Source organism: Wenxinia saemankumensis, assembly GCF_900141735.1.
Lineage (GTDB): Bacteria > Pseudomonadota > Alphaproteobacteria > Rhodobacterales > Rhodobacteraceae > Wenxinia > Wenxinia saemankumensis.
In genome coordinates, this window is sequence record NZ_FQYO01000002.1 from 721,288 (window position 1) to 766,520 (window position 45,233).

The 45,233-nt window shown below is 71.7% G+C and carries 45 protein-coding genes, 1 tRNA gene and 1 other RNA gene (1 of these 47 running past the window's edge); 16 read left to right on the forward strand and 31 right to left on the reverse strand.

Going from position 1 to position 45,233, the window contains the following annotated elements:
• The 3 genes in view from BUE30_RS07255 to BUE30_RS07265 are tightly spaced (at most 57 nt apart) and all read left to right on the forward strand, a layout consistent with a single transcriptional unit that may run on beyond the window.
• Positions 1 to 1,336, forward strand: partial view of a heme lyase CcmF/NrfE family subunit gene (locus BUE30_RS07255; protein WP_073327520.1) — the 3' portion only. Its footprint begins 626 nt before the window's first position; only the last 1,336 of its 1,962 coding nucleotides appear in the window; its start codon lies beyond the left edge, outside the window; it ends in the stop codon at positions 1,334 to 1,336.
• A complete protein-coding gene (locus BUE30_RS07260; protein WP_073327523.1) occupies positions 1,333 to 1,788 on the forward strand; it encodes a cytochrome c-type biogenesis protein in 456 nt (151 codons plus the stop codon). The genes BUE30_RS07255 and BUE30_RS07260 overlap by 4 nt, the downstream gene beginning before the upstream one ends.
• A gap of 57 nt (positions 1,789 to 1,845) precedes the next feature.
• Positions 1,846 to 2,622, forward strand: a complete 777-nt coding sequence (locus BUE30_RS07265; RefSeq protein ID WP_073327525.1) for an enoyl-CoA hydratase-related protein — start codon at positions 1,846 to 1,848, stop codon at positions 2,620 to 2,622.
• A 71-nt stretch (positions 2,623 to 2,693) separates the two neighbouring features.
• Here the strand turns inward: BUE30_RS07265 and gltA are convergent, their stop codons facing one another.
• Positions 2,694 to 3,986 (reverse strand): citrate synthase, encoded by a 1,293-nt coding sequence (gene gltA, locus BUE30_RS07270; protein ID WP_073327529.1) that lies wholly within the window; start codon positions 3,984 to 3,986, stop codon positions 2,694 to 2,696.
• A 92-nt stretch (positions 3,987 to 4,078) separates the two neighbouring features.
• On the reverse strand, positions 4,079 to 5,506 hold the full coding sequence (gene gltX, locus BUE30_RS07275) for a glutamate--tRNA ligase (protein ID WP_073327532.1): 1,428 nt from the start codon (positions 5,504 to 5,506) through the stop codon (positions 4,079 to 4,081).
• Positions 5,507 to 5,603: 97 nt separating this feature from the next.
• On the opposite strand from gltX, the gene BUE30_RS07280 reads away from it, so the two are divergent.
• Positions 5,604 to 7,691 carry a ComEC/Rec2 family competence protein gene (locus BUE30_RS07280; protein ID WP_342068325.1) on the forward strand — a complete coding sequence of 696 codons (2,088 nt, stop codon included), beginning with the start codon at positions 5,604 to 5,606 and terminating at the stop codon, positions 7,689 to 7,691.
• Between the two features lie 53 nt (positions 7,692 to 7,744).
• Here the strand turns inward: BUE30_RS07280 and lexA are convergent, their stop codons facing one another.
• The 8 genes from lexA to BUE30_RS07320 form a co-directional block, all read right to left on the reverse strand.
• A complete protein-coding gene (lexA, locus tag BUE30_RS07285) occupies positions 7,745 to 8,437 on the reverse strand; it encodes a transcriptional repressor LexA (protein WP_073327535.1) in 693 nt (230 codons plus the stop codon).
• Between the two features lie 88 nt (positions 8,438 to 8,525).
• Positions 8,526 to 9,695, reverse strand: coding sequence for a molybdopterin molybdotransferase MoeA (locus BUE30_RS07290; RefSeq protein ID WP_073327839.1), 1,170 nt, complete (start codon positions 9,693 to 9,695; stop codon positions 8,526 to 8,528).
• A 16-nt stretch (positions 9,696 to 9,711) separates the two neighbouring features.
• A complete protein-coding gene (gene moaC / locus BUE30_RS07295; protein WP_073327538.1) occupies positions 9,712 to 10,194 on the reverse strand; it encodes a cyclic pyranopterin monophosphate synthase MoaC in 483 nt (160 codons plus the stop codon).
• Between the two features lie 5 nt (positions 10,195 to 10,199).
• A complete protein-coding gene (gene trpC, locus BUE30_RS07300) occupies positions 10,200 to 11,012 on the reverse strand; it encodes an indole-3-glycerol phosphate synthase TrpC (RefSeq protein WP_073327540.1) in 813 nt (270 codons plus the stop codon).
• A 9-nt stretch (positions 11,013 to 11,021) separates the two neighbouring features.
• On the reverse strand, positions 11,022 to 11,711 hold the full coding sequence (locus BUE30_RS07305; protein ID WP_073327543.1) for a uracil-DNA glycosylase: 690 nt from the start codon (positions 11,709 to 11,711) through the stop codon (positions 11,022 to 11,024).
• The gene (gene trpD / locus BUE30_RS07310; RefSeq protein WP_073327545.1) at positions 11,708 to 12,727 is read right to left on the reverse strand and encodes an anthranilate phosphoribosyltransferase; all 1,020 of its coding nucleotides are present in this window, start codon (positions 12,725 to 12,727) and stop codon (positions 11,708 to 11,710) included. Before trpD ends, BUE30_RS07305 begins: the two co-directional genes overlap by 4 nt.
• Positions 12,724 to 13,140, reverse strand: coding sequence for a hypothetical protein (locus BUE30_RS07315; RefSeq protein WP_073327548.1), 417 nt, complete (start codon positions 13,138 to 13,140; stop codon positions 12,724 to 12,726). Before BUE30_RS07315 ends, trpD begins: the two co-directional genes overlap by 4 nt.
• Positions 13,137 to 13,718: an anthranilate synthase component II gene (locus BUE30_RS07320; protein ID WP_073327551.1), complete on the reverse strand. Its 582-nt coding sequence runs from the start codon at positions 13,716 to 13,718 to the stop codon at positions 13,137 to 13,139. Before BUE30_RS07320 ends, BUE30_RS07315 begins: the two co-directional genes overlap by 4 nt.
• Before the next feature lie 184 nt (positions 13,719 to 13,902).
• On the opposite strand from BUE30_RS07320, the gene BUE30_RS07325 reads away from it, so the two are divergent.
• On the forward strand, positions 13,903 to 15,531 hold the full coding sequence (locus BUE30_RS07325) for a polysaccharide deacteylase family 2 protein (RefSeq protein ID WP_083601211.1): 1,629 nt from the start codon (positions 13,903 to 13,905) through the stop codon (positions 15,529 to 15,531).
• Between the two features lie 386 nt (positions 15,532 to 15,917).
• Here BUE30_RS07325 and BUE30_RS07330 read toward each other — a convergent pair whose 3' ends face one another.
• From BUE30_RS07330 to tpiA, 3 genes are all read right to left on the reverse strand, one after another.
• Positions 15,918 to 17,084, reverse strand: coding sequence for a cytochrome P450 (locus BUE30_RS07330; RefSeq protein ID WP_073327844.1), 1,167 nt, complete (start codon positions 17,082 to 17,084; stop codon positions 15,918 to 15,920).
• An 84-nt stretch (positions 17,085 to 17,168) separates the two neighbouring features.
• A complete protein-coding gene (locus BUE30_RS07335; protein ID WP_073327553.1) occupies positions 17,169 to 17,876 on the reverse strand; it encodes a haloacid dehalogenase type II in 708 nt (235 codons plus the stop codon).
• Complete coding sequence (gene tpiA / locus BUE30_RS07340; protein ID WP_073327556.1) at positions 17,876 to 18,619, reverse strand: triose-phosphate isomerase; 744 nt, start codon at positions 18,617 to 18,619, stop codon at positions 17,876 to 17,878. Before tpiA ends, BUE30_RS07335 begins: the two co-directional genes overlap by 1 nt.
• Before the next feature lie 122 nt (positions 18,620 to 18,741).
• Here tpiA and BUE30_RS07345 point away from each other — a divergent pair, with 122 nt between their 5' ends.
• Positions 18,742 to 19,638 carry an isopenicillin N synthase family dioxygenase gene (locus BUE30_RS07345; protein WP_073327559.1) on the forward strand — a complete coding sequence of 299 codons (897 nt, stop codon included), beginning with the start codon at positions 18,742 to 18,744 and terminating at the stop codon, positions 19,636 to 19,638.
• Positions 19,639 to 19,978: 340 nt separating this feature from the next.
• Here BUE30_RS07345 and BUE30_RS07350 read toward each other — a convergent pair whose 3' ends face one another.
• The 9 genes from BUE30_RS07350 to BUE30_RS17760 all read right to left on the reverse strand — a co-directional run bounded on the left by BUE30_RS07350 (position 19,979) and on the right by BUE30_RS17760 (position 26,589).
• Entirely contained in the window at positions 19,979 to 20,377 is a 399-nt protein-coding gene (locus tag BUE30_RS07350; RefSeq protein WP_073327561.1) for a HesB/IscA family protein, read from the reverse strand.
• Between the two features lie 86 nt (positions 20,378 to 20,463).
• Positions 20,464 to 21,726: an MFS transporter gene (locus BUE30_RS07355; RefSeq protein ID WP_073327564.1), complete on the reverse strand. Its 1,263-nt coding sequence runs from the start codon at positions 21,724 to 21,726 to the stop codon at positions 20,464 to 20,466.
• A gap of 229 nt (positions 21,727 to 21,955) precedes the next feature.
• Positions 21,956 to 23,626: a mechanosensitive ion channel family protein gene (locus BUE30_RS07360; RefSeq protein WP_073327567.1), complete on the reverse strand. Its 1,671-nt coding sequence runs from the start codon at positions 23,624 to 23,626 to the stop codon at positions 21,956 to 21,958.
• Between the two features lie 129 nt (positions 23,627 to 23,755).
• Entirely contained in the window at positions 23,756 to 24,115 is a 360-nt protein-coding gene (locus BUE30_RS07365) for an SUF system Fe-S cluster assembly protein (RefSeq protein ID WP_073327569.1), read from the reverse strand.
• A 94-nt stretch (positions 24,116 to 24,209) separates the two neighbouring features.
• Entirely contained in the window at positions 24,210 to 24,647 is a 438-nt protein-coding gene (locus BUE30_RS07370; protein WP_073327572.1) for an arsenate reductase family protein, read from the reverse strand.
• Complete coding sequence (locus tag BUE30_RS07375) at positions 24,644 to 25,357, reverse strand: MIP/aquaporin family protein (protein ID WP_244526292.1); 714 nt, start codon at positions 25,355 to 25,357, stop codon at positions 24,644 to 24,646. The genes BUE30_RS07370 and BUE30_RS07375 overlap by 4 nt, the downstream gene beginning before the upstream one ends.
• Entirely contained in the window at positions 25,354 to 25,704 is a 351-nt protein-coding gene (locus BUE30_RS07380; protein ID WP_073327575.1) for an ArsR/SmtB family transcription factor, read from the reverse strand. Before BUE30_RS07380 ends, BUE30_RS07375 begins: the two co-directional genes overlap by 4 nt.
• A gap of 115 nt (positions 25,705 to 25,819) precedes the next feature.
• Positions 25,820 to 26,302 (reverse strand): transglycosylase SLT domain-containing protein, encoded by a 483-nt coding sequence (locus BUE30_RS07385; RefSeq protein ID WP_073327578.1) that lies wholly within the window; start codon positions 26,300 to 26,302, stop codon positions 25,820 to 25,822.
• A 116-nt stretch (positions 26,303 to 26,418) separates the two neighbouring features.
• Positions 26,419 to 26,589, reverse strand: a complete 171-nt coding sequence (locus BUE30_RS17760) for a hypothetical protein (protein WP_170865622.1) — start codon at positions 26,587 to 26,589, stop codon at positions 26,419 to 26,421.
• A gap of 530 nt (positions 26,590 to 27,119) precedes the next feature.
• On the opposite strand from BUE30_RS17760, the gene BUE30_RS07390 reads away from it, so the two are divergent.
• The 4 genes from BUE30_RS07390 to BUE30_RS07405 all read left to right on the forward strand — a co-directional run bounded on the left by BUE30_RS07390 (position 27,120) and on the right by BUE30_RS07405 (position 29,690).
• On the forward strand, positions 27,120 to 27,875 hold the full coding sequence (locus tag BUE30_RS07390; RefSeq protein WP_073327580.1) for a cytochrome c biogenesis CcdA family protein: 756 nt from the start codon (positions 27,120 to 27,122) through the stop codon (positions 27,873 to 27,875).
• A 38-nt stretch (positions 27,876 to 27,913) separates the two neighbouring features.
• Positions 27,914 to 28,266: a transfer-messenger RNA gene (gene ssrA, locus BUE30_RS07395) on the forward strand.
• A gap of 132 nt (positions 28,267 to 28,398) precedes the next feature.
• Positions 28,399 to 29,055 carry a DUF1194 domain-containing protein gene (locus BUE30_RS07400; RefSeq protein ID WP_073327582.1) on the forward strand — a complete coding sequence of 219 codons (657 nt, stop codon included), beginning with the start codon at positions 28,399 to 28,401 and terminating at the stop codon, positions 29,053 to 29,055.
• 107 nt (positions 29,056 to 29,162) lie between these two features.
• Positions 29,163 to 29,690: an SspB family protein gene (locus tag BUE30_RS07405; RefSeq protein WP_073327585.1), complete on the forward strand. Its 528-nt coding sequence runs from the start codon at positions 29,163 to 29,165 to the stop codon at positions 29,688 to 29,690.
• A 12-nt stretch (positions 29,691 to 29,702) separates the two neighbouring features.
• Here BUE30_RS07405 and BUE30_RS07410 read toward each other — a convergent pair whose 3' ends face one another.
• The 5 genes from BUE30_RS07410 to BUE30_RS07430 all read right to left on the reverse strand — a co-directional run bounded on the left by BUE30_RS07410 (position 29,703) and on the right by BUE30_RS07430 (position 35,173).
• On the reverse strand, positions 29,703 to 30,125 hold the full coding sequence (locus BUE30_RS07410) for a DUF2306 domain-containing protein (RefSeq protein ID WP_073327588.1): 423 nt from the start codon (positions 30,123 to 30,125) through the stop codon (positions 29,703 to 29,705).
• A 2-nt stretch (positions 30,126 to 30,127) separates the two neighbouring features.
• The gene (gene trpE, locus BUE30_RS07415) at positions 30,128 to 31,642 is read right to left on the reverse strand and encodes an anthranilate synthase component I (RefSeq protein ID WP_073327590.1); all 1,515 of its coding nucleotides are present in this window, start codon (positions 31,640 to 31,642) and stop codon (positions 30,128 to 30,130) included.
• An 8-nt stretch (positions 31,643 to 31,650) separates the two neighbouring features.
• Complete coding sequence (locus BUE30_RS07420) at positions 31,651 to 33,498, reverse strand: peptidylprolyl isomerase (protein WP_073327593.1); 1,848 nt, start codon at positions 33,496 to 33,498, stop codon at positions 31,651 to 31,653.
• 65 nt (positions 33,499 to 33,563) lie between these two features.
• Entirely contained in the window at positions 33,564 to 34,742 is a 1,179-nt protein-coding gene (locus tag BUE30_RS07425; protein ID WP_073327596.1) for an aminotransferase, read from the reverse strand.
• Positions 34,739 to 35,173, reverse strand: a complete 435-nt coding sequence (locus BUE30_RS07430) for a winged helix-turn-helix transcriptional regulator (protein ID WP_073327597.1) — start codon at positions 35,171 to 35,173, stop codon at positions 34,739 to 34,741. The genes BUE30_RS07425 and BUE30_RS07430 overlap by 4 nt, the downstream gene beginning before the upstream one ends.
• Before the next feature lie 81 nt (positions 35,174 to 35,254).
• On the opposite strand from BUE30_RS07430, the gene BUE30_RS07435 reads away from it, so the two are divergent.
• The gene (locus BUE30_RS07435; RefSeq protein ID WP_073327599.1) at positions 35,255 to 36,124 is read left to right on the forward strand and encodes an SDR family oxidoreductase; all 870 of its coding nucleotides are present in this window, start codon (positions 35,255 to 35,257) and stop codon (positions 36,122 to 36,124) included.
• Between the two features lie 22 nt (positions 36,125 to 36,146).
• Here BUE30_RS07435 and gpt read toward each other — a convergent pair whose 3' ends face one another.
• Genes gpt through fabI form a run of 4 tightly spaced genes read right to left on the reverse strand, consistent with a single transcriptional unit; the run spans position 36,147 to position 38,479 of the window.
• Entirely contained in the window at positions 36,147 to 36,653 is a 507-nt protein-coding gene (gpt, locus tag BUE30_RS07440) for a xanthine phosphoribosyltransferase (RefSeq protein WP_073327602.1), read from the reverse strand.
• Between the two features lie 11 nt (positions 36,654 to 36,664).
• Positions 36,665 to 37,279: a LysE family translocator gene (locus BUE30_RS07445; protein ID WP_073327605.1), complete on the reverse strand. Its 615-nt coding sequence runs from the start codon at positions 37,277 to 37,279 to the stop codon at positions 36,665 to 36,667.
• Positions 37,276 to 37,656 (reverse strand): VOC family protein, encoded by a 381-nt coding sequence (locus BUE30_RS07450; protein ID WP_073327607.1) that lies wholly within the window; start codon positions 37,654 to 37,656, stop codon positions 37,276 to 37,278. Before BUE30_RS07450 ends, BUE30_RS07445 begins: the two co-directional genes overlap by 4 nt.
• A 4-nt stretch (positions 37,657 to 37,660) precedes the next feature.
• Positions 37,661 to 38,479, reverse strand: coding sequence for an enoyl-ACP reductase FabI (gene fabI, locus BUE30_RS07455; RefSeq protein ID WP_073327610.1), 819 nt, complete (start codon positions 38,477 to 38,479; stop codon positions 37,661 to 37,663).
• 161 nt (positions 38,480 to 38,640) lie between these two features.
• Between fabI and pdxH the strand changes: the two genes are divergently transcribed.
• The 5 genes from pdxH (at position 38,641) to BUE30_RS07480 (ending at position 44,742) form a co-directional block, all read left to right on the forward strand.
• Positions 38,641 to 39,240 carry a pyridoxamine 5'-phosphate oxidase gene (gene pdxH, locus BUE30_RS07460; protein WP_073327612.1) on the forward strand — a complete coding sequence of 200 codons (600 nt, stop codon included), beginning with the start codon at positions 38,641 to 38,643 and terminating at the stop codon, positions 39,238 to 39,240.
• Between the two features lie 179 nt (positions 39,241 to 39,419).
• A complete protein-coding gene (locus BUE30_RS07465) occupies positions 39,420 to 40,016 on the forward strand; it encodes a cold-shock protein (RefSeq protein WP_083601214.1) in 597 nt (198 codons plus the stop codon).
• 7 nt (positions 40,017 to 40,023) lie between these two features.
• Positions 40,024 to 40,485: a DUF192 domain-containing protein gene (locus BUE30_RS07470; protein ID WP_073327853.1), complete on the forward strand. Its 462-nt coding sequence runs from the start codon at positions 40,024 to 40,026 to the stop codon at positions 40,483 to 40,485.
• Between the two features lie 59 nt (positions 40,486 to 40,544).
• Positions 40,545 to 40,621: transfer RNA gene (locus BUE30_RS07475), tRNA-Pro, on the forward strand.
• Between the two features lie 509 nt (positions 40,622 to 41,130).
• On the forward strand, positions 41,131 to 44,742 hold the full coding sequence (locus tag BUE30_RS07480; protein WP_073327614.1) for a vitamin B12-dependent ribonucleotide reductase: 3,612 nt from the start codon (positions 41,131 to 41,133) through the stop codon (positions 44,740 to 44,742).
• The last annotated feature ends 491 nt before the right edge of the window (positions 44,743 to 45,233 follow it).

Consider the following 45,233-nt stretch of genomic DNA (forward strand, 5'->3'; position numbering starts at 1 on the left):
CTGGACGCTGGCGGCCTGGGTCAACCTCACCATCGGCATCGCGCTGGGCTCGTGGTGGGCCTATTACGAGCTCGGCTGGGGGGGCTTCTGGTTCTGGGACCCGGTCGAGAACGCGTCCTTCATGCCCTGGCTGATCGCGGCCGCGCTGCTCCATTCCGCCATCGTGGTCGAGAAGCGCGAGGCGCTGAAATCCTGGACGATCCTGCTCGCCATCCTCGCCTTCGGCTTCTCGCTGCTGGGAACGTTCATCGTCCGCTCGGGTGTGCTCACATCCGTCCACGCATTCGCGTCCGATCCGACGCGCGGGGTTTTCATCCTCGCCCTCTTCGCGATCTTCGTTGGCGGGGGCCTGACGCTCTATGCCTGGCGGGCGAGCGCGATGGAGGCGAAGGGCGTGTTCGGCCTGGTGAGCCGCGAGACCGGACTGGTGCTGAACAACGTCCTGCTTGCCGTGGCCGCGCTGGTCGTCTTCGTCGGCACGCTCTGGCCGCTGGTGGCCGAGATGGCGTTCGGCCGGGTCCTCTCCGTGGGTCCGCCGTTCTTCGACGCGGCCTTCACGCCGTTCATGGTCGCGCTGGCGCTGGCCCTGCCGGTCGGCGCGATGCTGGCGTGGAAGCGGGGCGATCTCGGCCGGTCGGCCCGCGCGCTCTGGCCGGCGGCCGCGCTGGCCGTGGCGGTGGGCGCGCTGGCCTTCGCCGTGCAGACCGGTCGATCGGCGCTGGCGCCCGTCGGCTTCGCGCTCGGCGTTTGGGTCGTCGCCGGGGCGGCGGTCGATCTCTGGGCCCGGACCGGGCGCGCCGGCGGACGGCTCGGGCGGCTCGCGCGGCTGCCGCGCGGCGACTGGGGCCGCGCCGTGGCCCATGCCGGTCTCGGCGTCACCTTCATCGGTGTGGCCGCGATGACCGCCTGGTCGGTCGAGGACATCCGCGTCGCGCAGGTGGGCGAAAGCTGGGAGGTCGCGGGCTACGACGTCACTCTGGCCGAGGTGACCGAAGGGCGCGGCCCCAACTACCTGACCACGATGGCCCGGATCGAGATGGGGCGGGGCGGGGCGACCGCGACGCTCTTCCCCGAGAAACGGACCTATCCCGTCGCCGCGATGCCCACGACCGAGGCCGCGATCTCGGGCGGGATCTGGCGCGACCTCTACGTCGTGATCGGCGATCCGCAGGCGGCCGGCGGCTGGGCGGTACGGACCTACGTCAAACCCTTCGCCAACTGGATCTGGGGGGGCTCCATACTTATGGCGCTGGGCGGGGCGCTCTCTCTCACGGACCGGCGGCTGCGCTTCGCCGCGCCGGCCCGCCGCGCCGCGCGCCCGGTGCCCGCCGAATGAAGTGGGTACTTGTCCTGCTGCTCTGGGCGCTGCCGGCCTTCGCCGTTCAGCCGGACGAGGTCCTGGACGATCCCGCACTCGAGGCGCGGGCGCGCGAGATCAGCGCCGGGCTCCGCTGCCCAGTCTGCCGGAACGAGAGCATCGACGAGAGCAATGCCGGCGTCTCGCGCGACCTGCGGCTGATGGTGCGCGAGCGGCTGGTCGCGGGCGACAGCGATGCCGAAGTGGTGGACGCGGTGGTTGCCCGCTACGGCGAATACGTCCTGCTCAGCCCCAATGCGCAGGGCGCGAACCTGCTGCTCTGGGCCGCGCCCGCACTGCTGGCGCTGGCCGGGCTGGGGATCGGGGCGCTGGCCGTGCGCCGCCGCGCCGCCGCCCCGGAGCCCGGCCTGACCGAGGAGGAGCAGGCCCGGCTCGACGCGATCCTCCGCGCGGGCCGTGACGAGGCGTAGCGCTTTCCCGGCGGCGCGGAGCCTGTACTCTGGCGCGCGACGAGAGGAGGGCCCGCGATGCAGTACCAGACGATCGCCTTCGACCTGACCGACGGGGTCGCCGTGCTGCGGCTCGACCGGCCGGAGGTGATGAACGCGCTCAACACCCAGATGCGGGCCGAGATCCTGCACGCCGTCCGCAACCTGCCGGGCGCGGCCCGGGTGCTGGTCCTGACCGGGACGGGCCGCGCCTTCTGTTCGGGACAGGATCTCGGCGACGGGGTGAACGCGGCGCGGATGGATCTCGAGCGGGTGCTGCGCGACGAATACGCGCCGATGATCCGCGCCCTGCAGGATGCGCCCGTGCCGGTGATCGCGGCCGTCAACGGGGCGGCGGCGGGGGCGGGGGCGAACCTCGCGCTTGTCGCCGATGTCATCCTGGCCAGCGACGAGGCCTTCTTCCAGCAGGCCTTCACGCGGATCGGCCTGATCCCCGACGCGGGCGGCACCTGGTTCCTGCCGCGCATGGTCGGCAGTCAGCGGGCGATGGGGGCCGTGCTCTTCGCCGACCGGATCCCCGCCCGTCAGGCGGCGGAATGGGGCATGGTCTACGAGGTGACGCCGCACATGGATTTCGAGGCCCATTGGCGGGCCCGGGCCGCGCAGCTGGCGACCGGCCCGACCGAGGCGTTCCGCCTGGCGCGCGAGGCGCTGCGCGCCTCGTCGGGGGCCGATCTCGAGACGCAGCTGGCCCATGAGGCGCGGCTGCAGGGCCGGGCGGGCCAGACCCGCGACTTCAAGGAAGGGATCGTCGCCTTCCTCGAGAAGCGACCGGCCGTCTTCGAGGGGCGCTAGCCCGCCAAACCCCCTGGAAACGACGAAGGCCGCCCCGGGGGGCGGCCTTTGCGCATGGGGCAGGGCCGGGATCAGCGGTTCTCGATATCCACGTAATCCCGCTTCGCCGCGCCGGTATAGAGCTGCCGGGGGCGGCCGATCTTGAGCGCCGGGTCCGAGATCTGTTCCTTCCACTGCGAGATCCAGCCGACGGTGCGCGCCAGCGCGAAGATCGGCGTGAACATCGAGGTGGGGAAGCCCATCGCCTCGAGGATGATGCCCGAGTAGAAATCGACGTTCGGGAACAGCTTGCGGTCGATGAAGTACTGGTCGGCCGTGGCCTGCTTCTCCAGCTCCTTGGCGACCTGCAGGATCGGGTTGTCCTCGATCCCCAGGAGATCCAGCACCTCGTCCGCGGACTGCTTCATCACCGTCGCGCGGGGGTCGAAGTTCTTGTAGACCCGGTGACCGAAGCCCATCAGGCGGAACGGGTCGTTCTTGTCCTTGGCCCGTTCGATGTATTCGGGAATCCGGTCGACGGACCCGATCTCCTTCAGCGTCTCGAGCGCGGCCTGGTTCGCGCCGCCATGCGCCGGCCCCCAGAGGCAGGCGATGCCGGCCGCGATGCAGGCGAAGGGGTTCGCGCCGGAGGACGAGGCGAGCCGCACCGTCGAGGTCGAGGCGTTCTGCTCGTGATCGGCGTGCAGGGTGAAGATCCGGTCCATCGCGCGGGCGAGGATCGGGTCGACCTTGTACTCCTCCGCCGGGACGGCGAAGCACATGTGCAGGAAGTTCGACGCGTAATCGAGGTCGTTGCGCGGGTACACGAAGGGCTGGCCGATCGAGTACTTGTAGGCCCAGGCGGCGATCGTCGGCATCTTCGCGATCAGCCGGAAGGACGCCACCTCGCGCTGCCAGGGATCGGTGATGTCGGTGCTGTCGTGGTAGAAGGCGGCCATCGCCCCGACCACGCCGACCATCACCGCCATCGGGTGCGCGTCGCGGCGGAAGCCGCGGAAGAAGTACTGCATCTGTTCGTGCAGCATCGTGTGGCGGGTGACGGTGGTCTCGAACTCCTCGAGCTGGTCGGCCGTCGGCAGTTCGCCGTAGAGCAGCAGGTAGCAGACCTCGAGATAGTGCGACTTCCCAGCCAGCTGGTCGATCGGGTAGCCACGATGCAGCAGCTCGCCCTTGTCGCCGTCGATGAAGGTGATCGCGCTCTCGCAGGCGGCGGTCGAGGTGAAGCCCGGATCGTAGGTGAAGACGTCGCCCTGCGCGTAGAGCTTGCGGATGTCGAGCACGTCGGGCCCGCAGGTGGGCGACAGGACCGGAAGGTCGATGTCGCTGCCGTTCAGGTTCAGGGTCGCCGTCTTGTCTGCCGCCATGAATTGTCCCTTCGGGTCGCTGGGCCCGCGGGCCCGTTTCGGGTTCGGCACCTAATTCGCCCGACCTAGCGGGGAAGGGTGACGAAATCGTATCAGTGTCCGGGCTCCGTCCCGGCGTCCGCGATCCGCGCGACGCTCTCGTCGCGGCCGAGGACCAGCATCATGTCGAAGACGCTGGGGCTGACCGTCCGTCCGGCGAGGGCCGCGCGCAGCGGTCCGGCCAGCTTGCCCAGCTTCAGCCCGTGGGCTTCGGCCGTGCCGGCCACGACAGCCTCCAGCGCGTCGCGTTGCCACGTAGCATCTCGCAGCTGCGGCGTCAATTCCGCCAGTATACCACGGGATACCGGATCGAGCGCGCCCGCGGCCTTCTCATCCGGCCGGATCGGGCGCTCGGCAAAGAGGAAGTGCGCCTTTTCAAACAGTTCGGGGAAGGACTTTGCGCGCTCCTTGAGATGCGGCATGGCCCGGGCCAGCCCGTCCCGCTGTCCCTCGGTGAGGGCGGGGCGGCCGATCGCGGCGAGGTAGCCCTCCAGTTCGTGCAGCAGCGCAGCATCGTCGGCGGCCGCGATGTGCTGGCCGCAGAGGTTCTCGAGCTTCTTGAGATCGAACCGTGCCGGCGAGCGGCCGATCCCGTCCAGGTCGAACCAGTCCCGCGCCTGGTCGTCCGTGAAGTATTCCGCGTCGCCGTGGCTCCAGCCGAGGCGCGTGAGGTAGTTCCGCATTCCCGCCGCGGGATAGCCCATGGCACGATATTCGGCGGCGCCGGTCGCGCCGTGCCGCTTGGACATCTTCTTGCCGTCGGGACCGAAGATCAGCGGGATATGGGCCATCACCGGAACGTCCCAGCCCATCGCGTCGTAGACCAGCTTCTGCCGGAAGGCATTGGTCAGGTGATCGTCGCCGCGGATCACGTGGGTCACGCCCATGTCGTGATCGTCGACCACGACGGCCAGCATGTAGACGGGCGTGCCGTCCGAACGCAGCAGGACCATGTCGTCGAGCTGGTCGTTGCCAAGCGTCACCTCGCCCTGCACCGCGTCGTGGATCGTGGTCGCGCCGTCCTGCGGGGCCCGGATGCGGATCACGTAGGGCGCGTCGGGATGGGTCGCGGGATCGGCGTCGCGCCAGGGCGACCGGAACAGGGTCGAGCGGCCCGCCTCCCGCGCCGCCTCGCGGAACGCCTCGATTTCCTCCTGCGTGGAGAAGCACTTATAGGCCGAACCTCTCGCGAGCAGCTCGCGCGCGACCTCGGCGTGCCTGTCCGCGCGGGCGGCCTGGCTGATCGGCTCGTCGTCCCAGTCGAGGCCGAGCCAGGTCAGCCCGTCGAGGATCGCTTGCCGGTTCTCCTCGGTCGAGCGGGCGCGGTCGGTATCCTCGATCCGCAGCAGGAAGGTCCCGCCCTTCGCCCGGGCGAAGAGCCAGTTGAACAGCGCGGTCCGCGCCCCGCCGATATGCAGCTGACCGGTCGGCGAGGGGGCGAAACGGGTGACGACGGGCGCATCCGCGGACGTGTGGGACATGGTGCGTTAACCTCTCGCTAACCCCGTTGCAGGATGCTGCGGCGTTATCAGGCGCCGCTCCGGAAGGACAGGGCGCAGCGCGGCGGAAAGGGGCGGTGTGAGCGGGGCGGAGGCCGGCGGAACCGGAACGGCGGGGGCGGGCCCGGCCTGGCCGGGCATGGTCGCCGCAGCTATCGCCCGGCAGAGGGGCCACGGGCTGACCTGGGTTCCGGTCGCGCTCGGCACCGGGATCGGCATCTATTTCGCCCTGCCGGCCGAGCCGGGATCGGCCGCCTGGGCCGCGCTCGGGGCCGGGGCGCTGGTCCTGCTGGCCCTCGCCGCCCGGGCGGGGGAGAGCGCGGCGCCCCTCTTCGTGGGGGTCGCGCTGGTCGCCTGCGGGGCGGGGCTGGCCGGGCTGCGCACGGCCAGCACGGCCGCCCCGGTGCTGGGCTTCCGCTATTACGGCCCGATCGAGGGCCGCGTGGTGGAGATCGACCGCTCCGGCTCGGACGCGCTGCGCCTCACCCTCGACCGGGTCGTGCTGGAGGACATGGCCCCCGCCCGCACGCCGGCGCGGGTGCGCGTGTCGCTGCACGGCGACCAGCACTGGACCGACCCTGCGCCGGGGCTGACGGTGATCCTCACCGGCCATCTCTCGCCGCCCTCGGGCCCGGTGGAGCCGGGGGGCTTCGACTTCCGCCGCACGGCCTGGTTCGAACGGCTGGGCGCGGTCGGCTACACGCGCACGCCCGTCCTGACCCTGGCCCGGGCGGAGGAGGGGCGCGCCGGCCTCGCCGTCCACCGGGCGCGGGCTGCGCTGTCGGACTGGATCTCGGCCCGGATGGACGGGGATGCGGGCGGGTTCGTCTCGGCCGTGACGACCGGCGACCGCTCGGGCCTGTCGCCCCGCGTGACCGAGGCGATGCGCGATGCCAATCTCTACCACCTCGTCTCGATCTCGGGGATGCATATGGGAATGCTGGTCGCGGTGGTCTTCGCCCTCGTCCGGGGCAGCGTCGCCGCGATCCCGCCGCTCGCGCTGCGCCTGTCCTCCAGAAAGGTGGCGGCCCTCGCCGCGCTGCCCGTGGCGGCGGCCTATCTCGCCCTCGCGGGGCGGGCCGTGCCGACGGAGCGGGCCTTCGTGATGGTGGCGGTCATGCTCGGCGCGGTGCTGCTGGACCGGCGGGCCCTGACCCTCCGCGCGGTCGCGGTGGCGGCGCTGATCGTGCTGGTGCTGCGGCCCGAGACACTGACCAATGCCGGCTTCCAGATGTCCTTCGCGGCCGTGATCGCGCTGGTCGTGGCCTTCGCGCGGCTGCCCTACCTGCCTCGGACAGGCGCCTGGCGGTGGGTCGGGCCGGTCCTGACGCTGGCCTTCTCGTCGCTGGTGGCGGGGCTTGCGACCGCGCCCTTCGCCGCGGCGCATTTCAACCGGGTCGCGCATTACGGCGTGCTGGCGAACCTTCTCGCCGTGCCGGCCATGGCCTTCGTCGTGATGCCGGGGGCGGTGGCGATGGCGCTGCTCGCCCCTCTCGGCCTCGCCGCGCCGGCGGTGGCTGTGACCGAGGCGGGGGCGCGATGGATCCTGTGGGTGGCGGAGCGTGTGGCCGCGCTCGAGGGCGCCGCGTCGTCGGTCAAGGCCCCGCCCGGGGCGGTGCTGCCGCTGCTCGCGGCGGGCGGGCTGGTCTTCGTACTCTGGCACGGGCGGGGGCGATGGGCGGGGCTGGCCCCGCTGGCCGTCGCGGGCGCGCTCTGGGCCGGGGCCGACCGGCCGGCCCTCCTCGTGGCGGAGAGCGGATCGCTCCTCGGCTTCCTGACGCCGGAGGGGCGGGCCCTGACCAAGGGTGTCGGCGAGAGCTTCGCGGCCGGCACCTGGCTCGAGAACGACGGCAGCGGTCTGACCCAGGCGGCCGCCGCCGGCCTGCCGGGCTGGACCGAGGCGCCGGCCCGCACCTTCCGCGCCGAGCTGCCGGGCGGGGCGATCATCGGGGTGCGGGGCGCGGGCGCCCTGGCGGCGCTGGACGGATGCGGCGGCGCGGCGATCCTCGTCGCCGACCGTCCGGTGGAGGGGGGGCGCCCCTGCGCGGTCTACGACGCGCCGCGCCTGCGCGGCACGGGGGCGCTGGCGATCCGGTCCGACGAGGCGGGGCTTGTGGTGGAGAGTGCGGCCGACCGGGCCGGGGACCGGCCGTGGACACGCCGGTGACAGCCCGGCGACCGGCCCGCTCGCGCGACGGGGGCGCGACCGGGCCGGGCGCGTCAGTAGCTGCGGATCAGGCCGACCAGCCTGCCCCGCACCTCGACATCGGCGGCGGAGAAGGTGCGCGTCGGGTAGGCCGGGTTCGCCGCCTCCAGCGCGACGGAGGTGCCGGAGCGGCGAAGCCGCTTGAGCGTCGCTTCCTCGCCCTGGACGACGGCGACGACGATGTCGCCGTCATCGACGGCCGACGTCTCCCGGATGACCACGACGTCGCCGTCGTTGATCCCGGCCTCAATCATCGAATCCCCGCGCACTTCCAGCGCGTAATGGCTGCCACGCCCCACCATCGAGGCGGGAACGGCGACCCTCGACGACACCTCGGCGATGGCGGCGATCGGCACACCGGCGGCGATGCGCCCCATCACGTCGAGCTCCACCGCCTCGACCGTCACGGGGCGGGCCTGGCGGGGGGGCGGCGCGTCCGGGCGGTCGCCGTCGACCACGCGGGGGGTGAAGCCGCCGGTCCTGCCCGCCAGCGAGTCCGGCAGGCGCACGATCTCGAGCGCGCGGGCCCGATGCGCGAGACGGCGGATGAAGCCGCGCTCCTCCAGCGCCGTGATCAGGCGGTGGATGCCGGATTTGGACCGCAGGTCGAGCGCGTCCTTCATCTCGTCGAAGGAGGGCGGCACGCCGTCGCGCTGCACGCGCTTGTGGATGAAATCCAGAAGATCGAGTTGTTTTTTCGTGAGCATCGCCGCTCTCGGCCCCCGTCGCCGGTTCAGGTTTGCCGAATGTTCTAGGCCCGTTCCCGTTTCGTGTCAACGACTCCCGGCCCGGCGGTCAGAGGTCGATCACCTCGATTTCGGCGCCGGCGGGGCGGGCGGGATCGTCCGGGGGCTGCACGATCAGGCAATCGGCCTCGGACAGGACCGAGAGGAGCGAGCTGTCCTGCTTGTCGAAGGCGGTCACGCCGTCCGGGCCGGTCCGGGCGCGCAGGTAGTGCTCGCGCGGGCCGTTCGCGGCGAGCGGCGCGGCCAGCCGGGCGCGGCGCCGGGGGGCCGGGCCCGCGGGCAGGCCCTGCATCGCCCGCAGCACCGGGGCGAGGAAGACGTGGCCGCAGACCATGGCCGAGACGGGATTGCCCGGCAGACCGAGCATCATCATGGTCCCCATCCGGCCGGCCATCAGCGGCTTGCCCGGCCGCATCGCCACCTTCCAGAAGCTGCGCTCGAGCCCCATCCCCTCGGCCGCGGGAGCGACGAGGTCGTGATCCCCGACCGAGGCGCCGCCGATGGTCACCAGCAGGTCCGCGCCTTCCGCCATCCCGAAGGCGAACCGCAGGGAGTCGAGGTCATCCTCGGCGATGGGCAGCAGGCGCGGCCGGGCGCCGAGCGCGGCGCATAGCGCGAAGAGCCCGTAGGAATTCGAGGCGACGATCTGGTCCGGACCGGGGTCGCGGCCGGGGGGCACGAGTTCGTCCCCGGTGGCGAGGATCGCCACTTCGGGCTGGCGCGCCACCGGCAGCTCGGCATGGTTCATCGCCGCCAGCAGGGCGATGTCGGACGGGCCGAGCCGCTTGATGTCCAGCTCGTCGCCCCGCCGGAAATCCGCCCCGGCGGGGCGCAGGTTGGGACCCCGCCCCAGCGAGTCCAGAATGGTGATCGTGTCGCCGTCCCGGGCCACGTCCTCCTGGATGACGACGTGATCCGCCCCCCCGGGCACGGGGGCGCCGGTGAAGATGCGCGCGGCCTCGCCGGGTCCGACCTTGCCGGCATAGCCGTGACCGGCCGCGCTCTCGCCGATCACGCGGAATGTCGCGCCCGGCCGCAGCTCGGCGTCCCGCAGCGCGTAGCCGTCCATCGCGGCGGCGGGAAAGGGGGGCTGGTCGCGACGCGCGGCGACGGGCCGGGCGAGGACGCGGCCGGACGCGTCGAGCAGCGGCACGATCTCCTCTCCCGTGGGGCGGACGAGGGCGAAGAGCGCCTCCAGCGCCTCGGTTACGGAGATCAGGCTCACCGGCGCGGCCTCATGCGCCGGCCGTCCATGTCCCGGACTTGCCGCCCTCCTTGGACAGCAGGCGGATGCCGCCGATCTCCATCCCCTTCTCGGCCGCCTTGAGCATGTCGTAGATCGTCAGCGCGGCGGTGCTCACCGCCGTAAGCGCCTCCATCTCGACCCCCGTCCGGCCGGTGGTGCGGACGGTGGCGGTCAGGCGGATGCCGGGCAGGCCCTCGTCCATGTCCATGTCGATGGCGACCTTCGACAGGGGGAGCGGGTGGCAGAGCGGGATCAGGTCGGCCGTCTTCTTGGCGCCGCCGATTCCGGCGATCCGCGCGATGCCGAGGACGTCGCCCTTGCCGGCCCGTCCCTCGCGCACAAGCGCCAGCGTGGCCGGCGCCATGCGGACCCAGCCCTCCGCCACCGCCGTCCGGGCCGTGATCTCCTTGTCCGAGACGTCGACCATGTGGGCCTGACCGGCCGCGTCGAAATGGGTGAGGGGCCCGGCCAAGCGCGTCAGACCCCGGCCACGGCGACATGCGGATTGGCGAGGATCGCGCGGGTCGCGGCCTCGACGTCGTCCTGCCGCATCAGGCTCTCGCCGATGAGAAAGCAGCGCGCCCCGTAGCGGGCGAGGTCGGCCAGGTCGTCCGGGGTGTGGAGGCCGCTCTCGGCCACGATGGTGCGATCCTCGGGCACCCGGCGGGCGAGGTCGCGCGTCGTGCCGAGATCGGTGCGGAAGGTGCGAAGGTCGCGGTTGTTGATGCCCATGAGCGGGCTTTGCAGGTGGGTCGCCGCCCGTTCCAGCTCGGCCGCGTCGTGGACCTCGATCAGCACGTCCATGTTCCAGTCGCGGGCCGCGGCCTCGAGTTCCGCCGCCTGCGCGTCCTCGAGACTGGCCATGATGATGAGGATGCAGTCGGCGCCGAGGGCGCGGCTCTCGGTCACCTGCCAGGGGTCGTAGAGGAAGTCCTTGCGCAGGCAGGGCAGGGCCGTGGCGTCGCGCGCCTGCGCCAGGTAGGCGTCGTCGCCCTGGAAGGACGGCGCGTCGGTCAGCACCGACAGGCAGGCCGCGCCGCCCCGCTCGTAGGCCTGCGCCAGGGCGGGCGGGTCGAAATCGGCGCGGATGAGACCCTTGGACGGGCTCGCCTTCTTGACCTCGGCGATGAGGCCGTAGCCCTGCCGGGCGGCCCCCGTCAGCGCGGCGGCGAACCCCCTCGGGGCCGGGGCGGCCTTGGCCCGCGTCTCGAGCTCGGCGAGAGAGGTCGCGGCCTTGCGCGCCGCTACGTCCTCGAGCTTGTAGGCCTTGATCTTGTCCAGAATATCCATGGGGGCGTTCTAGTCCGCGGGGCGATCCGGGGAAAGGGGGCGTGCCGGTCCGGTGCCCGCCCAGTCGACCGGCGCCTCGCCCCGCGCCGCGAGCCAGTCGTTGACGCGGCTGAAGGGCCGGGTGCCGAGGAACCCGCGATAGGCCGAGAGCGGCGAGGGATGCGCGCTCTCGATCACGAGATGGTGGTCCCGCGCGGGGCGGAAGGCGCGCGCCGGCCCGCCCCAGAGCAGGAAGGCGCGCGGCGAATGGTCGAGCCGCGCGATCACCTGCCGCACCAGCGGCGTCCAGCCCCAGCGGGCATGCCCCTTGGCCCGGCCCTCCGGCACGGTCAGCGCGGTGTTCAGCAGCAGCACGCCCTGCGCCGCCCAGTCCGACAGGTCGGTGCGGCGCCGCTCCGTGCCCGTGTCGGTGCCGACTTCCCGCAGGATGTTGCCGAGGCTGTCCAGCCGCCCCCCGAACTCCCCCGGGATCGAGAAGGCGAGTCCGTCCGCCTTGCCGGGGGTATGGTAGGGATCCTGCCCGAGGATGACGACGCGCACGCGGTCGGGCGGCAGGTCGAGCGCGCGGAATACGCGGGACGGGGGCGGATGGACGGGACCGTCCTCCGCCGCGAGCCGGGCGCGGAGCGCGGGCCAGTCCTCGCGCCAGAAGGGCAGGTCGTCCCAGCCCGGCAGGGCGGGGCGCTCGGGCAGGATCATCCGCCCGTCGTCACCCGGGCGAGGGTCTCGACCGCGCGCTTCGCCGCGCCGGAATCCACGCTCTCCGCCGCCAGCTCCGCCCCGGTCCGCAGGTCGTCCGCCCGGCCGGCGACGACCAGCGCGGCGGCGGCGTTCAGCAGCACGGCGTCGCGATAGGCGCCGGGGGCCCCGTCCATCAGCGCCCGCAGCGCGGCCGCGTTCTCGGCCGGCGTGCCGCCCAGGATGTCGCGGAACGGATGGACCGGAAGCCCGGCTTCCTCGGGATGGACCTCGCGCGGGCGGATCCTGCCGTCCTTGAGCTCCGCCACCGAGGTCGGCCCGCAGATGCTGATCTCGTCCGTCCCGTCCTCGCCATGGACCAGCCAGGCGGCCTCGGATCCCAGGGTCCGCAGCGTCTCGGCCATGGGGAAGATGAGGTCGATGGCGAAGGCGCCGGTCAGCTGGCGCTTGACCCCGGCGGGATTGGTCAGGGGGCCGAGGATGTTGAAGATCGTCTTGCAGCCCAGCTCCTGCCGGACGGGCATGACATGCTTCATCGCGGGGTGATGGATCTGCGCCATCATGAAGCCGATCCCGGCCTCGCGCAGGCCGCGCTCCGTCGCCGCGGGCCCCGCCATCACGTCGATGCCGAGCTCGCTCTGCACGTCTGCGGTGCCCGATTTCGACGAGGCCGCCTTGTTGCCGTGCTTGGCCACCGGCACGCCGGCGCCGGCGACGACGAAGGCCGCGGCGGTCGAGATGTTGAGCGTGTGCATCCCGTCGCCGCCGGTCCCGACCACGTCGATCGCGCCCTCCGGCGCGGTCACGGGCACGCAGCGCGCCCGCATCGCGGCGGCGGCGGCCGCGTATTCGCTGACGCTCTCGCCCCGCGCGCGCATCGCCATCAGCAGCCCGCCCACCTGCGCCGGCGTCGCCTTGCCGTCGAAGAGCAGATCGAACGCCGCCTCCGCCTGGCTCTGGGAGAGCGGGCCCTCGGAGGCGGCGTAGATCAGCGGCTTCATCGGGTCGCCGGTCATGGGGCCTCCAGGGTCTCGGTGATGACGATCTCGTATCGGGCGCGGCATCGGCCGAACCATTCGACGATGCCGTCCCATTGGCTCTTCTGCGTGAAGGCGAGTTTCACGCGCTTGCGGAAGTAGCGGCCCTGGCCTGCGTCGCCCTCCGCCTCGAAGGGCGTCGCGAGCAGCCGTCGCAGCTCGACTTGACGTGGCTCGAGCCGCAGGCGTGCGACGTCGCGGCTGGCATTCACCGGGCTCCGCAGAAAGATCGACGATCCGTCCTGCTGGATGCCGAAGGCAAGGCAGACATCGCCCGCGCCGGTCAGCGGCAGGATGGCGTTCGAATCTCGATAGGTCTCGACGCCGCGGGGCGCCTCCGATGCCAGCGCGCGATCCCAGAAGGCCCTTCGGATCTCGGGGAGGGTGCTCATGCGGGCTGGGGCACCTTGTTCAGAAAGGATGCGAGCATCGCATGCCCGTGTTCGGAGGCGATGCTCTCGGGGTGGAACTGCACCCCCTCGATCGGCAGGTCGCGGTGGCGCAGGCCCATGATCGTGCCGTCCGCCAGCTCTGCCGTCACCTCGAGCGCGTCCGGCAGCGTCGCGCGATCCACCACGAGGGAGTGGTACCGCGTCGCCTTCAGCGGCGAGGGGAGCCCGGCGAAGACGCCCGCGCCGCGGTGCCGCACCTCGCCCATCTTGCCGTGCACGATCTCGTGGCAGCGCACGACCCGCCCGCCGAAGACCTGCCCGATCGTCTGGTGGCCGAGGCAGACGCCGAGGAGCGGGGTCCGCGTCTCGGCCGCGGCCTCCGTCAGGGCGAGGCAGATCCCCGCCTGCGCCGGATCGCAGGGCCCGGGGGAGAGGACGATCCCGGCGGGGTTCATCGCCATCGCCGCCTGCACGTCCAGCGCGTCGTTGCGGCGCACCGCCACCTCGGCCCCCAGCTCGCCCAGGTAGTGGACGAGATTGTAGGTGAAGCTGTCGTAATTATCGATGAGCAGCAGCATGGGCACGGGCCTCGCGGCGAATAGGGGCTACCGTCCCGGGGGGCCGGTGCGCTAGGGTCGGCGCCATACATGGGCCGCAGGGCGCGATGGCGTCAAGGTCCGGGCAGGCGGGGCCGATCGGGGCCCCGCGCCCCGCCGGGCCTGTCCCGCGGGGCGGGCAGGAACGAGCGAGGGAGCCGGGCGGATGTTGAAGGGCCTGATCGCCGGAATCGGAATGGGCGTGATCGTCGCGGGGCTCGGCCTCGGGACGCTGTCGTTGATGGCGCCGCAGCCGGCCGGCAGCGCGCCGCCCGCCGCGCCCGACACCGTGCCGCCCGACACGGCGCCGCCCGCCGGTGCGGCCGATGCCGGGCCCGAGACGCCGTCCGATCCCACCCTGCCGCCGGTCCAGCCGATCACCCCGACCGCCGGCGCGCCGGCCACCGCGCCCGGCGCGGTCCCGGCCGAGGCGCCGGCCCCGGGCCCCGAGGCCGACACCGCCTCCGCCGCCGTGCCCCGGACCGCGCCGCTCGGCGACGCGCCCGCCGCCCCGGGGGCCGAGGCGGCGCCCGGCCTCGCCGCCGGCCCCGAGGCACCGGTCCTGCCCAGCCCGCGGGCCAGCGGCCCCGCGATCCCGGCTGGAGAGAGCGACATCGTCCTCTCGACCGATCCCGGCGCGCCGACCCCGCCCGCCGTCGAGGAGGGGCCCGACCCGGCCCCCGTAGCCGATGCCGAGCCCGCCCCCGGGACGGACCCGGTGGAGGCCGGGATCGCGGAGGGGGCGGACGAGACCGGCACGCCCGCCGAGGCGCCGCTCCCCGAGGAGGAGGAAGCCGTCGTCGTGGCTGGGGGGACGGACGATGCGGCCACCGATCCGGATGCCGCGGCGAGCGCGGCGCCGGACGCCGATCCCGCCATCGAGGCCGGCCCCGCGACCGGCGACGGGGATGCCCCGCCGCCGGGGGACGGCGTTCCCGCCGAGATCGTCGTCGTCGACGAGGACGGCGCCGAGAGCCCGGCCATCGCCCTGCGGGGCGAGGAGGCCGGCCTGCCCGGTGCCGATAGCGGCGTCACGGTCCGCCGTCCCGGCGCCGAGGGGGCCGACGATGCCGCATCGGCCGACGCCCCGGTCGAGGCCGAAGCGGTCGATCCGGACGCTCCGCCGCTGGAGCGGTATGCCGCGGCCTTCGACAATCCGCAGGACCAGCCACTGCTCTCGATCGTGCTGATCGACGACGGCACGCTCCCCGGCGCGCCGGCCGCTGTGGCGGGCATCTCCTTCCCGGTGACGATCGCGCTCGATCCCGCCCGCGAGGACGCGGCGGCGGTCGCGCAGAGCTACCGCGATCTCGGCTTCGAGGTGGCGCTGCTGCCGTCCCTTCCCGCCGGCGCGACGGCCAGCGATGTCGAGGTGACGCTCGAGGCGGCGGAGGGGCGGGTGCCCGGCGCGGTCGCGCTGATCGATCCCGCCGGGGCCTGGCAGGCCGGCGGCGGGGTCGCCGACCAGGCGCTCGCCCGACTGGGAGAGGAAGGGCTGGGCTTCGTCTCGATCTCCACCGGGCTCAATCCCGGCCTGCGCGCGGCCGAGGCAGAGGACGTCCCGGCCGCGATCTTCTACCGCGACCTCGACGGCGAGGGACAGGATGCGCGGGTGATCCGCCGGTTCATCGACCAGGCGGCGTTCCGGGCGCGTCAGGACAGCGGCGTCGTGCTCCTTGCCCGGACCCGGCCCGACACGCTCTCGGCGCTGATCCTGTGGGGCACGGCCAACCGCGCCGGACAGGTGGCGCTGGCCCCGCTCTCGGCCGCGCTGCTGGAGGAGGCGGCGGAGTAAGGCGGCAGACGCAAGGCGGGGGACGCATCGCGCCCCGGCTGTCTCGGTCTCGGTCTCGGTCTCGTTCTCGGCCCCGGCCGGTCGAGGGCGACGCCCCGGCGGCGGAGATCCGGGCCGGCACTCTCGTCGCAATCGTCCGAAGGCGGGGTCCGCGCCGAGCCTCCGGGGGAGGGTGATGAGCCCGGCCGGACAGGTCGCGCCGGTCCCGACGTCTGCCGTGGGGTCGGAGGAGGCGCCCGGACAGGAGGCCTCCCCCCGGACAAGGCCGCCCGGTCGGCCCGGGCCCCGGACCCGGCCCGGCCGACCGGCGCACCTCGCGGGCGACGTCCCGGCGGCGGAGATCCGGGCCCGCGGTGGCCCGGCTGCCGGCTTCCCCGGCTTCGCCGTCAGTCCGGCGCGACGACCAGCCGCTCGAGCCCGTGGAAGTGCCAGATATCGGCATAGCCGGGCGTGCCCACGATCCGCAGGCCGGGCATCCGCTCGAACAGGACCCGCAGGGCGATGACCAGTTCCAGCCGCGCCAGCGGTGCGCCGACGCAGAAATGGATTCCCGCCCCGAACGAGGTGTTGGCCGGCCCTTGCCGCACCGGATCGAACCGCGCCGGGTCCTCGTAGGCCGCCGGGTCGCGGTTCGCCGCCGCGAGCAGCAGCCCGATCCTGTCGTGCCGGGCGAGGCGGTGGCCCTCGATCTCGACCTCCTCGTAGGCCCAGCGGTCGAAGAAGTGCAGCGGCGGGTCCCAGCGGATCACCTCCTCCACCGCCGCTTCGGTCACCTCCGGCCGGCCCGCCGCCACCATCGCCCGCACCCCGTTGCCGAGGGTGTGGACCGTCGCCTCGTGCCCGGCATTGAGCAGCAGCACGACGAGGCCGATCAGCTCGTCGGTCGAGAGCCGGTCGCCCGCCTCTTCGGCCGCGATCAGCTCGGACAGCATGTCGGGGCCGGGGGCGCGGCGCCGCGCGGCGATGTGCTCGCGCAGGAAGGCGGAGAAGTCGGCGCTGGCCGCTGCGGCCGCATCCTCGATCCCGCGCGAGCGGCGCGCCTGGTACATCGCCACCATCGCGTTCGACCAGTCAAGCAGGTCCTCGGCCCGGTCCTCGGGCACGCCGAGCAGGCGGCAGATCACGATCACCGGCACCAGCCGGCAATAGGCGGGCACGAGGTCGACCTCTCCTTCGGGGAAGCGGTCGATCAGGTCGTGGCAGAGCGCCTCGATCGACGCCGCCATGCCGCCGATCCGGCGAGAGGTGAAGCCATGCAGGATCAGCTTGCGCAGCCGCGTGTGATCGGGCGGCTCGAGCGCCAGCAGCGAATGCCGCTCGATCGCCTTCCACGGGTCGAGATGCGGCCCGGTCTCGCGGACATGCGCCTCGGGCACCTGGCGGCCGAGCCTCCGATCTCGGAGCAGCGACGAGACGAGGCGGTGCGAGGTAGCGCAGACCATGCCCAGCTCTTCCCAGTAGAAGAGCGGGCCGGCGGCGCGCGCCTTCTCGTAGAAGGCGTAGGGATCCTGGACGAAGGCGGGGTCGGTGGGCGACTGGGAGAGGCGTTGCATGCCGCCTCCGTAGGGCAGGGCGGCGCCGATCTTCAAGATGGGCCATGACGGACCCGTTCCGGGGGCGGGTCCGCCCCGGCGCGTTCAGATCGTGCCGGCCACGTCCGCCAGCCGGTCCGCCACCACGTCCCATTCCGCCTCGGGGGCGAGGTCGGTGCGCTGGCCAGGGCCGTGCTCGGCCGGGCGCGCGACGAAGGCGGTCCGCAATCCCGCCGCCCGTGCGGCGGCGAGGTCGCCGTTATGCGCGGCGACCATCGTCACCCGCTCCGGCGGCACTCCGAGCGCCCGGCACGAGGCGCGGTAGACCTCTGCCTTGGGCTTGTAGTCACGCGCGATCTCGGCCCCCAGGATCGCGTCCCAGCGGAACTGGGCGAAGCGGGACAGCCGGGAGATCAGCGCGATCGACCCGTTGGAACAGGGGGCGAGCAGCGCGTGCCGCCCCAGCACGGCCAGCCCCTCGCCCACGTCGGGCCAGGGGGGCAGCCTTTCCCACGCGCGGACCAGGGCGGCGCGGGCCGAGCCGTCGAAGGCCCCGCCGATGCCGAACCGGTCGAGCGTGTCCTCCAGCATCTCGGCATGCAGGACGTCCAGCGGCACGAAGCCGCGCGCCCCGTCCCGCACGGCGGCCATCGCGGGATCGTAGAGCGAGCGCCAGTGATCCGCGAAGGCATGGGGATCGGCGTCGATCCCCCGGTCGGCGAAGACGCGCGCGGCCTCGTCCGCGATCCCGCTGCGCCAGTCGACCAGCGTGCCGAAGACGTCGAACAGGTAGCCGCGCGTCAGCTCCTCCATCAGGCGGCGTCCAGGGCCGCGACGATGGGCGAGAAGTCCTGCGCCGTCAGCGAAGCGCCCCCGACCAGCGCGCCGTCCACATCGGCGACGGCGAAGATCTCGGCCGCGTTGGACCCCTTCACCGAGCCGCCGTAGAGCAGGCGCATCTCGTCCGCATCCTCGAACCGCTCCGCCAGCGCCGCCCGCATCGCGCCGTGGATCGCGCCGATATCGTCTGTGCCGGGCACCTTGCCGGTGCCGATGGCCCAGACCGGCTCGTAGGCGACGATCGTGTTGGCCGCGCTCGCCCCGTCGGGCAGAGACCCCGCCTGCTGCCGGGTGACCACCTGCTCCGCCCGGCCGTCCTCGCGCTCCTCCAGCGTCTCGCCGACGCAGATCACCGCGATAAGGCCCGCCGCGTGGGCGGCCTCCGCCTTGGCCCGGACGAGGGCGTCGCTCTCGCCGTGATCGGCGCGGCGCTCGGAATGGCCGAGGATGACATGGGTCGCCCCGGCGGCGGCGAGCATCGCGGCGGACAGATCGCCGGTATGCGCCCCCTGCGCCTTGGGGTGGCAATCCTGCCCGCCGATGGCGATCGGGTGGTCCCCGACCCGCGCGGCCGCCTGCGCGATCAGCGTCGCGGGCGGGCAGATCAGGATCTCGACCCCCGGGGCGGCCTGCATCCGCATCAGGGCCTCGATCTCGGCCAGACTGTCCGGCGTGCCGTTCATCTTCCAGTTTCCGGCGGCGAGCTTGCGGCGCATGGGGATCTCCTCGGGTTTCGGACCGTTCCGGAGTAGCAAGGGACCCTTGGCCGCGAAAGGGGCTTGCGGCCCGCCCCCGGGTCGGGCAGGCGCCGCCTGTCCCAGCCCCCCCGGAGACCGCCATGATCCCCGCCCTCGATGCCGCCCGGCTCTCGGCCCGCGCGCCGGACGAGATGGAACGCCTGCGCGTCGCCGTACAGGAGACGGGGTTCCTGACCCTCGCCAATTCCGCCATCGGCCCGGACCGGGTGGCCGGGGTGATCGCCGCCTACCGCGCCTTCTTCGCGCTGCCGCCCGAGGAGAAGCGCCGCGTCGACATGGCCGCCACCGGCGCCAGCCGGGGCTGGGGCGCGCCCCTGTCCGAGCAGGTCGATCCCGGATCGAACCCCGACTACAAGGAGGTGTTCGACAGCGGTCACGAATGGCCGGAGAGCGGATTGCGGACCTACGCGCCGAATCTCTGGCCCGCGCGGCCGGCGGGCTTCCGCGCGACGCTGGAGTCCTATTTCGCCGAGGCCTGCGCCGTCTCGATGGACCTGCTCGCCGCAATCGCCGAGGCGATCGGCCGCGATCCGGCGCATTTCGCGCGCGCCTTCGACCGGCCGATGGCCCTGCTGCGGGGCAACCACTACCCCGCCCGGCCGGAGGGGGCGGGCGAGCGGGATTTCGGGATCGCGCCCCATACCGATTACGGCTGCCTGACCCTTCTTGCCACGGACGGGGTCTCGGGACTCGAGCTGCGGGGCCGCGACGGGGCGTGGCGCCCGGTGGAGGCCGCGCCCGGCGCCTTCGTAGTCAATTTCGGCGAGATGCTGGAGCTCTGGACCGACGGCGCGGTCCGCGCGACCGAGCACCGGGTCCGGGGTACGGCGCAGGAGCGGATCTCGGTGCCGCTCTTCTTCAACCCGCGATTCGACGTGGACGTCGCGCCGCCGGGGTCGGACCGTCCGGTGCGCGCCGTCGATCACCTGCAGAGACGCTATGACGAGACCTACCTGCACCTGAAGGGGCGGGGCTGAACGGCATCCGCGCAGGCTCTCCAGCGCCCCCCGCGCAAGGGTGCCGGCCAGCGCGCAATCGTCCGGCGCCCCGACCGGCATCTCCCAGTAGGGCATCGCGCCGCTCTGGCATTCCCCCCGGCTCGCGGACCCAGCGGGTCCATCCCTCGCGCTCCCTCCGCGCTTTCACCGCTCCGGCGCCTTCGGGCAGCAGGACCGTGTCCGAGCGTATCAGCGCGACGATCGGCCGGCCGGCATAGAGGCAGGGCCCGCCCATCTTGCGCCGGGTCGTCGCGGCCCTACGACCTCGAAGATATCGCGCAGAAGAGCGACCCTCGCCGGGCGGGGCCATGCGGGCAGATCAGCCGCGGGGGCCGTCCGCGCGCTGCACCTCGGCCGGGTGGATCTCGTCCACCTCGCGGAACTTGATCGACTCGCCGCAGCCGCAAGCATCGACGACATTGGGGTTCTGGAACTTGAACCCGCTCTCCAGCAGCGAGGTCTCGTAGTCGATCTCGGTGCCGAAGAGGAACATCTGCGCCATCGGCGCGATCATCACGCGGGCGCCGTCCTGCTCCACCACCTCGTCGTGGGGATCGACCGTCTCGGCGAAGTCCATCGTGTATTCCATGCCGGCGCATCCGCCCTTCTTGACGCCGATCCGCAGGCCCTGGTGGCCGTCGCGGTCCATCAGCCGGGCGATCCGCGCCGCGGCGCGGGGGGTCATGGTGACGGCCTGCTTTCCGGGAATGGCGAACATGTCGGGTGTGCCCCCTCACGGGTTCGGATGGGTGTGAGGGCGACATAATCCCTCGGTGCCGCGCCCTCAAGGCCGACGCGCGGCCCTCAGCCGCGGAGGGGGCGCGCGGCGGGGCCGGGAGCCGGGGCAGGGGCGGCGTCGTGGTCCCGCTCGATCCCGTCCCAATCCGCGCGGATTGCCGGCAGCGACACGACGAGCGCCGCGAGCGCGGACACCGCCAGCACCAGCACCGCCGGCCCGATCGCGGGCGGATGGCCGACCAGCAGCCCCGTCGCCGTCGCCATGACCGCGGCCGTTCCGATGATCAGGGCGCCCGACAGGCCCGCCGCCGCGCCGACCAGGCGTGCCGGCACGGCGAGCGTCCCCACCGTGGCCGCCGGGAAGGTGAGGCCGTTGCCGACCCCGATCAGCGGCATGAAGAGGAAGAAGGCCCAGGGCCCCGACAGGCCTACCGCCCAGGCCGCCGCCGCGCCCGACATGCCGGCCAGCGTGGCGAGTCGGCCCGCCAGGATCAGCCGCGCCCCCGGCACACGGGCCGAGAGGCGCTTCGACAGGAAGTTGCCGATGAGGAACCCGACCGGCGGCGCGCCGAGGCAGAGGCCCAGCAGCGCCTCGCCCATGCCCCAGGCCTCGGCCGCGAGGGCCGCGGCCGCCGTCAGGAACGAGAAGAACACGCCCGAGGACAGGCCCATGCAGGCCGTGTAGCTCCAGAACAGGCGGTCCCGCAGGAGCTGCGGGTAGGTCCGGATCTGCGCCATCGCGCCCGCCCCGCCCCCCGGCGCGGTCTCGGGCAGGGCCCGCCAGCACCAGAGCAGCAGCGCCGCCCCGGCTGCGGTGAACAGCCAGAAGGTCGCCCTCCAGCCGAAGGCCTGGTCGAGGAAGCCCCCGACCATCGGCGCCAGCATCGGCCCCAGCGCCAGGGTCATGCCGATCGTGGCCAGCCGGTCCGTCGCCTCGCGCGGGGGGGACACGTCCCGCACGATCGCGCGGCTGAGCACGTTGGCCGAGATCACCGCCGCCTGCAGGATCCGGAACGCCATGAAGAGCCACCACGCCCCCGCCAGCGCGCAGCCGAGCGAGGCGAGGGCGAAGAGCCCGAGCGAGACGAGGATCACCGGCCGCCGCCCGTAGAGGTCCGAGAGCGGGCCGAGCACGACCTGCAACAGCGCGGTGACGACCATGTAGACCGACACGACGAGGCTCGCCGCCCCGAAGCCCAGATCGAAGCTCTGCGCCAGGTTGCCGAGAGAGGGCAGCACCATGTTCAGCGTCAGGATCGAGGTCGCGCTCAGCAGGACCAGCGTAGCGAGCGACGGTCCGGCGGGGCGGGACGCGGTGGCGGGGGGCATGGTTTCGGGAGAATCCGTCGAAAGGGGGGCGTCGAGAGGGGGGCGGTGCGACCCGGTGGCCGACCGGGCCATCTAGCCCGCCCCCTGCGCCGGGCGAGCGTGCTCCTGCCCGGTCGCGCGCCACCGACCCCTGCTCCCGCCCCGAAGACAGGGGGTGAGGCCGGTCATGGTTCAAGGGGCGGAGCCTCCGGGGCAGTTGGACAGCTGGGCGCCGGACCTCGGCCGGGGCTCAGGCCCCGCCTTCGGCCGCGGCCGCCTCGGGGAAGATGCGGCCGTCCAGCGCCGCCCGCTCGGACGCGATCCGCAGCAGCTTCTCGCGGACCTCGCATTCGATCGTCCAGGCGGTGTTGGGATCGGTGCAGGGCACCTTGAAGAGCACGTCCTGCCCGAAGACGTCGTGCCCCGTCACCGCCACGCCCCGGTCCTCGTCGGCGCCGATCCCCTCGCCGATCTCGTCGAGGATACGATCGAAGTCGTCGCGCAGGGTCTGGGCGTCGAAGCCGTGGGCAAGCTTGAGCGTGACCTTCCGGATGATCGAGGGATCCTTCATCGTCCAGTTCTCGAAGGGCGTGTCGACGAATTCCACGACCGGGACGACGATCCGCTCCCCCGACCAGACCTGGAGCTGCACGTAGGTGAAGTTGATCCGCTCGACGACGCAGATCCTGTCGTCCCAGACGATCTTGTCGCCGATCTTGGCCGAGCCGTTCAGCGCGATCTGCAGGCTCGCCATGATGTTGGACAGAACGTTGCGCGCGGCGAATCCCAGCAGAAGGGCCAGCCCCCCGGCCGAGGCGAGCAGCGAGATCCCGAGCGAGCGGAAGACGGCCACCTCGTTCAGCAGGATCCCGAAGGCCGCGAGCACGACGACGACCAGCAGGGCCCGGCGCAGCGCCACGACGCGGGTTGCGATCCGGCGGCGATCCTCGTGGCCCTCGCCGATCTCCTTGTAGTTGCCGCCGTCGAGGTCGATCAGCCGGTCGATCACCGCGTCCCCGAACGAGATCACCATCCAGAAGGCCGCGATGACGTAGGCCGAGGCCGTCAGCGGTGTCAGGATCGTGTCGATCTGGCCCGAGAAGATGAGGACCGACCGCGCCAGCGTCGACAGGACCAGCGTCACCACGGCCAGTGTGAGGGGGCCCTGCGCCGCCAGCAGCAGCCGGCCCCCGCGCCCGGCGAGGCGCCCGCGCGCCAGCGCGCCGAGCGCCTTGTAGAAGACGAAGCCGGCAAGACCGGTGAGCAGCAGGACGAGGGGAAGGGCGATCAGCTCCCATGCCTGCAGGCCCCAGATCCCGTCCTCGCGCAGGGCGTCCGGGATCGCCGTCTCCAGCGCGGAGGGGCGGTAGAGCAGGGCGAGCGCGGGGATGTTGGCGACGCTCTGCCGCGAGATCACCCAGACCGGGTCCTCCTCGCCGACCTGAAGCCGGTTCATCCGCAGCTCCACCGGTCGGTCCGGCAGGTCGAGCGTCCAGAGCGGCAGGGACCGGCGCGGCTGCAGCGCGATGGCGTCCTGTCCCTCGCCCGGCTCGACCGCGCCGTCGGGACGGTCGGGCAGGTCGAACCAGTCGATGACGATCTTGCGCTCGATGATCTGTGCAAGGTCGCGTGCGATCCCCGACCCGGCGGCCTGCTGGTCGCCCTGCGGGATGTCCGACAGGTCGAAGAGCTGGGCCGCCTCCTCCCACCGCCCCGTCTCCGTGGCGAAGACGAGGCTCTCCATCAGGCCTTGCGGGGTGGAGCGGTCGATCCAGTCCGCCGCCGGGGGCAGGCCATCGTTCAGCGATCCGACCTCGAACGTCTCGGGCGCGTCCCGGGCGGAGGCGGCGAGTGCCCAGAGCGCGAGGAGGGAGAGAAGGAGGAGCGTCAGAGCATGCCGGAAAGCGGCGCTGCAGATCATGGCGGGGCCCCGGCATTCGTGGTCGCGATGCCGGGGCAACCCGTTCGGCGCGGCAGGGTTCCAGTGGGACGGCGTTCGGAGCTGCGCGAGCGGCGGCCCCCGCTGCCCCGCAGCCAGCGGGACGCCGGACTACATGAAGCCGAGTTCCAGCCGGGCCTCGTCGGACATCATGTCCATGCCCCATTGCGGTTCCCAGACGAGCTCGACCTCGCAGGACTTCACGCCCGGGACCGGCTCGACCGCGTTCTGGATCCAGCCGGGCATCTCGCCCGCGACCGGGCAGCCCGGCGCGGTCAGGGTCATCTTCACCAGCACGTCGCCGCCCTCGTCGATGCGGATCGTGTACACCAGGCCGAGATCGTAGATGTTCACCGGGATCTCGGGGTCGTAGACGGTGCGGATCGCCTCGACGATCGGCTCGTGCAGGGGATTGTCGGTCGAGGACGGCTCGATGAGGGGCGTGCCTTCCATCCGGGGATCCGCGTTCATGGCCCTGTCCGTTCGTTTGGGGGAATAGCTGAGCGAAGATATAGGAAAAGGGGCCGGGAGCGTAAAGGTGCGCCGCCGCAGGGCCGGGCCTGCGTCAGGCGCCGCCGGTGCCGGCCGGATCGTGGAGGGCCGGATCGTAGAGGATCGTCCCGTCCTCCTTCAGGACCCGCTCCGTCGGCACGGCGTCCAGCAGCGGGATCACCGCCTCGGACGGACGGCAGAGCGCGACGCCCCGCGCGGTCGCGACGAAGGGCCGGTTCACGAGGATCGGATGCGTCAGCATCGCGTCCAGGATCTCGTCGTCGCTCGCGCCTTCCGCGGTCAGGCCCAGCTCTTCCGCCGGGCTCCTCGACACGCGCAGCGCCTCTCGCGGGGTGAGATCCGCCGCGGCGAGGAGCGTGAGGAGGAGCGGGCGGGTCCAGCCTGTCTCGAGATAGGGGATCACCTGCGGCGCATGGCCCGTCGCCTCGAGCAGGGCGAGGACGTTGCGCGAGGTGCCGCAGTCGGGATTGTGGAAGATGACGGCGCTCATGGGGCACTCCGGGGCAGGGGGCGCAGCAGCCAGGCGGCGAAGGGCGCGGCCAACGCTGCCCCGGCCAGCTGCGCGAGGATGAAGCCGGGCAGGTCGGCGGGCCGGATGCCGGAGAAGGTGTCCGTCAGCGCCCGCGCGATCGCCACGGCCGGGTTCGCGAAGGAGGTGGAGGCGGTGAACCAGTAGGCCGCCGTGATGTAGAGACCGACGACGAGGGGCACCGCCGGGGGGCGGACCCGGACGGCGGCGAGGATCGAGAAGACGAGGCCGAAGGTCGCCACCGCCTCGGCCAGCCATTGCGCGGGGCCGGTGCGGACATGGGTGGAGAGCTGGAGGAGCGGCTGCTCGAACATCGCATGCGCCAGCACCGCGCCCAGGATTCCGCCTGCGACCTGCGCGCCCATGTAGGGCAGCGCCTCCGCCCAGGGCCCCTCGCGCCGCAGGCAGAGGGCGAGGGTGACGGCCGGATTGAAATGCGCGCCCGAGAGGGGACCGAGGCAGGTGATGAGGACGACGAGGATCGCCCCGGTCGGGATCGTGTTGCCCAGAAGGGCCAGGGCGACGTCACCGGTCAGCGTCTCGGCCATGATGCCCGACCCGACGACCGTCGCGACGAGGATGAGCGTGCCCAGCGCCTCTGCCACCAGCCTCCGGGGCAGGTCGGGGCCGGCGACGGCAGCCGCTGCGGGGCCATGCACGACGCCGGTCACGGCGCCGCCCGTCCGGGCGGGCAGCAGGTCAGCGCCCGCGTCATCGGCGCGCAGGCGGCCGCGTCGCCGCCGCAGCAATCGGCGACCAGCCATTGGACCAGGGCTGCGATCGCCTCCATCCGCGCGGAATAGACGATCCGTCGTCCGTCGCGATGGGACGAGACCAGCCCGGCCTGCGACAGGATGCCGAGCGCGGAGGACAGCGTGTTGGGGCGGATGCCGAGCGACGCCGCGATCTCGCCCGCCGCCCGTCCGCCCGGGCCGGCCTGGATCAGGTGGCGCAGCACGTCGAGCCGGCCCGGCTGGCCGAGGGCGGAGAATGCAGCGACGGCGTCTGACGTTTCCATGTTTCGACGAATGACGAAATGTCGTGCCGCGGTCAAGCCGGGAAGAGCCGCATGCTCGATCGTGAGGGGGGGCGGCAGCCGGGAGGCGCTACCGCATCGACGGGCCGGGCTGCCGTCAGCAGCGAAGTTCGCGGTCCCGCAGGCCGGTGGCGACGAGCAGGCAGCGGTCGCGGGCCTCGTAGTAGTAGCCGCGTGCGTACCAGCCCACGGCCTCGTCGATATCGCCGTCCGAGACGATCCAGGCGCCGCGCAGGTAGCGGCCGGCGAACATCAGGTTGGTCTCGGCATCAAGCAGGTCCGACGCGCTGCCGGAGAATCCCATCGTGCGCGCGGTCTGCGGAAGGATCTGCATCAGCCCGTAATAGGGGCCGTTCCGCGCACCCGGATTGTAGTCGCTTTCCCGCTGGATGACGCGGTGGAGAAGCGCCTCGGGGATCTGGTGGATCGCGGCATAGCGGCGGATCAGGTCGCGCATCTCGGCGGTCTCGCCAGGGTAGAGCGCGGGGGCGCTGCGGGCCACCTGCGGCCCCTCCGGGGCACGCCCGCAGGCCGAGGCGGCGACGAGGCAGGACAGGGCGACGAGGGCGGGGCGCAGCATGGGCGGGATCCGGGCAGGGGCGGTTGCCCGATCCTTGCGGGATTCGCGCGTCCGGATCACGCGCTTCGTGAGCGCATGGGCGGAGCCTTGCCGACGGCCCCGCCCCGCGGGGACGTTCAGATCGCCGCGTAGTCGCGGAAGATCACCTGCCCGGCCTGCTGCTGGCCGGCCTGCGCCGCCTGCGCGGCGCCCTGCTGCGCCTGCGGCTGACCCATGGTCTGGGGGGCCGGTTGACCCATCTGGGCGCTGCTCGCCGGGATGGAGGAGGTGGGTTGGAGACTTGCCATCGGAAGGGCCTCGAGAGGGGTTTCTGCTCGGCGCGGCGGATGCGCCCGCCGCGTTCTGCCGTCAACACTAATCGCGAGCGCGTCGCCGCGATGGCGCAATCGTGCTCAGCGCGTGACGGACCGCGCCGATGTGGCCGGATCGCCGCGGCCCGGGCGGGGCCCGGGCGGGGCGTGGGCGGGCCCCTCGGCGAGGCGCCGCGCCGGCATCGCCCGGGCCGCCGGAGGGGCGAGGTTGCGGCTGCAGGTGGAGGGGGGGTCCGACGGACCATCTTGACCGCCCGGGGGCGCGGCTGGCCCGGCCGGACGGGACGGTGCCGGTCCCGCGGGGCGCCCCCCCGGGAGACCGGCCAGCCCGGGAGCAGCCGTCCTGCGCGCGAGCGTCGGCCCGCGGCCGCCGCATTTCCGGCCCGATCGACCCAGCCGAACGCGCGAATCGCGTACCCTCGCGCCGGCGTGAGCCGGGCGAGGGTGACGCGGTCCCCTCCTTGGGGTACCGGGGAGGGCGAGACGATCCACGAAGGCCCCGCCCCATGCTCGACCCCGACACGATCCTCACGGTGACGCTGCTGCCGGCGATGCTGATCGCGGGCCTGGCGGGGCTGCTGTCCTTCCTCTCGCCCTGCGTGCTGCCGATCGTGCCGCCCTATCTCGCCTATATGGGCGGGGTGTCGATGACCGAGATGGGCGGTCCCGCGCGCGAGCGGCGCCGGGTGCTGGTGGCGGCGGGGTTCTTCGTGCTCGGCCTCTCCACGGTCTTCCTGCTGCTCGGCATGGCCTTCTCGGCGCTGGGACGGATGTTCCTGTCGGTGCAGGGCTGGTTCGTCATCGGGGCGGGGCTCGTCGTGATGCTGTTCGGGCTGCACTTCCTCGGCATCCTGCGCCTGCGTTTCCTCGACCGCGAGGCGCGGCTCGAGGCGGGGGATCGCGGCGGCTCGGCCTTCGGCGCCTACCTTCTCGGCCTTGCCTTCGCCTTCGGCTGGACGCCGTGCCTCGGCCCGATCCTGGGCGCGATCCTCGGCCTCGCGATGACCGAGGCGGACGTGACGCGGGGGGCGGTCCTGCTGGCCGCCTACGCGCTGGGGCTGGGGCTGCCCTTTCTCGCCGTGGCCGCCTTCTTCCCCTCGCTCGGCGGGGTCATGGCGGCGATGAAGCGTCGGATGGGCATCATCGAGAAGGTGTCGGGCCTGCTGCTCTGGACCGTCGGCCTGTTCATGCTGACCGGGCAGTTCTCTGATTTCAGCTGGTGGCTTCTCGAGACCTTCCCCGGGCTCGCCGCGCTGGGCTGAGCGTTCCGGCCGAGAGGTTCATCCCCCGCTTGATCCTCCCGCTTGATCCCCGTGGCCGGGGCCCCTAGATTGGGGCTGTCTCCGCAAGGGGACTATGGACATAAACGCGCTCGTAATAAGCGGATCGGACCCGGGGGCGGTACCCGGCGGCTCCACCACACATCCCTCGTTGGGGGCGAATGGGGCCGAAACAGGATCGACGAACGTCTAAAGGGGTTTGCTTTGTCCCGGTGAGGTACCACCGTTATCGGTCCGAATTGTACAGTTGCCAACGACAACCGTGCTCCGGTGGCCCTCGCTGCGTAAGCAGTGCGGAATACCGAAATCTAAGTCCTTGCGCCTAGCAGCGTAAGGCGGGGTTCGCAGGCACCTGGCAACAGAAGCCTGCACTTCCACCATCCATGTCTTCGTGCCGTCCGCACCTCGTGCGGCGCAGGCCGGGGAAGCGCGGGCCGCGGCTCGGGGACGGGGCGCTGCGCGCCGACGGCTTGCATGCAGGGCCCGTCGTGGGTCTTGTGGGGCCATGTGCCCCCTCGCCAGATCCCTCGCGGCCTGTCTCTTCGTCGTCGCCCCGCCCGCCGCCGCCTGCGACACCGCGCTGATGCTGGCGATCGACGTTTCGCAATCCGTCGATGTCGCGGAATACCGGCTGCAGGTCGACGGGATGGCCGACGCCCTCGGCGCGCCCGAGATCGTGGACGCGATGGTCGAGGGACAGGTCGCCATCGCGGTGATGCAATGGTCGGGGTCCGAACGGCAGGAGCTGTCGATCCCCTGGACCCGGATCGCGGGCCCCGCCGATGCGGCCGCCCTGTCCGAGCGCGCCCGCGGGCTCGAGCGGGCCTTCGTCATGTCCGATACTGCGCCAGGGGACGCGATCGCCTTCGCGCTCACCGCCTTTCCGCAGGTGGCCGATTGCCGGCGCCGCGTGCTCGACATCTCGGGCGACGGCACGCCGAATGCGGGGGCCGATGTCGGCGCGGCCCGCCGCGCGGCCGAGCGGGCGGGCGTCACGATCAACGCCATCGCCATCGAGGGGATGGGCCTCGCCATCACCAATTTCTACGACCGCTCCGTCATCAGCACCGACGGTTTCGTCGTCACCGCGCGCGGCCACCGCGACTATCCGGGGGCGATCCGCCGCAAGATCCTGCGCGAGCTGTCGGTGATCTTCGGCTGACCTGCCGGCCGTCCTGCGGGCGCGGCCGGGCCGCGGGGGCAATCCCGCTTTTCCCTTCCCGCGATGCGGTCTAGACTCCCGGCACCTCGCGGAACGGAGACCCCCGAATGGCCAGCGGCACGACCATCGATTACGGCACGCTGATGCACCGCGCGATGCGCGCGCTGATCCAGGACGTGCTCGCCCGGGTCTCGCGCGAGGGGCTGCCGGGCAGCCACCACTTCTTCATCACCTTCGACACGATGCATCCCGACGTGGAAATCGCGGACTGGCTGTCGGACCGCTATCCGGGCGAGATGACCATCGTGATCCAGCACTGGTTCCAGAACCTCGAGGTCACGGACGAGGGCTTCTCGATCACGCTGAACTTCGGCGACAGCCCCGAGCCGCTCTACATCCCCTACGACGCGATCCGCACCTTCGTAGACCCGTCGGTCGAGTTCGGCCTGCGGTTCGAGACGCAGGACGAGGACGACGAGGCGGAGGAGGACGGGGCGCAGGCCGATGCCCCCGCGCAGGAGGCCGAGGTGGTCGAGGCGCGGCCCAAGGCCAAGCCCGGCGGCAAGAAGGCCGAGGATGCCGAGGCGCCGAAGAAGGACGCCGACATCGTCAGCCTCGACAAGTTCCGCAAGTAGCGGGCCGCGCCCTCACGCGCAGGCGTTCGACCCCGGCGGCGTGCCGAGGACGACCTCGTTCATGATCCGCCCCGGCACCAGCGTGAAGGCGCCGGCGATCACCAGCGCCCCCAGATAGAGCAGCGCCATCGACCGCTTGTGCGCCCCCACGTCGTGGCGCCGCGCGGCGAGCACGCCGTAAGGCAGGACGATCAGGGTGTAGAGTGACAGCAGGTGGATGAGGCTGAACGGGCCGAAGCTGCAGATCGTCGAGATGCGGAAGGACGACAGCGCGACCAGCGCCAGCAGGATCACCCAGGTCCAGCCGATCGCCCGGTGCGCCCGGGTGCCCTTGCGCCCCAGGAACTGCGCCGCCCCGAGGAGGAACGCCGCGAGGGCGAGGAGGGTGTGAACGAGGATGGCGACGGGCGCAGCGAGGAGCGGCGCCAGCGTCACCCTCAGCGGTTTCCGTCACCGTGGAAGCGGGTCGCGTCCTCCGCCGCGCGTCGGATGGCGTTCGACTTGTGCACCGTCTCCATGTACTCCGCCTCGGGATCGCTGTCGTAGACGACCCCGCCGCCGGCCTGGATGTAGAGCTTCTCGTCCTTCAGGACCGCCGTGCGCAGGGCGATGCACATGTCCATGTCGCCGTTCGCGCTGAAATAGCCGCAGCCGCCGCCGTAGACGCCGCGCTTCTCGGGCTCCAGCTCGTCGATGATCTCCATCGCGCGGACCTTCGGCGCGCCGGACACCGTGCCCGCGGGCATCCCGGCCAGCAGGGCCGAGAGGGCGTCGTGTTCGGACGAAAGCTCGCCCACCACGTTCGAGACGATGTGCATGACGTGGGAATAGCGCTCGACGATGAAGCGCTCGGTCGGGGTGACGGTCCCGATCCGCGCGACGCGGCCCACGTCGTTGCGGCCGAGATCGAGCAGCATCAGGTGCTCGGCCAGTTCCTTCTCGTCGGCCATCAGGCTCTCTTCGTTCAGCTTGTCCTCGGCCGGGGTCGCGCCGCGGGGGCGGGTGCCGGCGATCGGGCGGATGGTCACTTCCGAGCCGAAGACCCGGACGAGGATCTCGGGCGAGGCGCCGACGACCTGGAAGGGGCCGAAATTGAAGTAGAACATGAAGGGCGACGGGTTCGTCCGCCGCAGACTGCGATAGAGCGCGAAGGGCGGCTCGCGGAAATCCTGCGTCCAGCGCTGGGACGGCACGACCTGGAAGATGTCGCCGGCGCGGATGTACTCCTTCGCCCGCTCGACGACGGCGTGGTAGCCCTCGCGCGTGAAGTTGGACACCGGCGCCGCTTCGGGATGCGGGTCGGCGAGGGCGCGGGCATCGGTCGGCACGGGCCGGTCCAGCGCGGCGCGGGCATCCATCACCCGCTCCGCCGACTGCGCATAGGCCGCGCGGGCGGACATGCCGCTGCCGGCCCAGGCGGGCGCGACGAGGATCACGTCGCCCTTCACGCCGTCCAGCACGGCGACGACCGAGGGGCGGACCAGCACCGCGTCGGGCAGGCCGATCGGGTCGGGATTGACGTGCGGCAGATGCTCGACCAGCCGGATCATGTCGTAGCCGAGATAGCCGAACAGCCCGGCCGAGGCGGCCGGCAGATCCTCGGGCAGGTCGATCCGGCTCTCGGCGATGATCGCGCGCAGCGCCGTCAGCGGATCCTCCGCGCAATCCTGCCAGGCCCCGTCGTCGTAGCGGGCGGCGCGGTTCACGCGGCTGCTCGTTCCCCGGCATTCCCAGATCAGGTCGGGATTGAGGCCGACGATGGAATAGCGCCCCCGCACCTCGCCACCGGTGACGCTCTCCAGCACGAAGGAGTTCGTTCCCGCGCCCGACAGCTTCAGCATCAGCGAGACCGGCGTGTCGAGATCGGCGGCGAGCCGGGTCCAGACCACCTGGTTGCGCCCCGCCTCGTAGCCGGCACGGAAGCTCTCGAAATCGGGAAGGGGGGCGGCCACGGCGCTGCCTACTGGAACTGCGTGAGGACGGACTGGATCGCGGAATCGTTGACCCGCACCGGCACGTCGGATTGCAGCTCGTCGACGACGACCTGGTAGATGTCCTGCGAGATCGACTGGCTGGTGCGGTCGGCGACGGTCTCCATCTCGGCCTGGACGGTCTCGCTTTCGGTATCGGCGGGACGGATCCCTTCCAGCCGGACGATCAGCGCGCCCTCGTCGGTCGGCATCACGCGGACCTCGCCCGGGGACAGATCGAAGACGGTGTCGACATAGCCCTCGGCCCGGTCCTCGCGGAACTGGCGGCGGGTCAAGCCGAAATCGACGCGGCCCTCGCGGCCCGGGACGGCGAAGGTGCCGCTCTCGCGGATGTCCTCGGCCAGCGCCTCGGCCCGGGCGATCACGGCGGCGCGGATGCGCGCGGCTTCGAACGCGGCGAGCGCCTCGTCCCGCACGTCCTCCAGCGGGGGCTGTTCCGGGGGGACCACCTCGTCGAGGCGCAGCGCGAAGACGCCGCCATCCTCCAGCCGGACCAGTTCGGGGAAGCCGCCCTGTTCGGCCGACGCGGCGGCCTGGCGGAACTCGTCGTAGGCGGCGATGCCGTCGGAGGTCTCTTCGGTCCAGTCGATCTGCCCCGCCTCGAGCTCGGAATTGGCGGCGAGATCCTCGATCGAGGCGCCCCCGGCGACGAGGTCGTTGAGCCGCTCGACCTCCTGCTCGATCGCGCGGCGGGCGCGGTCGGTGGCAAGCTCGGCCCGCAGGTCGTCCTCGACCTCCTCGAACGGGGTCTCCTGCGCGGCGAGCACCGCGTTCACCCGGTAGAAGGCGGGACCGACGCTGGTCTCGACCGGGCCGACCACGTCGCCCGGCGCGGCGGCGAAGACCGGCTCGCCCGCGGCGCCGAGATCGCCCTCCGCCACGTCGCCGAGATCGGTGTCGGCGAGGTCGAGACCGCGATCCGTCACGAGCGTCTCGAAGGTGGTCTCACCAGCGTCCAGGGCGGCGCGCGCCGCCTCGGCCGCGTCGGCATCGGGCATGACGAGCCGCTCGACCAGGCGCCGCTCGGGCTGGACGTATTCGGCGGAGCGCTGGTCGTAGAGGTTGCGCAGCTCCTCTTGGGTCACCTCGACCCGGTCCGCCAGCATCTCGGGCGTCAGCCAGGCGTAGCTGATGCGACGGGTCTCGGGGATGGTGAAGGCGTCCGGGTTCTCGTCGTACCAGGCGGCGAGCTCGCCCTCCTCCGGCGCGGCGGGCGCGGCGATCAGGTCGTCCTCGGTCACGCGGACCCAGGCGGCGCTGCGGCGCTGTCCGACCCATTCCGCCAGGGTGCTGGCATAGGTGGTCGGGCGCGGCACCCCGCCCAACACGGCGGCCTGCAGGATGGTGCGGGCGCTCTCGCGGCGGATCTGGTCCTCGTACTGGCCCTCGGAGAGGCCGATGTTCTGCAGCAGCCGGCGATAGGTCTCGCGGTCGAAGCTGCCGTCGAGCCCGGCGAATTCGGGGCTGCCGATCACGCGGTCGCGCACCTCGGCATCGCCCACCGACAGGCCGAGATCGGCCGCCTCGTCGTCGAGCGTGGCCTCGATCACGAGAGTGCTCAGCACCTGCTGGTCGACGCCGAGCGCGCGGGCCTGTTCCATGGTCACCGGGTTGCCGGTGATCTGCTGCAGCTGCCGCAGCCGGGCGTTCAGCGCGTTGGCATAGTCCTGCACCGTGATCTCGCGGCTGCCGACGCTGGCGGCCGTCGTGGTTCCGCCAGAGAAGCTGGTCGCGCCGAAGCCCGCCAGGCCGACGAGCAGGAGCCCGATCACCAGGTAGAAGCCCAGGCTCTTCGCCGTCTTCGCCGTCTTCGCCATGTCCCGTCGTCCCTCGCCCCGGATGCGCCGCATTCAATAGGGGGCGCGGTTGAGGGGCGCAAGCATCAGGCGGCGAAGCCCGCCAGCCGGTCCATCAGCGCCGCGATTCCCGCCCGGTCGACATTGGCGAAGGCGATCCGCACCTGCCGCGCGCCGGCCGCATCCCCGGCGGGACGGAACATCGTCCCGGGCAGCAGCAGCACGCCCGCCTCGCGGACGAGGCGCTGCGCCAGTTCGGGCGAGGGCAGGGGATGGGGGTGTTCGGCATAGGCGAAATAGGCCCCGCAGCCGAGAAGGCGCCAGCCGAGCGGCTCCAGCCGGGCGAAGCCCTCCTCCATCGCCGCGCGGCGGTCGAGGATCTCGGCCCGTTCGCCCGCGACCCACTGGCCGAGGTTGCGCAGCCCCCACAGCGCCCCGCGCTGGCCGATCTGGCTGGGGCAGATCGTCACCGTGTCGAGGAACTTCTCGGCTTCGGTCAGCCGGGTGCGGCTCGCGATCATCGCGCCGACGCGGTGCCCCGTGAGGCGGAACGCCTTCGAGAAGGAATAGAGATGGATCAGCGTGTCCCGCCAGTCCGGATCGGCGAAGAGATCGTGCGGCGCGCCGGTGCGGCTGTCGAAATCGCGGTAGGTCTCGTCCACGATCAGCGCGATCCCCCGCGACCGGGCCAGCTTGAGAAAGGCGCGGACCGTCCCGGCCGGGTATTCCGCGCCGCCCGGATTGTTGGGGCTGACGAGGACGATGGCGCGGGTCCGGTCGGTGATCAGGGCGGCCGCCCGCTCGGGGTCGGGGATCAGGCCGGCGCCGGTCTCCAGCGGGATCGTGCGGATGCCGGCCATGTCGTGCCACATCCGGTGGTTGAAGTAGTAGGGCACCGGCAGGATCACCTCGTCCCCCTCGGCGCAGAGGGTCGACAGCGCGGCGGTATAGGCCTGGTTGCAGCCGCTGGTGATGGCGACCTCGCCCGGCGCAAGGTGCCCGCCATAGGCGGCAGACCATCGCGCGGCGACCTCCTCGCGCAGGTCCGGCAGGCCGAGGACGGGGCCGTAGAGGTGGCTCGCCGGATCGGTCAGCAGCGCCTCGGCCATGGCCTGCCGCATCGGCTCGGGCGGGGGATCGACGGGGGCGGCCTGGCTGACGTTGATGAGGGGCCGGTCGGGCGGGAAGGTCACGCCCTCCAGCCAGCGCCGCGCCTCCATCACCGGCGGGGCGAAGGTGGTGGCGGTGCGGGGCGGGGCGTTCATGGGCGCGTCTCCTGGCTTAGGGCGGCGTCGAAGGCGCGGCGCGCCTGCCGGATCTCGTCGTGGTGGCCCTCCGCCCAGCCGATCAGCGTCGCCATCGCCTCGAGCGAGGACCGGCCGAGCGGGGTGAGCGTGTAGTCCACCGCAGGCGGCTTGGTGGGGTAGACCGTGCGCAGGATCAAGCCGTCGCGTTCCAGATCGCGCAGCGTGCGGGTCAGCATCCGCTTGGAGATGTCCGCGACCGCGCGGTGCAGCGCCGAGAAGCGGCGCGGACCGGCATGGAGCGCGACCATGACGAGGATCGTCCATTTCTGCCCCACCCGGTCGAGCACGTCGCGCACCGGGCAGAGCTCGCGGTCGTCCGGCGCGCCGGCATGGGCGCTCATCCGGTCGAGGACGTCCGCGGCGAGGTTCCCTTGATGTGCCCTGGTCATGGAAAGCTGCCTCCTTCCGATCGCGCCGGGGGCGGTCTACATCCGAGACCATATCTCGACCAGACCCCCACGGAGGGCAGAATGACCGACCTCGACATCCTTGTCACCGGCGCCTCGGGCCAGCTCGGCGCGCTGACGATCGCGGCGCTGAAGCGGCGCGCCCCGGAGGCCCGTATCGGCGCCCTCGTCCGCCGGAAGGAGGCCGCCGCCGAACTGGAAGCGCAGGGCGTGGAGGTCCGCGTCGCCAGCTACGACGATCCGGAGGCACTGCAGGCCGCCTTCGTCGGCGTGGACCGGCTGCTGCTGATCTCGTCCAGCGAGGTCGGCCAGCGCGCCCGCCAGCACGCCAACGTCATCGACGCGGCGCGGGCCTCCGGCGTGGGCGCGATCCTCTACACCTCGCTGCTGCGGGCCACGGATTCGCCGCTGACCGTCCTGCCGGAAGAGCATGTGGCGACCGAACGGGCGCTTGCCGCCTCCGGCCTGCACCACGTCATCCTGCGCAACGGCTGGTACAGCGAGAACCATGCCGGCGCCGCGGCGCAGGCGGTGGGGCGGGGCGCGATCATCGGCGCCGCGGGCGAGGGGCGGATCCACAGCGCCGCGCGCGAGGATTTCGCCGAGGCCGCGGCCGCGGTGCTGGCGGGCGATCTGCCCGCCTCGGGCACGATCCACGAGCTTGCGGGGGATACCGGTTACACGATGCCCGAGCTGGCCGCCGAGGTCTCGCGCCTGACCGGGCGCGAGGTGAGCTATGCCGACATGACGCAGGAGGATTACGCGGCCGCGCTCACCGGCGCGGGTCTGCCGGCGCCGGTCGCGGCCATGCTCGCCGACAGCGATGCCGGCGCGGCGCGGGGCGGTCTGGCCAGCGGGGACCGGACCCTGTCGCGCCTGATCGGCCGTCCGACGACGCCCTGGCAGGAGACGCTGCGCCGGACGCTCGGCTGAGCGCCGCCCTACCGGGGCCGGGTCAGTCCCGGCCCCGATAGGGCTCGACATATTGCAGGGCCATGTCCCAGGGGAAGAAGATCCAGGTGTCCTGACTGACCTCGGTGACGAAGGTGTCGACCTGCGGCCGGCCCTTGGGCTTGGCGTAGACGGTCGCGAAATGCGCCTTGGGGTACATCCGGCGCACCAGTTCCAGCGTCTTGCCCGAATCGACGAGGTCGTCGACGACGAGGATGCCGGTCCCGTCGCCCATCATCGCGGAGTCGGGCGCCTTCAGCACCTCGGCCTCGGCCTGGGACTGGTGGTCGTAGGACTTCACGCTGACCGTATCGACGGTGCGGATGCCCAGTTCGCGCGCGACGATCATCGCCGGCGCCATGCCGCCGCGGGTGATCGCGACGACCGCGCGCCAGCCGGTGCCTTCCGGCCCGGTCCCGTCCAGGCGCCAGGCCAGCGCGCGGCTGTCCCGGTGGATCTGGTCCCAGCTGACGTGGAATCCCTTCTCGTGCGGCAGGCGGTCGGCGGGCATGGGCGGCTCCTTCAGGTGAGGGCGATCTTGAGCCCGAGGAGGGCGAGGAAGCCGCCGAAGACTCGGTCGGCGGCGGATTTCAGGCGCAGATAGGCGGCGCGGGGGGCGGGGCGCGAGAACAGGAAGGCGCAGACGAGATACCAGACCGTCTCGTTCACGAAGACGGCGGCCAGGATCGCGCCCTTCCAGGCGAGCGGCGTCTCGGGCGGCACCAGCCCGACGAAGACCGCGCCGAAGAACACGGCCGGCTTGGGGTTCGAGGCAAAGGTGAGGAAGCCCAGCCGCACGGCCGAGGCGGGCGAGCGGGGCGCGCTGCCGGCCTCCGGCATGGCCAGCGGCTCGGAGGCGTGGCGCCACATCTGCAGGGCGATCCACAGAAGGAACAGACCGCCCGCCAGCTTGAGGCCCGTGAACAGCGCGGGCACCAGTTCGAACAGCAGGGCGAGACCCGCCAGCGCCCCCCCGGCCCAGAGCAGCGCGCCGAGGCCGAAGCCGAGGGCCAGCGCGGCGGCGGTCCCGAACCCCTCGGAGGCGGCGGTGCGGATCGACACGACGAAGGACGGCCCCGGCGAGATCGCGGCGGCGAGGTGGATGAGCACGATCGAGAGGAAGGCGCCGAGCGTCATCGGGCAGGCCCCATCAGGCAGAAGCCGTTGCCGAAGGGATCGGCGCAGAAGGCGGCGGGGCGGGGGCCTTCGTCGCGCCAGAGCGCCTCGACCGTCGCGCCGAGGGCCTGCGCCCGCTCCAGCACCGCGTCGAACGCATCGACATGGAAATCGAGATGGACCGGGGTCCAGTGCCGCGCATAGCGCCGCCGCTCCGCCGTGCCGGGGCAGGGGGCCGAACCCTCCGCGCGGGCGTTCAGGCCGAGCTCGACGCCCTCCGCGCCCAGCATGACGAGACCGGGATGGGGGCGGGCGCGCTCTTCCAGCGCGAAGGTCCCGGCGTAGAAGGCGATCCCCCGGTCGAGGTCGGGCACGTCGATGAAGGCGGTGACCTTCACCCGTTCATCCCTCGGTCTTCTTCTCGGCGTCGATGTCGGGCGCGTCGACCGCCTTCATGCCGACGACGTGGTAGCCGGCATCGACATGCAGCACCTCGCCCGTCGTGCCGGTGCCGAGATCGGACAGCAGGTAGACCGCAGACTTTCCCACGTCCTCGATCGTCACGTTCCGCCGCAGCGGCGAGTTCAGCTCGTTCCATTTCAGGATGTAGCGGAAATCGCCGATGCCGCTGGCGGCCAGCGTCTTGATCGGCCCGGCCGAGATCGCGTTGACGCGGATTCCGTCCTTGCCCAGGTCCTCGGCCATGTAGCGCACGCTCGCCTCGAGCGCGGCCTTGGCCACGCCCATGACGTTGTAATGGGGCATGACCCGCTCCGCCCCGTAATAGGTGAGCGTCAGGCAGGACCCGCCCTCGGCCATCATCGCGCTCGCCCGCTGCACCACGGCGGTGAAGGAATAGACCGAGATGTCCATCGAGGTCAGGAAGTTCTGCCGGCTGGTGTCGACGTAGCGGCCCCGCAGCTCGTTCTTGTCCGAGAAGCCGATGGCGTGGACGATGAAGTCGAGGCTGCCCCAGCGATCCTTCAGGTCCGAGAACAGGGCGTCGACGCTGTCCATGTCGGACACGTCGCAGGGCAGCACGATATCCGAGCCGAGCTGCTGCGCCAGCGGGTCGACCCGCTTCTTCAGTGCCTCCCCCTGGTAGGAGAAGGCGAGCTCCGCGCCCTGCTCGGCGAGCGCCCGGGCGATGCCCCAGGCGATCGACTTGTCGTTGGCGAGCCCCATGATCAGGCCGCGCCGCCCCTCCATCAATCCGGCCATCCGCACCGCTCCTCAACCCGTGTCGCCATGTTGCAATCGGCTTAGAAGAATGGTCAGGGGGCTTCAAGGCCGGCCCGGATCCGTGCGCCGCGCCCCCGGGACGCAACGTCACGGGCGGCAGGCGCCCGGGAGGGCCGGCACAACCGAAGGGGATCCGAGCGATGGACAGGACCGGCATCTTCGCGGGGGACGACCCGTTCGCCCTGGCCCGCGCCTGGCTGGACGAGGCGGCCGGCACCGAGCCGAGCGATCCCAACGCCATCGCCCTCGCCACGGTCGATGCGGACGGCATGCCGGATGCGCGGATCGTGCTGCTGAAGGAGATCGAGGACGACGCCTTCGTCTTCTACACCAACTACGACAGCGCCAAGGGCCGGCAGATCGCGGCGACCGGGCGGGCCGCCTTCACGATGCACTGGAAAACCCTGCGCAGACAGGTCAGAGTGCGCGGAATGGTGGAGCGGACATCGGCCGAACAGGCGGATGCCTACTACGCCTCCCGCCCGCTGCAGAGCCGCATCGGCGCCTGGGCGTCGCGGCAGTCGCGACCGCTGGAGTCGCGGGACGAGTTGATGGCCCGGGTCTCGGCCATGGAGAGCGCGCACGGCCAGACACCGGACCGTCCCCCCTTCTGGGGCGGGTTCCGGATCGTCCCGACCGAGATCGAATTCTGGGCCGATGGGACGGCCCGGCTCCATGATCGGTTCCGGTGGGCCCGTGATGGCGACGATTCCTGGGTCGTGACCCGATTGTTTCCGTAGCGGGTGCGGTAGGAAGTGACGGGGCCCTGCCTGTCCAAAGGGTGATATTGAGGGGGGAAGATCGTTTGACGCTATTCAGCGTCGTGAATGTTTTTTGCCTTAACGCATCATGACGCGCGTTCAGGATCGGTTCCAGTCGCCAACGCGAAAGCCCCGCCTAGAGGGCAAGCGGTGAGAGAATGGACGAAGACGACAAGACGAAGATCACGCCCGGAGAAGCTGGGCGGCCCGGGGACCAGCAGGCGGACCCCGTCGTAGGGGGCGAACTCGAGCTGACGGGTCACGTCAAATGGTTCGACACGGCGAAGGGCTACGGCTTCATCGTCGCCGAAGGCGTGCCGCGGGACGTGCTGCTGCATGGCAACGTGCTGCGGGCCTTCGGCCAGAACAGCGTGGCGGACGGCGCGCCGATCAAGATCCGCGCCCAGCAGACGCCGCGCGGCATCCAGGCCGTCGAGATCCTGTCGATCGAGCCGCCGGCCCATCAGGGCGAGAGCGCGACCCTGCCCGACATGCGCGACCTCACCCCCGCGGAGCTGGCGGCCCTGCCGCTGGTGCCGGCGCGGGTCAAGTGGTTCGACCGCACGCGGGGATTCGGCTTCGCCAACGTCTATGGCCGGCCCGAGGACGTCTTCGTCCATATCGAGGTGCTGCGCCTGTCGGGCCTGTCGGATCTCGAACCCGGAGAGGCGGTCGCGCTGCGGATCATCGATGGACGTCGCGGCAAGATGGCCGCCGAGGTGCTTGCCTGGGACGCGGGGATCAGGGAAGGCTAGGCGCATGATGCGTGCCCTGTCCGTCCTTTTCGTCCTGGCCGCCGCCCCGGCCGCTGCGCAATACGCCTGTTCCGAGGACCGCGTGTCGGTCGTCGGGGAGTTTGGCCGCGTGAACTTCGAGGTCGAGGTCGCGGACGACGCGGAGGAGCGGGCGCAGGGGCTGATGTTCGTCGAGGAGATGCCGACGCTCGACGGCATGCTCTTCGTCTACGACCGACCGCAGCGCACCGCCTTCTGGATGCGCAACACGCTGATCCCGCTGGACATGATCTTTGCAGGGGCCGACGGGACGATCCGCCGGATCCACGCGAACGCGGTGCCGATGGACGAGACGTCGATTCCCGGCGGCGACGACATCCAGTTCGTGCTCGAGATCAACGGCGGGCTCGCCGCGCGCCTCGGCATCGCGGAGGGGGATGCGCTGCAGCATCCCGCCATCGGCGACGGTGCCGCACTGCCCTGCGACTGAGTCTTTCCCCCCGCGCGGCGAGCGCGTAGAAGGAGCGCGGCCCCGACGGGCCACCCGGTCGGGGCGTAGCGCAGCCTGGTAGCGCGCCTGTTTTGGGTACAGGAGGTCGTGAGTTCGAATCTCGCCGCCCCGACCAGATTCCACCACATTCCGAAATGCCCCCACGGGGGGCGCCCCCCCGTGTTGCGCGCGTCCCACAATGGGCGAGGCGTCGTGCGGGGGCCGATTCTCCCCCGCTCGGCGTCTGGCCGGCCCGGTCCGGGCCCCTGCCGGGCGCCCGCCGGCATGGGGGAACGGCGTCTGGGGACAAGTCGGGAGAACCCGGTGGATAAGATCGGGAAGTGTGGGGGAGGAATCGGGGAAACCCCGGTCAACGGAAAAATTGCCACCGATTGTGCCTAAATCGCGTTGACCCCCAAGCCCTAGTCCTATCATGGTGTGCACGTCCCGAGGGGCGACACCAGATGTAGTGTCTTCCGCCGCCGCCCGGGATACGGAGCCGACGAACCGACAACCAGGCCGACCGCCCGCGGATGCGGGTCTCGGCGCCCCCCTCGGGCGCCGGTCAGGACAGGTGCGTTCGCCGGACCGACGAGGACAGGTCGCCACAAGGCCGCAGGCCGGACAGAACGAGGACGGGGCAGCATGAAGATCGCACGCGCATTCACGAGCAAGGGACAGGACGCCTACGAGGGGATCGACTTCCGGACGGCCTCGTCCGAGATCCGCAACCCGGACGGCACGATCGTCTTCAGGCTCGAGGGCTGCGAGGTTCCCGCCAGGTGGAGCCAGGTCGCCGCCGACGTGATCGCGCAGAAGTACTTCCGCAAGGCGGGCGTCCCCTCCGAGACGAAGCCCGTCCGCGAGAAGGGCGTGCCCGAGTTCCTGTGGCGCCGCGTGCCGGCCGAGGGTGCGACTTTCGGCGGCGAGACCTCCGCCCGGCAGGTCTTCGACCGGCTGGCCGGGGCCTGGGCCTATTGGGGCTGGAAGGGCGGCTACTTCACCGACGAGGCCGATGCCCGCGCCTATTACGACGAGATGCGCTTCATGCTGGCCCAGCAGATGGCCGCGCCGAACTCTCCGCAATGGTTCAACACCGGCCTGCACTGGGCCTACGGGATCGACGGCCCCGCCCAGGGCCACCATTACGTCGACTACAAGACCGGCAAGCTGGTGAAGTCCGCCAGCGCCTACGAGCATCCGCAGCCGCATGCCTGCTTCATTCAGTCCGTCCAGGACGATCTGGTGAACGAGGGCGGGATCATGGACCTCTGGGTCCGCGAGGCGCGGCTCTTCAAGTACGGCTCGGGCACCGGCACGAACTTCTCCTCGCTGCGCGGCGAGGGCGAGAAGCTGTCCGGCGGCGGCAAGTCCTCGGGCCTGATGGGGTTCCTCAAGATCGGCGACCGGGCGGCCGGCGCGATCAAGTCCGGCGGCACCACCCGCCGCGCGGCCAAGATGGTGATCGTCGACGCCGACCATCCCGATATCGAGGCCTTCATCGACTGGAAGGTGCTGGAGGAGCAGAAGGTCGCCTCCATCGTCGCCGGCTCGAAGATGCACGAGCAGAAGCTCAACGCCATCTTCGCCGCGATCAAGGCCTGGGACGGCAAGGTCGAGGACGCGGTCGACCCGACGAAGAACGACGGGCTGAAATCCGCCCTGCGCGAGGCCCGGAAGGTCTCGATCCCCGACACATACGTCAAGCGCGTGCTCGACTATGCGCGGCAGGGCTACACCTCGATCGAGTTCCCGGTCTACGACACCGACTGGGATTCCGAGGCCTACAATTCCGTCTCCGGCCAGAACTCGAACAACTCGATCCGCGTCACCGACGCCTTCCTCAAGGCGGTGGAGAACGACGAGGAATGGCACCTCAGATCCCGCGTGACCGGCGAGACGGCCCGCACCGTCCGCGCCCGTGACCTGTGGGAGAAGGTGGGTCACGCCGCCTGGGCCTGCGCCGATCCCGGCATCCAGTTCCACGACACGATCAACGCCTGGCATACCTGCCCCGAGGACGGCGAGATCCGCGGCAGCAACCCGTGCTCGGAATACATGTTCCTCGACGACACGGCCTGCAACCTGGCCTCGATGAACCTGCTCACCTTCTACAAGGGCGGCCGGTTCGACGCCGACGCCTATGTCCACGCCACCCGGCTCTGGACCGTCACGCTCGAGATCAGCGTCCTGATGGCGCAGTTCCCGTCGAAGGAGATCGCCCAACGATCCTATGACTTCCGGACGCTCGGCCTCGGCTACGCCAATATCGGCGGCCTGCTGATGAACATGGGCCACGGCTACGACAGCGACGAGGGGCGGGCCCTGGCCGGCGCGCTGACCGCGATCATGACCGGCGTCGCCTACGCGACCTCCGCCGAGATGGCGGGCGAGCTCGGCGCCTTCCCCGGCCATGCGCGCAACGCCGAGCACATGCTGCGCGTCATCCGCAATCACCGCCGCGCCGCCCATGGCGAGGCGGAGGGTTACGAGGGGCTGGCGGTCAAGCCGGTGCCGCTCGACCTGGTGAACTGCCCGCAGGACGGTCTGGTCGAACTGGCCCAGGCCTCCTGGGACGAGGCGCTGCGCCTCGGCGAGGCGCATGGCTACCGCAACGCGCAGGTCTCCGTCATCGCGCCGACGGGGACGATCGGCCTCGTCATGGATTGCGACACGACCGGGATCGAGCCCGATTTCGCGCTGGTGAAGTTCAAGAAGCTCGCCGGGGGCGGCTACTTCAAGATCATCAACCGCTCCGTCCCCGCCGCGCTCGAGGGGCTGGGCTACGGCAGCGCGCAGATCGAGGAGATCATCGCCTACGCCGTCGGGCACAAGTCGCTCGGCAACGCGCCCGCCATCAACCCGACCTCGCTGATCGGCCACGGCTTCGGCCAGGCCGAGCTCGACAAGGTCGAGGCCGCGCTGCCCGCCGCCTTCGACATCCGCTTCGTCTTCAACCAGTGGACCCTGGGCGAGGAATTCTGCCGCAAGTCGCTCGGCATCCCGGCCGAGAAGCTGGCCGATCCCGCCTTCGACCTGCTGCGCCATCTCGGCTACTCGAAGAAGGAGATCGAGGCCGCGAACGACCATGTCTGCGGGACGATGACGCTGGAAGGGGCGCCGCACCTCAAGGCCGAGCACTACCACGTCTTCGATTGCGCCAATCCCTGCGGCAAGAAGGGCACCCGCTACCTCTCGGTGGACAGCCACATCCGCATGATGGCCGCCGCGCAGAGCTTCATCTCGGGCGCGATCTCCAAGACGATCAACATGGCCAACCACGCCACGATCGAGGACTGCCAGAAGGCCTACGAGCTCAGCTGGTCGCTCGGGGTGAAGGCGAACGCGCTCTACCGCGACGGCTCCAAGCTGTCGCAGCCGCTGGCCGCCGCGCTGGTCGAGGACGACGACGAGGCCGCCGAGGTTCTTGAGAGCGGGTCGAACCACGAGAAGGCGGCCGTGCTGGCCGAGAAGATCGTGGAAAAGATCATCGTCAAGGAGATGGTCCGCTCGCACCGCGAGAAGATGCCCGAGCGCCGCAAGGGCTACACCCAGAAGGCCATCGTCGGCGGCCACAAGGTCTATCTGCGGACCGGCGAATACGGCGACGGGTCCCTGGGCGAGATCTTCATCGACATGCACAAGGAAGGCGCCGGCTTCCGGGCGATGATGAACAACTTCGCCATCGCGGTGTCGGTCGGCCTGCAATACGGCGTGCCGCTCGAGGAATTCGTCGACGCCTTCACCTTCACCAAGTTCGAGCCCGCGGGCATGGTGCAGGGCAACGACAGCATCAAGTCGGCGACCTCGATCCTCGACTACATCTTCCGCGAGCTGGCCGTGTCCTATCTCGACCGGACCGACCTGGCCCATGTGAAGCCGGAAGGGGCGTCCTTCGACGATCTCGGCCGCGGCGAGGAGGAGGGCAAGTCCAACCTCGCCCCCGTCGGCGACCGCGCCGCGTCCAAGAGCCTCGAAGTGCTCAAGCAGATCAGCTCGTCGGGCTACCTGCGCAAGCGGATGCCGCAGGAGCTGATGGTCCTGAACGGCGGCGGCGCGGCCCCGGCGACCGGGGACGTGCTGACGGCCGTCAAGACCGAGACCTCGGTCGCCGCCGTCACCATCTCGGCCCGCGACAAGGCCAAGATGCAGGGCTACGAGGGCGATCCCTGCGGCGAATGCGGCAACTACACGCTGGTGCGCAACGGCACCTGCATGAAGTGCAACACCTGCGGGGGGACGAGCGGGTGTAGCTGACGAGATTGAGGGTTGTTGGTGCGGCGACCATAAATCGTCCCGGCGACGTGCGAAGTCGCGCCGGATCGCACCATCCACCGCCCTCACGAGTTCCCCATCGGCCTGACTGCCTCGGCCGATGGGCGCTTCCGGACCGCAGGCAAAACATTTCCGAGCAGTCAACGACAGCGTCCGGCAAGCAAACCTCAGGGCCCCTTCGGGGGCCCTTTTTTCTTGAAGGACGACCTGCGGGGTGGGGTCGCCGGCCGGTCCCCGGGGCGGAGGATGGCGCCGCGCTGCCTCACGATGACCCGCCCGAGGCGCGGGATGCACCTTCCCCCGCCCGGACCGTCCGGGGGCCGTGGCGCATTGCCCGCGCCGGTGGCAGAAGGGCGGGGCAGGGCAGCCGGGGAGAGGCGTGAGATGGACGGAGCCGCGCCGGACCGGCGGGCCGATCTGGTCGGCGCGCTCTGGATGGTGGCCGCGATGGCGGCCTTCGCGGTCGAGGACGC

Bases quoted from the DNA above. Each gene is read 5' to 3' on its own strand.
- BUE30_RS07260 (WP_073327523.1), top strand. From the start codon at position 1,333: ATGAAGTGGGTACTTGTCCTGCTGCTCTGGGCGCTGCCGGCCTTCGCC.
- BUE30_RS07265 (WP_073327525.1), top strand. From the start codon at position 1,846: ATGCAGTACCAGACGATCGCCTTCGACCTGACCGACGGGGTCGCCGTG.
- gltA (WP_073327529.1), bottom strand. From the start codon at position 3,986: ATGGCGGCAGACAAGACGGCGACCCTGAACCTGAACGGCAGCGACATC.
- gltX (WP_073327532.1), bottom strand. From the start codon at position 5,506: ATGTCCCACACGTCCGCGGATGCGCCCGTCGTCACCCGTTTCGCCCCC.
- lexA (WP_073327535.1), bottom strand. From the start codon at position 8,437: ATGCTCACGAAAAAACAACTCGATCTTCTGGATTTCATCCACAAGCGC.
- trpC (WP_073327540.1), bottom strand. From the start codon at position 11,012: ATGGATATTCTGGACAAGATCAAGGCCTACAAGCTCGAGGACGTAGCG.
- BUE30_RS07305 (WP_073327543.1), bottom strand. From the start codon at position 11,711: ATGATCCTGCCCGAGCGCCCCGCCCTGCCGGGCTGGGACGACCTGCCC.
- trpD (WP_073327545.1), bottom strand. From the start codon at position 12,727: ATGACCGGCGACCCGATGAAGCCGCTGATCTACGCCGCCTCCGAGGGC.
- BUE30_RS07315 (WP_073327548.1), bottom strand. From the start codon at position 13,140: ATGAGCACCCTCCCCGAGATCCGAAGGGCCTTCTGGGATCGCGCGCTG.
- BUE30_RS07320 (WP_073327551.1), bottom strand. From the start codon at position 13,718: ATGCTGCTGCTCATCGATAATTACGACAGCTTCACCTACAATCTCGTC.
- BUE30_RS07325 (WP_083601211.1), top strand. From the start codon at position 13,903: ATGTTGAAGGGCCTGATCGCCGGAATCGGAATGGGCGTGATCGTCGCG.
- BUE30_RS07330 (WP_073327844.1), bottom strand. From the start codon at position 17,084: ATGCAACGCCTCTCCCAGTCGCCCACCGACCCCGCCTTCGTCCAGGAT.
- BUE30_RS07335 (WP_073327553.1), bottom strand. From the start codon at position 17,876: ATGGAGGAGCTGACGCGCGGCTACCTGTTCGACGTCTTCGGCACGCTG.
- tpiA (WP_073327556.1), bottom strand. From the start codon at position 18,619: ATGCGCCGCAAGCTCGCCGCCGGAAACTGGAAGATGAACGGCACGCCG.
- BUE30_RS07345 (WP_073327559.1), top strand. From the start codon at position 18,742: ATGATCCCCGCCCTCGATGCCGCCCGGCTCTCGGCCCGCGCGCCGGAC.
- BUE30_RS07350 (WP_073327561.1), bottom strand. From the start codon at position 20,377: ATGTTCGCCATTCCCGGAAAGCAGGCCGTCACCATGACCCCCCGCGCC.
- BUE30_RS07355 (WP_073327564.1), bottom strand. From the start codon at position 21,726: ATGCCCCCCGCCACCGCGTCCCGCCCCGCCGGACCGTCGCTCGCTACG.
- BUE30_RS07360 (WP_073327567.1), bottom strand. From the start codon at position 23,626: ATGATCTGCAGCGCCGCTTTCCGGCATGCTCTGACGCTCCTCCTTCTC.
- BUE30_RS07365 (WP_073327569.1), bottom strand. From the start codon at position 24,115: ATGAACGCGGATCCCCGGATGGAAGGCACGCCCCTCATCGAGCCGTCC.
- BUE30_RS07370 (WP_073327572.1), bottom strand. From the start codon at position 24,647: ATGAGCGCCGTCATCTTCCACAATCCCGACTGCGGCACCTCGCGCAAC.
- BUE30_RS07380 (WP_073327575.1), bottom strand. From the start codon at position 25,704: ATGGAAACGTCAGACGCCGTCGCTGCATTCTCCGCCCTCGGCCAGCCG.
- BUE30_RS07385 (WP_073327578.1), bottom strand. From the start codon at position 26,302: ATGCTGCGCCCCGCCCTCGTCGCCCTGTCCTGCCTCGTCGCCGCCTCG.
- BUE30_RS17760 (WP_170865622.1), bottom strand. From the start codon at position 26,589: ATGGCAAGTCTCCAACCCACCTCCTCCATCCCGGCGAGCAGCGCCCAG.
- BUE30_RS07390 (WP_073327580.1), top strand. From the start codon at position 27,120: ATGCTCGACCCCGACACGATCCTCACGGTGACGCTGCTGCCGGCGATG.
- BUE30_RS07400 (WP_073327582.1), top strand. From the start codon at position 28,399: ATGTGCCCCCTCGCCAGATCCCTCGCGGCCTGTCTCTTCGTCGTCGCC.
- BUE30_RS07405 (WP_073327585.1), top strand. From the start codon at position 29,163: ATGGCCAGCGGCACGACCATCGATTACGGCACGCTGATGCACCGCGCG.
- BUE30_RS07420 (WP_073327593.1), bottom strand. From the start codon at position 33,498: ATGGCGAAGACGGCGAAGACGGCGAAGAGCCTGGGCTTCTACCTGGTG.
- BUE30_RS07425 (WP_073327596.1), bottom strand. From the start codon at position 34,742: ATGAACGCCCCGCCCCGCACCGCCACCACCTTCGCCCCGCCGGTGATG.
- BUE30_RS07430 (WP_073327597.1), bottom strand. From the start codon at position 35,173: ATGACCAGGGCACATCAAGGGAACCTCGCCGCGGACGTCCTCGACCGG.
- BUE30_RS07435 (WP_073327599.1), top strand. From the start codon at position 35,255: ATGACCGACCTCGACATCCTTGTCACCGGCGCCTCGGGCCAGCTCGGC.
- gpt (WP_073327602.1), bottom strand. From the start codon at position 36,653: ATGCCCGCCGACCGCCTGCCGCACGAGAAGGGATTCCACGTCAGCTGG.
- BUE30_RS07445 (WP_073327605.1), bottom strand. From the start codon at position 37,279: ATGACGCTCGGCGCCTTCCTCTCGATCGTGCTCATCCACCTCGCCGCC.
- fabI (WP_073327610.1), bottom strand. From the start codon at position 38,479: ATGGCCGGATTGATGGAGGGGCGGCGCGGCCTGATCATGGGGCTCGCC.
- pdxH (WP_073327612.1), top strand. From the start codon at position 38,641: ATGGACAGGACCGGCATCTTCGCGGGGGACGACCCGTTCGCCCTGGCC.
- BUE30_RS07465 (WP_083601214.1), top strand. From the start codon at position 39,420: ATGGACGAAGACGACAAGACGAAGATCACGCCCGGAGAAGCTGGGCGG.
- BUE30_RS07470 (WP_073327853.1), top strand. From the start codon at position 40,024: ATGCGTGCCCTGTCCGTCCTTTTCGTCCTGGCCGCCGCCCCGGCCGCT.
- BUE30_RS07480 (WP_073327614.1), top strand. From the start codon at position 41,131: ATGAAGATCGCACGCGCATTCACGAGCAAGGGACAGGACGCCTACGAG.